The 54,666-nt window shown below is 55.6% G+C and carries 11 protein-coding genes; all 11 read right to left on the bottom strand.

What is annotated here, in order from left to right; all coding sequences use genetic code 11:
- Positions 1-4,899, bottom strand: a 4,899-nt coding sequence (locus tag ABVT36_RS15645) for an amino acid adenylation domain-containing protein (RefSeq protein ID WP_368457378.1), incomplete at its 3' end; no start/stop codon positions are given.
- Between the two features lie 22 nt (positions 4,900-4,921).
- Positions 4,922-16,315 carry an amino acid adenylation domain-containing protein gene (locus tag ABVT36_RS15640; RefSeq protein ID WP_368457377.1) on the bottom strand — a complete coding sequence of 3,798 codons (11,394 nt, stop codon included), beginning with the start codon at positions 16,313-16,315 and terminating at the stop codon, positions 4,922-4,924.
- 95 nt (positions 16,316-16,410) lie between these two features.
- A complete protein-coding gene (locus tag ABVT36_RS15635) occupies positions 16,411-29,745 on the bottom strand; it encodes an amino acid adenylation domain-containing protein (protein ID WP_368457376.1) in 13,335 nt (4,444 codons plus the stop codon).
- A 324-nt stretch (positions 29,746-30,069) separates the two neighbouring features.
- Positions 30,070-31,518 (bottom strand): condensation domain-containing protein, encoded by a 1,449-nt coding sequence (locus tag ABVT36_RS15630; RefSeq protein ID WP_368457375.1) that lies wholly within the window; start codon positions 31,516-31,518, stop codon positions 30,070-30,072.
- On the bottom strand, positions 31,515-38,276 hold the full coding sequence (locus tag ABVT36_RS15625) for an amino acid adenylation domain-containing protein (RefSeq protein ID WP_368457374.1): 6,762 nt from the start codon (positions 38,274-38,276) through the stop codon (positions 31,515-31,517). The genes ABVT36_RS15630 and ABVT36_RS15625 overlap by 4 nt, the downstream gene beginning before the upstream one ends.
- Before the next feature lie 1,166 nt (positions 38,277-39,442).
- On the bottom strand, positions 39,443-39,619 hold the full coding sequence (locus tag ABVT36_RS15620; RefSeq protein ID WP_368457373.1) for a hypothetical protein: 177 nt from the start codon (positions 39,617-39,619) through the stop codon (positions 39,443-39,445).
- A gap of 748 nt (positions 39,620-40,367) precedes the next feature.
- Positions 40,368-41,324, bottom strand: a complete 957-nt coding sequence (locus ABVT36_RS15615; protein ID WP_368457372.1) for a TauD/TfdA family dioxygenase — start codon at positions 41,322-41,324, stop codon at positions 40,368-40,370.
- Between the two features lie 92 nt (positions 41,325-41,416).
- Positions 41,417-43,099, bottom strand: a complete 1,683-nt coding sequence (locus ABVT36_RS15610) for a hypothetical protein (RefSeq protein ID WP_368457371.1) — start codon at positions 43,097-43,099, stop codon at positions 41,417-41,419.
- Between the two features lie 46 nt (positions 43,100-43,145).
- Positions 43,146-43,928, bottom strand: coding sequence for an ABC transporter ATP-binding protein (locus ABVT36_RS15605; RefSeq protein ID WP_368457370.1), 783 nt, complete (start codon positions 43,926-43,928; stop codon positions 43,146-43,148).
- Between the two features lie 53 nt (positions 43,929-43,981).
- Positions 43,982-44,917 (bottom strand): hypothetical protein, encoded by a 936-nt coding sequence (locus ABVT36_RS15600; RefSeq protein ID WP_368457369.1) that lies wholly within the window; start codon positions 44,915-44,917, stop codon positions 43,982-43,984.
- A gap of 114 nt (positions 44,918-45,031) precedes the next feature.
- Positions 45,032-54,664, bottom strand: a complete 9,633-nt coding sequence (locus tag ABVT36_RS15595) for an amino acid adenylation domain-containing protein (protein ID WP_368457368.1) — start codon at positions 54,662-54,664, stop codon at positions 45,032-45,034.
- Between the last annotated feature and the right edge of the window lie 2 nt (positions 54,665-54,666).

Here is a 54,666-nt window from a genome sequence, read left to right as displayed (position 1 = left end):
GGTCACCGCTATGGCATCGGGACTTCGCTCTACCCAGTGCTGCACTCTTTGGTGAACAAAAGCCGGCGGCTCGGAAAATTGAGTCGGGGCGTTGTAGCTCTCCAGTTGGCGCACCCGCTCATCCGGAGTAAGCAGTTTCAACTGACCAATGCGACAATCCTGGTGCGCACTGAGTGCATCCAGCAATTGCAAATAGTGCCCCACAAAACGGCGGATGGTTTCCGCCTTGAAGAGGTCGCGGTTGTATTCCAGTACGCCACTTATGGCTCCGCCCTCTTCCCGTACGTTCATGGTCAGATCGAAGCGCGCCCGCTGACCGCCCGGGGACGACTCCACGGCCCAGGGGGCAAACGCCAGCTCCGGAGCGTCCTGTGTCGCAGTCCGGTCCGCGGGTGAATCCCCGACCGGCGCGGCCACATTTTGCATCGCAAACATGACCTGGAATACCGGGCTGTAACTGAGATTCCGCTCTGGGTTCAGCGTCTTCACCAGCATTTCGAACGGCAATTCCTGATGGGCGAAGGCCGCCAGGATGCGGTCGCGCATCTTGTGCAGCAGCTGCGTGACACTGTCACCGGCATGGGCCCGGAAACGCAGCGCCAGCGTATTGACAAAAAATCCGATAAGACTTTCGGTTTCCTGCCTGGTGCGGTTCGCCACCGGGGTTCCGATAGCGAAATCCCATTGACCACTGGCTCGGGCGAGCAACAGGGCAAACCCGCTGATCATTGTCATAAACAGGGTAACGCCCTGATCCTGGCTCAACTGTTTGAGTGCCAGCGCCAGACGCGGCGGAACGGTGAAGGATTCCAGAGCGCCGCGAAACTGCTGCTCCGGGAGTCTTGCCCAATCGCCAGGCAAGGCCAACAGAGGTGGCAGCCCTTGCAGCTCACTGCGCCAGAAATCCAGCAGATTATCCAGGTTCCCGCCCTGTAATCGCTGCTGCTGCCAGCGGGCGTAGTCGCGGTACTGAATCGGCAATGGCGCTAAGGCTGGTACCTGGGCCCGAACCAGGGCCCGGTAAATAGCACCTAGCTCGCGAAAGAAAATAGACATGGACCAGGCGTCGGATACACTGTGGTGCAGATTCACCAGCAGCAATAGTTCACCAGGCGCTTCCCGGTCGTCGTCGCAGCGCAATTCCAGCAACCGCAGGCGACAGAGTAAGTCGGCATTTAAATCAAACGGATATTGCTGCTCCTGTCGGACTACCCGCTGCAACTGGGCCTCAGTTTCCACCTGCTCCAGTTCCACAGGCGTGGGGTTTCTATCCGGCCTCTGCCAGGGTTGGCCTGCCTTTAGCACAAAGCGGGTGCGCAGGGCCTCCTGTCGTTCCGTTAAAGCTGCGAGGCTCTGCAGCATTACAGCGCGGTCAATATCGCCGATTACCCGACGCGTAAAAACCATGTTATAGACGGAATTAGGCCCGTTTAATTGCGACAGGAACCAAAGCTGCTGCTGTGGAAATGACAGGGGTGCATCGCTATCGTCTGAGGCAGCCAGTACCGGCCCCGTATCCTCGAACTCATCGCCTTCCGCATCCACCAGATACTGTGCCTGTTCGAACAGACTGGGGCGCTCAAAAATGTCTTTGACCGAAAATTTAACCTGGAAGCTGTCCTGAACCAGGCTAACCAATTGAATGGCTTTCAAGGAATGCCCACCCAGGGCGAAGAAACTGTCGTATCGACCCAGCTGCTGAACGCCCAATACCCGCTGCCAAAGGCTCGCCAGTAAGATCTCTACCTCCCCTTCGGGCTCTGTAATTACCCTCTCCCGCAACAACCTGTCGGGCGCCGGCAGGCTCCGCTTATCCACTTTTCCCTGTGCGGTAAGCGGCAGCGAATCGAGCAGGATAATATGGCTGGGCAACATGTAGTTCGGGAGCCGGTGACGTAGAAAACGGTATATTTCAGCGTCATTTACCGCTGCTTTTTCACCTTTGGTACCGACATATGCCACCAAACTGCGGTCGTTCTCCTCACCAACCACAATGACTGCTGCGGCATCAACGACCTCGCAGGCCATTAGGTTCTGTTCGACGTCCTCGAGTTCAACCCGAAAGCCACGCACTTTAACTTGGTGGTCCCGCCGCCCGACAAACAGTAAATACCCATCATCGGAGTATTTCACCAAGTCGCCGGTGCGATAGAGTCGCTCTCCCCCCACTTCCTGTGTAAATGGATTGGGAACAAAACTCTGGGCCGTCGTGGCGCCCTGCCGCCAATAACCATGGGCAAGGCCTTCCCCGGCAATGCACAATTCCCCCACTGCGCCTACCGGACACACCCGCAGATCGGCATCCAGCACATAACAGCGGGTATTGGCGATGGGTTTACCAATGGGTATCTGTCCGAGATCCATTGACCACTGCTTGAGATCAAATGTGGTGGCGACGACTGTAGTCTCAGTGGGGCCATAAGTATTCAGCAAAATAGCTGGCAAACCGGACTGCAACCAGCGGCGCCAGACCGGTGCCGCCATCGCCTCGCCGCCAACAATGATTCGCGTCAGGGATTGCGGCAGTTGTATCCCGGCGGGCAGTGTTGCACACAGGTGGTGCCAGAAAGCCGTGGGCAGGGATGCGATATTGATTTTTTGCCGGTCGACGCCCCGCAGAAAATCCTCGCCCCCCAACAGGAGTTCCGCATCGCGTATCACCAGAGTTGCGCCGGAAAACAGCGACAGACAAATTTCTTCCGCAAAGATATCGAATGCGAAGGATGAAAACTGCAGTATGCGCCTGCCCTCGAGGGAGCCGTGCAGATTTTCGCAGGCGTGTTGATAGGCCACCAGGTTGTGATGGCTGACCAGCACGCCCTTTGGGCGGCCGGTGGAGCCGGACGTGTACAGCATATATGCGGGCAGCTGCGGCATCAGCCCGGGAAGATTGAGATTCCCTTCGCTGTGGCAACAGAGTCTGCCTTCATCCGCTGGGTTTAGCACACGAATATTGAAACCGATAGATTCCGTACTTCGCGGCGTGCCCATCAGCAGCCTGAGGTCGGCATCCCGGCAAATGGTCTCGATGCGTTGAAGTGGCGCATTGATATCCAGCGGTACATAGCAGGCACCGCACTTCAATACCGCCAGCACCGCCACCAGCAGCTGCTCACCCGGTGACAGAAATATGCCCACCTGGGTACCGGGGCCCGCACCTTGTTCCAGTAGCGCGCGGGCCAGGCGATTGGCACGGGCATTGATGGCACTATAGGACCACTGGTCCGCATGGGTTACCAGGGCTATACAGTCGGGGCTTTGCGCCGCTCTGTTTTCAAACAGTTGATGTGCACATAACTTCTTTGCAAAATCACTTTGGGTTCGGTTCCAGATCTGCGTGCAGTGTTGATATTCGACCGGATGGAGCATGGATAATTGGGACAGGGCCCTGGAGGGGGCTTTCACCACCGAATCCATCAACACGGCAAAATTATTGGCCATACGGGCAATGGTGGCCTGGTCGAACAAGTCCGTATTGTAGTTCCAGGCCATGAACAATTGACCGTCTTCCTGCATAGCATTCAGGGTCAGATCGAACTTGGCGTAACTGAATCCTGTGCCAACTGTTTCCATTTCAAGACCGGCCAGTTGCCCGTCGCCGTGATCGTTGTTTTGCAGGATCAACATAAGCTGGAATACGGGCGAATAGGCCAGAGATGGCGCCAGGTCCAATTCAGCCACCAGGTGCTCGAATGGTACCTGCTGGTGTGCGTAGGCATCCCAGGCCTTTTGCCGTGCCTGCAGCAGCAATTCTTTAAAAGATCCAGCTTTATCCAGATGGGTGCGCAACACTATGGTGTTGAGGAAAAAGCCTATTAACCGCTCCACCCCGGACTGTTCACGATTGGCGATCGGAGTGCCTATGACTATGTCACTCTGACCACTGTAACGCCCCAACAAAAGCGCAAAGGCGGCGTTCAGCCCCATAAACAGCGTGGCCCCCTGTGCGCGACAGAGCTCCTCAAACGCAGTTACGGTATCCCGGTCGATCAGGCTGGAGAGGCTCTTTCCACGATTGCTTTGCACTGCCGGCCTGGGCCTGTCCAGCGGCAGACTGTGGACTGCGGGAATCCCCGCCAGGGTCTCGGTCCAAAACTCCAACTGGCGACGCAATTCGTCTCCCGTTACATGCTTCCGCTGCCAGTGGGCATAATCCGCGAACTGAACCTCCAGCGGTGCCAATGGGTTGGCTTGACCCTGACTGAAGGCCCGGTACAGGTTCTGAAACTCATTGTTGAAGACCCCCATAGACCAGCCATCTGCGGCTATATGGTGCATGGTGCGCAACAGCACTATTTCGTCCTGTGCCAACAGGAGAATCTGCCAGCGCAACAGTGGCTCGCAGTCGAGCCTGAAAGGACGGTTGGATTCCTCGCGGCTGAGCTGCTTCAACCGCTGCTCACGCTGTTCCCGGGGCAGATCAGTAAGATCGACAGGGGAAACAGAGCGCGGGAGATACTCCCGTACAATCTGATAGGGAGAGTCACCCACTGCGACGAACACTGTGCGCAGGCTTTCGTGCCGCTCGACAATGGTATTCAGGGCCTGTTCGATGGCCTCCAGGTGGATGTCGCCGCGCAGACGCAATGCAGAGGGCATATTGTAATGCACACTGTTGCCGCCGAGCTGATCCAAAAACCAAAGTCGCTGCTGAGAAAATGCGGAGGGTGCTATTTGCTGATTTGAACTGATACCCAGCTGTTCGTAAATCCGTATAATTTGCGCTTTGCGTGCGGCGAGCGCCTGTTTTAGCGAAGGGGTTAGGGCCTCTCGATCCCCCTTCACTTTCAGTCTGCCATCTATCAACGAGATAAACACATGGACTTCTTTTGCTTGCAGCAGAAACTCCATGGGGTTATCCGGCCAACCTTGCGGCCGCTGCTGAGTATGTGTATTCATCGGTTAGCTTCCAGCTGACTTATCACAATTCAAACTCTTCCATTTCAAATTCGTCGTCAACGTGAAACGCTTCGACTTTTTGCGAGGATACCCTTCCTTCACAACACTCTTTTTCCACCTGCCGGGCAAAATCTGCCAGTCTGACTGCGTCAAATACCGCAGCCAGCGGCAAAGCAATCGACCAGCGTTCATTCACCATGGTCAACATGCGGGTTGCCAGCAGCGAGTGGCCACCCAGCTCAAAAAAATCATCAGCGGTGCTGACCGGATCATCGATTTTCAACAGCTCCTGCCAGATTTTGGCCACACCTTTTTCCACTTCCGTGGTGGGCGGGACAAATTCGCGTGCGGCGGACTTCGATGGCGGTGGCAGCGCCCGCACATCGAGTTTGCCGCTGGCGGTCAATGGCAGTGAAGGCAGCCACACAAACACCGATGGAACCATATAGCTGGGGAGTTGCGATTGGGCGTGACCCCGGCACTCTTCACTGCTCAGTGGCGGCTGGCCCGGCGCCGGTTCGTCACCAACCAGGTAACACACCAGTTGTGCCTGCTCTCCTGGCAACACATGTGAGGCCGCCTGCTTAATTTCATCGCACTGCGTCATAACGGCATTGATCTCACCCAGCTCAATGCGATAGCCCCGCAGCTTGACCTGTTGATCGCGGCGATACAGGAACTGCAGGCTGCCGTCATTTAATATCCGGCCGATATCTCCACTGCGGTAAAGTCGGCTCCCGGGTTGACCCCAGGGGTTGGGCACAAATTTTTCCGCGGTCATGGCGCCGCGCCCCAGATATCCTCGAGCCAAACCGCTACCCGCAATACAGATCTCACCCGGCATACCCTGAGGGCAGAGGTGTCCCTTCTCATCCACCAAATAACACTGACTGCCCTCCAGTGCCCGCCCCACACTTGGAACCGGACATGTTGTGTCAATAGCCCGCACACAGGCATCGACGGTGCACTCGGTGGGGCCGTAGAGATTGAAAAAGCGGCTGCGGTGGGGCCAGTTGGCCAGCCTGTCCCACAGCGACTGTTCTATGGCTTCGCCGCCCACTAATACGATATGGGGAAGTTCCTGAAGCCGCTGATCATCCTCTATCAGCAGGGTCAACAGTGAGGGTGTGCAATCGACCACATCCACGGCACTGGTGTGGAAAAAATCGTACATCTGGCGGCTGTCGGCGCGAATGGATTCCGGCACCATCACCAGGGTTGCACCTTCGAGTAAGGTCACCCACTGCTGCACGGAAGCGTCGAAACCCAGAGAGGCGTTTAGTGCGATGCGCATATCTGCCATTGGCAGTGGCTGATCCCCATAGACACGCTCTTTGAGCCCTTGCAGCAAATTCAAAATACTGCCGTGTTCAACGGCGACGCCTTTTGGCGTCCCGGTAGTGCCCGATGTAAACAGGGTGTAAGCCAGGGAGCCTGTGTGGACCTCAGGCCCCCGAGGAGGGTCTTGCGAATTTTTCCCGCACTGCTCCCGCCCTGCCCCACCAACCAATTGTCCATCGCATAGCGTCAGGCGGATAAGGCTTTGGCGGTGTATATTGTCAATGCGGGCAGCCGGGAATCTGTTATCGATGGGGACATAGGCGGCGCCGGCAAACAACACCGTCAGTAGATCGATAATGACGGAGCTGTGTCTCGACACAACCACGCCCACACGCTCCTCGCTTTTGACCCCCTGTTTGGCCAGCGCCCTGGCTCCCAGTCTCGCCCGCCGCACACATTCGCCGTAACTCACATGTTCGGGCAAGCCACAGGAGGACACTGCCGTCACTGCAATTTTTTCGGCCGTCTGGGCGGCCCGGTAGACAAAGGCAGAGGGGACCGGCAGTTGTTCAGTTGTGCAGACTTCCGGGGCCGGCGGTGGCGGTGGCAACAGCCATCGGCATTCAACTGGAACCAGATCCGGGTGGCAGACCAGCGATTGCAGCATTTGTCGGTACAACTGCTCCAAGCGCACTATGGTCGCCGCATCGAAGAGCTGTGTATTGTATTCAAAGGCGATATCCATCGACTGGTCGCCATCGGTGACAGCACAGGTCAAATCGAAGTGCGCGACTCCCTGTTCGAGTTCGTCGAGTTCCAGATAGTGAATCTGCGACTGGGTCTGCGCCTCTTGCCGCTGGAAACTGAATACCACTTGAAATAGCGGGGTGATATTGCGCACTCGGGAAGGATTGATCACTTCCACCAACTGTTCGAAAGGCAATTCCTTGTGGGCCAGCGCAGCCATGATCTGCCCATGCTGTGCCTGCACATAGTGACGCAGTGGTTTGTCTGCCGGCGTTTGAAAGCGGATTACCAATGTATTCACGAAAAACCCGATTTGGGATTGATCGCGCGGCTTGTCCCTGAGGCTCACCGGCATGCCGATGGCCAGGTCGGATTGACCGGACCAGCGGGACAACAGCAGGGCGAATACACTCATCATGAGACTGTTGACGCTAACGCCCCAGTCCCTCGCCTGCCTGCCGAGAGACGCTGCCAGGCTCTGTGGCAGCGACTGCCGGTGCAGGGCGCCCTCATGGCTTTGTTCGCCGGGGCGCGGCATGTCGGTAGGTAGATCCAGGTGGGGAGGCAGGCCCTGTAAATAGGTCTGCCAGAACTCCAGTTCGAGGTTGTGATCTTTCGGCAACAGGGCAGCGGACGGAAGCCGGCTTCCTGGTGGCGGCTCCGGGACAGAGTTTCCACCCCCATCCAGCAAGGCCCCATAGTGGTGTTGCAGCTCCTGTAACAACAGGATCTTGGAGGCGCCGTCGAACACTGAGTGGTGCAGCAGCCAAAACAATACCACTGGACCATCGCCACCGGCCTGCAGCAGACGCACTTGGCAAAGTCGCTCGCCGTTGAGATCAAAGGCGTGCATCCGGGCGCGACGGATTTCCGCCACCAGTTGTGCCATGGAATCCAACACTTCCAGGGATGGCGGTAGAAGCGGATCCAGCAATAGCTGCTGAGGCCCTTCGCCGGAACTTTCGAAGCAACAGCGCAGAGAGGGCTGTGCGCTGAACACTCGGGTCAGCGCCGCGGACAGGCACTGCCAGTCCACGGGTTCCTGCAGGCGCATCAACAGGGGAATATTGTAGGTTGCGGTCGGCCCCTGGTACTGGTGCAAAAACCACAGCCGCCTTTGGCCGTAGGACAGAGGGGCGCGCGCGCGCGGTTGCGCCGTGTCCCCCTCCCCCGCCGCAGAGCTTGTATCGCACACTGCATCCGCCGCGCCGGCGATATAGGCGGCCTGGGATTTGAGATTCGAATGGCGGTAGAGGCCGGCCATACCCACATCTTTGCCCAATGCGACCGGTATCTGCGCTGCCAGCTGCATCAGTAACAGCGAGTGGCCTCCGAGAGAAAAGAAATCATCCTCCCTGCCAACCCTGGGCAGATGCAACAGTTGCGACCAGAGTGCAGCCAGGCGTTGTTCACCGGCGGTGGCGGGTTCCTGATATTGGGTTTCAAGGCGGGTTTGCGGCGGCGGTAACCGCGTGGTATCCAGTTTGCCGCTGATATTCAGGGGGAGTTGCGCCAGTGGAATGAATGCCTGGGGCAGCATGTAGTCGGGCAATTGGGTACTGGCCTGTTGCCGGATATCCATCACCAGATTGTGCAAACGATCACTTTGGCTTACGCAGGCTTCAGGGGCCGCTCCCTCTTCCGATGGCTCGCGCAAGTAGTCGCAAAGACTGGGGTCTTTGGGCACCAGATAAGCGCAAAGCACACCCTGGGGTTGCGGCCACCAGTGCACCCGCACCTGCGCGATTGCGTCGTGACTGGCCAGGCAATGTTCAACTTCAGAAAGTTCTACCCGGAAGCCCCGAATTTGTACCTGCTGGTCCCGGCGTCCGATAAATTCCAGCCGCGACGGCAGGCCCTGATCATCCGGTCGCCAGCGCACCAGGTCACCGCTGCGATAGAGCCTTTCCCCGACCTGACCGGATGCTGCAAACGGATCGGGCACGAACCTTTCCGCTGTGAGACCCGGCTGGCCCCAGTATCCCAGCGACAGTGCCCGACCACCGATGTAAAGCTCCCCCGTTGTTCCAACCGGACAGGGCTGGCCACTATCATCCAGTACCAACAAACGGGTATTGGCCACCGCACGTCCGATACTGTTGACGCAGATCTGCGTCCCATAGTGCAGATCCTGCGCGGCGGTCACAGTGGTTTCCGTGGGGCCGTACTTGTTGATTAATGTCCTGCCCCAAACCGATTTGACCTGTGGAGTACAGGCCTCGCCGGCACTGATCACCCGCAAATTCGGCAGAATTCCCGATCCTTCGCCAGCGCTATATAAACCCGTCTGTGCCAATACCGCTAACAGTCCCGGTGTCCCGTGCAAATGACTGATTTTCTGATCGACCAGTGTCCGCTGGAGGAACTTCACTTCCCGCATACACGGCTGGGCTGCCAGGCAAAGTGTGGCACCCGTGAGCAAACATAAAAATAACTGTTCCACCGAGGCGTCGAATACGTAATCCGCCGTCCACAGGGCCCGCTCAGCGGAATTAAAATTCAAACTCTGCTGCTGGTGTGCAATAAGGTTGACGACGGAGCGGTGTTGCACCATCACCGCCTTGGGCGCGCCCGTACTGCCGGAGGTATACAGCAGATAAGCCAGAGCACTGCCCGACCACTGGGGTTGGGTATCGGCGGTGGCCGTTAAGGGGCCCGCTCTGTCCAGTTCGCCAATGTCCAGTACCCTTGGCGTTGCGTCCACAAGCTCATCGGGCAACTGGTCGCGCCGACAGATAACGGCAACTGCGCCACTGCGACGCATTAGTGTGGATACGCGGCCGGCCGGTTGCCGGGGGGACAAAGGCACATAGGCCGCGCCCGCCTGGAGCACCGCCAATATGGCGGTCACCGCATCGATACTCTTTTCCAGGTATACCGCCACGAACGGCGGCTGACCTGTTCCGGCACGGGCATTGACCAATGGGAAAATAGGTTGTGCCCATCGGTCCACTCTGGCAGCCAGGCAGCGGTAACTTATATGCCGCTGCTCATCCAGAGCCACCAGGGCCACTGCATCCGCCCGGGTAGCGGCTCGTGCGTGAAAAGCCGCAGCGATATTTTCCACCGCGGGCAGAGACAGGCTTGGGCCCTGCCCCGCCTGACAGAGTGCTGCCAAATCATCCGGAGGCAACAGACTGATCTGAGAAATCGGCGCCCCGCCCCGCTCCAGCAAGGCCACCAGCGCGCGCCGATAGGTTGCGGCCACGGCTTGCATAGAAGCGGTATTGAACTGTGCGCTGGGGTAAATCAACTCGCCCTGGATGGAGTGGGCGGAATCGCGCAGTGAAAACTGCCAGTCGAATTTGGCGGGCAAATACAGTTGACGCTTTTCAATCCAGGGCAGGCGGGTGACCGACGCCTCCTCTCCATCATCGCTGGTGTTCCAGTCAAAAAACACCTGGACCAGCGGGGCCTGGGGTGATTTTTGCCAGGCCTGCACCACCTTGTCGAAAGGCAGTTCCTGATAGCGTTTCGCGTCCGCGATGCGCTCGAACAAAGTAGAGATAAGTTGTGTCACCGGCATAGACGGGGACAGGCGCATCCGCAGCGCCAGGGTATTGGCAAAGAAGCCCACCAGCCCATGGGTTTCCGGGTGAGGCCGGTTGTCGGAAACAGTGCCGACAACCAGGTCAAGGCGGTTGCAATGATGTGCCAGGGTCAGATAAACAGCACCCAACAGCACAGCATAGCGGCTGACCCCCTGCTGTCTGGCGAGTGCATCCAGGCGGCGACTGATTTCCGGGTCAAGCGGCAGGGGAACGCAGGCACCCTGAGAGTCAGATACAGCCGCCGATGCGCTGACCGGCAGTGTCAGAGGGGCGTAATCCTGCAATTGCGCCTGCCAATATTCTCTGGCTTCATCCAGAGCCGGGCTCGATACACTTTGTGTTTGCCAGTGGGCGTAATCCCAGTAGTCGATCGGGAGTTCCGGCAGGGCCACCGTTTCACCCCGCTGCAGACCGCTAAACACCTGGTGCAACTCTTGGAAAAAAACCTGCTGGGACCAGCCGTCGAAGGCGATATGGTGCAACACCAGCAGCACAAAATGGTTGGCTTCCCCTGTCACCCGATAGTGGACCAGACGCAGACCCGGATTCCTGGATAAATCGAAAACCTCCGCCACCTGCCGGCGAATGGATTTCTCCAGTTCCGCCTGTGAGGCCAGCCGTTTTTCCCGCACCTCCACGGGGCCGGACACAGATACGGGCACCGGGTCTCCCCCGCGCATGGGATACGCTGTGCGCAGCACCGGGTGGCGCTGGCAAAGCCGTTGTAAAGCCTGCAACAGGAGCACCGAGTGCAGCTCCGACACCCGAAACAGAAACGGAATGTGGTAGTCGCTGCGCCCCGGATCCAGCTGGTGCAAATAAAGCAGTCCTTTTTGCCCGTGGGACAGCGCCGGCGCCGATCCGTCGGGTCGCCGGTCGATTGTCGGAACCTGGTCGGTTACCAGATGGTCCTGGAGCCGCGCGATGGTGGGATAGCGGTAAATGAGGGACAGGGGAATTTCAACACCCAGTCGCTGGCGGCTCAGTGCGCTCAAACGCACCGCCAGAAGGGAATGCCCCCCCAGTTGGAAAAAGTGGTCGTCAATGCCCAGTTCCGGCCGGCACAGGACTTCCCGCCAGATTTCGCACAGGGCCGCTTCCCGCTGGGTCCGCGGCGCCCTGGATGTGGAACGCGACTCCGCCTTTGGCAGCGGCAGCGCGGACACGTCGAGCTTTGCATTGGCGTTTAACGGCAATGCCCGCAGCGGGATAAGATCATCCGGCAACATATAGGTGGGCAGACTTGTGGCCAGCTGCGCGAAAACAGACTGGCCATCCCACTCTGCATCAGGATCCCGGGGAACCACATAGGCCAGCAATTGGCCATCAACACCCCGATGCCCGGCATCGCGCCACAACACCCGGGCCTGGGCCACCGGGGGCAACTGCTGTAGCTGGTATTCGATTTCCCCCGGCTCTATCCGGAAGCCCCGCCGTTTGATTTGTTGGTCCGAGCGGCCTTCGAAAATGAGTCGACCGCGGTGGTCGCTGCGCACCAGGTCACCGGTGCGGTAGAGCCTGGCTCCCGACCTGCCGCTGAAGGCGTCGGGCACAAAGCGCTCGGCAGTTGTGCCGGGCTGTCGCACATAGCCCGCCGCCAGTCCTTCGCCCCCCACCCATAGTTCCCCCCGCGCACCACTGGGTTGAACCCGGCCGTCACGCGACACCACATAGGCATAGGACTGGTCAATCGCGTAGCCAATAGGCAATTCCCCACCTGGGGCAGGGAGGGAATCCCCCGCACCAATAGAAAAACAGGTGGAAAAAGTGGTGTTTTCCGTCGGTCCATAGCCGTTGACCAGGGTGAGTCTGCAATCGGCGGCCCGCAGGCGGTGAATATCGTCCGCCGACATGGCCTCACCCCCAACGATCAACTGCCGGAGTGGGCGAAACAAACTGGCATCAGTGGCCAGATGCTGGCGAAACAATTGAGTGGTCATCAACATGGCACTAATGGACAGGCCTTTGATGGCCTCACCCAATGTCCAGCTCTGCAGTAAATGGTCGTCGGGCACCAGGTGCAGGTTGGCCCCGTTGAGAAGAGTTCCCCAAAACTCGTAGGTGGTAGCGTCGAAGGCCATGGCGCAGGTCCACAGCAGGCGATCGCTCTCATGGATCGGGACCGCCGACCGGTCATTGGCAAGCCGCAATACCCCCCGCTGGGGCACTGCCACGCCCTTGGGAAATCCGGTGGAACCGGAGGTAAACATGACGTACGCCAGGCTGTCACCGGTAATATCCGACAGCCGGGGCAATGACTGTATGCAGTCGCGGGGTAAGTTCGCTATGTTCAACACAGTCACTGCAGACGAATCCTGCTCGATCTGTGCGGCCTCCGCTGTCTGCAACAGGCAGCGGCAGCCGGCCTGCGCCAGCATACGGCTCCACTGCGCGGCTGGACGCTTTTCGTCGATGGCCACATAGGCGACTCCCAGCCGCGCACAAGCCAGCATGGCAAGTGCCCACCGGTAGTTGCGTGGCCCGGCAATCGCGACTGTCGGTGCGCCGTTAGCCGCCGCACCCGCGGCCAGTAGCTGCGCGGCCAGCACTTCGGCACCCAGGTGCAGCGCGCCATAGCTGAGGTGGATGGGGGCAACTTGTTCCAGAGGGTGTTGGCTGATGGCCACCTTGTCCGGCTGCGCCTCCACCCTCTGTAAAAATTGCTGGTACAGGGTGGTGCGGCCTTGCTCTGTTTCGCCGGGCCGGGAAATCGAATCCCGGCCCGGCGGCAGAGCTGAAGGCGCTGTGCGGACCAGGCTCCACAAGGGTGAATGATCGCCGTCGACCATCCCCTCCAATAGCTGCAGGATAAGGACCCCCAGGCCGGCTATGGTTTCAGAGGCGAATAAGGTGCGCGCATAATTGGCCCTGAGCCGCAGGCCCTGTCGGGTTTTGCTCGCGGTGACAGTCACATCGAACATGGCCGGGGCGGTCGGCAGCCATGAATACTGGTCGAAAGACGGCGCAGCCCAGTCCGGGACTGGCTGGATGCTTTCGTCCTCGAAATTGAATACACATTGAAACAGCGGATGCCGACTGTCATCCCGGGGGGGCGCTATGGCGGCAACCAACTGGTCGAAGGGCAGTCCCTGATGCGCTTTTGCCTCCCCCAGCAGCCGGTGAAGTTTTGCCAGATAGTCGCGTACCGATAAGGAAAAGTTGAGGTCGATACGCAGCGGCAGCATATTGACAAAACAGCCGATCAGGGGAAGCAGGTCGGGGTGCTGCCGCGTGCTGAAAGGAGCCCCGATCACCAGCTGCCTGCGGTTTCCCAGTATGGCCAGGGCGAGGGCGTAAGCACCTAATAGTAGCGCATACAGACTGGTGCGGCGGCGCCTGGCAAAGGACTCGCAGCGCTGCAACCAGGATGCGTCCAGTTGCCAATCCATTTCCGCGCCGGAACTGTCGAAAATCGCGGGTCGGGGAAAATCGGCCGGCAATTCTGCAGCTTCCGCGCCCGCCAGAGCCGCGCGCCAGTAGTCCAAAGGGACCTGCATCTGCCCCGGCGTTAACACCCGCCTTTGCCAAGCGGCATAATCGCGGTACTGCACCGGTAATTGTGGAAGCGGGTCGGCCAGTGCTCCCGGCGCCTCCTCTCCCGCGGCTACCCCAATCTCCGGCCCCGGCTTTTGCCTCCATCCTGCCACACGTAAAACGGTATTGAGTTCTTCTATAAATATGTCCAGCGACAGGCCGTCAAATGCGATGTGGTGCCACACCAGCAAAACATAATAATGGTCCGCACAGTGAAAGCAGTGAGCCCGCAAGCTCGCATCCCGCTGCAAGTCAAAAGGGTTCTGAACCCGGTCGCCGATCGCCTTGCGCAGATCGGATTCCCCGGCCAGCTGCAGCACCTCCAGCTCCATGGGTTCACAGCCACCATCCCGCTGCTGCTCCCGATCGTCGTAGAGGCTGAACAGAACCCGGTGCCGTTGGCACACCCTGTGGATGGCATCACCCAGCGACTGGATCTCCGGCATCTCAATCCCGGCCGGTAGTCTCCACAATTTGGGCACATGGTAGAGGCTGGGTTCGCTGCTTATCAGCGCGGACACCTGCAGGCGCCGCTGCTCGAACGACAGGGGCGCAGAATCGGATTGTGCGGAGGGAATTTCCGTTAGTGCGCCGCTAGTCAGCGCCGCCAGTGCGGCGGCTGTGCCATGCTGGTGAATGGCGGATGCGGACACGGGAAAACCCAGCCACCGGTGAATTTCCGCCGAGGCGCGCATCGCCAGAATCGAATTGCCCCCCAGGGCAAAAAAATGATCACCCCGCCCGACCCGCTGCACATGGAGCAGGGTTGCAAAAATTTCGCACAGTGTCCGCTCTGTGTCGTTGCGCGGAGTGCCCCCCGCCACGGGATCATCGGGTGCCGGCAGTGCAGCGCGGTCGAGTTTGCCGTTGGGGGTCAACGGCAGGGCAGGCATCAACACGATACCCGCGGGCAACATATATTCGGGCAGCACCTTTGCCAGTCCGGCCTTGATACTGTCAATGCCCGGCCGCTGCCCTTCCCGGGGCACCCCATAGGCCAGCAGCACCTTGACGCCTCCCCGGTCCGCCACTATCACCCGCGCCTGAGCGATTTCCTCCGTGCGCAACAGCGCCGCTTCCACTTCGGCGACTTCCACCCGGTGGCCGCGAATTTTTACCTGCTGATCCGCGCGACCGCAGTATTCCAGAGCGCCCTGCTGATTTCTGCGCGCCAGGTCGCCGGTGCGGTAGAGTCTCGTCCCGTCCCCGTATGGGTTGGGGAGAAACCGTTCGGCGGTCTGGCCCGGTGCGCGGCAATAACCCCGCGCCAGGCCCGCGCCAGCCAGAAAGAGTTCTCCCACCACACCATCGGCTAGTGGCTGCAGTCCTTCATCCAATACCAGCGCCGAGGTATTTTCCAGCGGGCAACCGATACTGGTTGTCTGCTGGGCGCTCACGCGCGTGCCCGTGGCATAGATGGCGGCCTCGGTGGGTCCGTAGTAATTATGGAGTGGCAGTGATTGCGACCAGTGAACAGCGGTAGCTTTATCACAGGGTTCACCGGCGATGACCAAAGCGCGTAGATGCGGTAGTGCCTGCTTGGGCAACAGGGCTAAAACCGCTGGCGGCAGATACAGGTAATTAAGCTGGTGCTGGACAAGGTAGCAAAAGAGCAGATTGCAATCCTTGCGCACCGAATTGTCCAGCAAATGCAATTGACCACCGAAACACAGACAGCCGAATATTTCCGCCACCGACACATCAAAGGTGACATTGGCAAATGCACCCACCCGCTCAGTGCCCGCACCGATTGCATACACGCCCGCCATTGCCGACAGGGTATTGCTCACCTGCCGGTGTTCGACCATAACCCCCTTGGGCTTGCCGGTGGAGCCGGAGGTAAACATCACATAGGCCAGCTGCGCATCACTCAGACGGGGCCAGCGCTTCGGAGTAGTCGACGGAGCCAGCCGGTCGGACCAAATAACCGGCCTGGCCGCGTCCAGATGTCCCAGTGCCAGATGAATCAAAGCCTGGTGACGGGACTGGCTGATCAGCCAGCGACAGTCGCCGGCTGCGACTATGGTAGCGAAACGCTGAGGGGGGCCTTCGGGATCGATAGGAACATAGGCGGCACCGGCTTTCATCACCGCCAGCATGGCAATAACCATATCGGGGCTGCGATCGAGGCAAAGAGCTACCCTGGCCTCCGCTGCAAAGCCAGTCTGTGCCAATAAAACTGCGGCCAGCGCGTCGACCTTTTGCCCCAGTTGCCGATAACTCAGTGCCTGACCCTGAGCCACAAGTGCAACGGCGTCCGGGCGCAACGCAACCTGTTGGTCGAACAGCGTGAAAATATTCATAGGAGATCAACCACTGCCTGCGCGGCATAGAGGGCCGGGCAACGTCGGAACAGTGCGCTGGGTCGCGCTATCAGAGAATTGCGACTGAGGGCCGCTTACAAATCAAATTCGTCCAAATCCCAATCGACGGCTTCCGACAGACGACGGATTTCCTCTTGGGTTTCACCCTGTTCGGCCTTGTCGTCGATAAACGCGGCCATTTCACCCACAGTGGGCAGGCGGAACACATCGGGAAGTGCGATCGTCACATCGAGACGCTGCTTGATCTGCGTCACCACTTTCATTGCCAGCAGAGAGTGTCCGCCCAATTGAAAAAAGGAATCCGCGGTGCCAATTTCGTCCTCGGGCAAACCCAGCAGCTCCGACCAGATTTCGACCAACGCCACTTCACTGTCCGTGTCGGGCGCCACATATTCATTGGTGCGCATGGCGCTCATATCCGGCGCTGGCAGTGCACTGCGATCCACTTTGCCATTGGCGTTGAGAGGCAGGGCGTCCAGAATGACGTAGGCCGACGGCCGCATGTAATCGGGCAATACGCCCTGCAGATGCTCCATGAGCTGTCGGCGAAGCTCGGCATCGGTATGCTCCGACACCTCCTCCGAATCCGCCGGTTCGCGCACAATATAGGCCACCAACCGCTGTTCCACCGCATCGTCCTGACGCACAACGGCCAGGGACTGGGCCACCAGTTGGTGCCGATTGATGTGTTGCTCGATTTCTCCGGGTTCGATACGGAAACCACGGATTTTTGCCTGAAAATCGCTGCGCCCCACATAGCGCAACTGACCCTTATCGCACCCTTGCACAAGCTCCAGCTTCACCCGGTCACCGGTGCGGTAGAGTCGCTCTCCAGGGGTGTTGGCAAATGGATTGGGAACGAAGCACCGGGCCGTTTCGCCGGCGCGATGGAAATACCCCTGCGCCAGTCCCACACCCGCCACGCACAGTTCGCCCGCAACACCGGGCGCAACCGGTTTTCCCTCTTGATCCAATACCAACAGCTGATGGTTATCCACCGGTGTGCCCAGGTCCGCGTAATCTTCTCCCGACACCTGGTGCAAAGCGACAGCACCAGCGCTGACATCAGCAGCCATTTCCGTAGACCCGTAAACATTCCAAAGGTCTGCATTGGGGAAGCACTGCGCGAACGCTTCCCGGGCAGGTGGCTGCAGAGCCTCGCCACTGCAATAAACTGCACGTATGGCCCCAGCCCGCAATCCCCCCGTGTGCATTATGCTGTTGAGCAGAGAGGGGACCAGCGTGATGCGACTGACGGGCCAGCGGTTCAAAGCGCGATGAAGACCCGGAACATTCTTGACATCGATGTCGGACAGCACCACCAGGGGCAGGCCCAGGCTCAACGGCTGAAAGAATTCCGCCACATGGTCCACAAAGCCAATACGGGTCTTTTGGCAGAAGACATCGTCGCTACTGATATCCTGGGTTCGCGACCACCAATCGAGGCGATTGCGCAGGCTTGCGTGGGAGAGCAGCACACCCTTGGGCCTACCCGTGGAGCCCGAGGTATACAGCACGCAGGCCGGCTGCGACGGCGCAACCTCCACACTTAGGCGGCCACAGCCAGTGGCCGACAAGCTGTCCTCCCAGGATTCATCCATGTTGACAACCGGGACATCGCCCAGAGACAACTGGGGAAGAGTCTGGGTTTCCAGCAAAATCAGTTCGACGCGGGCATCGCGGAGAATATGCTGATTTCTCGCCTCCGGATGATCCGGATCGATGGGAACATAAGCCGCCCCGCTTTTTAATACCGCCAATATGGCAATCAGCAATTTGGGCGAGCGGGTGAGGCAGAGTCCGACTCTGCTCTGACTCCCTACACCCTGGGCCTGCAGGCGCTGTGCCCATTCATTGGCGATCTGATCGAGGGCACCGTAACTCAAGTGGTAGGGATTCCACACCAGTGCAGTGGCGTCGGGGCGCCGTTGCGCATGCTCTTCCACCAAAGTGTGAATGCCGATCGGAATTGAAGTGGAAGGGCGCATCGCCGCCTTGGGCAACAGAGAAAGTACCGATTCCGGGGTCACCGGACTGATGTCCTGCACACGGCGCTGGTTATCGGTCTCCATCTGTTGTAGCAGTGCGTCCAGCGCCTTTAACACATAACTGCACAGGCGTTCCGGCGCAACCGCTGCAACACTGATTGCGTCCAGGCTGAAATCCTCGCCCCAGTCACTGACGGACAGCGATATGGGGTAATTGTTTTTTTCATCCCCACCGAGTCCGCGCACCGCCGACGTCTCCGTTGCCTCGCTATCGGGTTCGGCCACCCGGCGCGAATGGCGATAATTCAGCAGTGCACTGAACAGCGGCACATTGTCGCGCACGCCGGCGCTGCGCTGCGCCAGGGAGAGGGATGTCTGTTCATATTCCAGCAGGGATCTGAGAGACACATCGATTTGCGCGATAAACTCCTCGACGGAACCGTAGATCCTGACGCGCAGAGGCAGGGTGTTGATAAACAGCCCCAGCATGCGATCCGCGCCGGGGATATTCTGCAGGCGCCCGGATAACACAGTGCCAAAGACCACATCGTCTCGCCCACAGGTGGCGCCGACCACCAGGGCCCAGGCCGCATGGAAAAGCGTCGCCGGGCTGACCTGATAGCTGCGCGCCACTGCGCGGATACGCAGAGCGTCGGAGGTCTCCAGCTCCCGGTGATATCGCTTCAGTCCGAGACCATCGCCATGTACATTGTGCTGGTCGAAGGGATAGCAGGGCTCAGTCACATCACCGAGCTGCTGGCGGAAATAGGCCGCGGCATCCTGGGTTCTGCCCCGCATCTGTGTATAGGCAACGAATTCCCGATAGGGTACCGGCTCCGGCAGGTCACTGCCTTTGCCGGCTACAAAGGCCGACATCTCCGCGCGCAGCATCGCATCGCCCACATGGTCCGAAATAATATGGTGAAACTGCAGTAGAAAATAATGCTGATGGCGGCGTTCATCGCTGACAATCAGCACGCGCAGCAGGGGGGCATCCCGCAACACCATGGGCGGCAATTGTGCGCGCAGATAGGCGGGCGTAATCGCGGCGCCGTCTCCTGTATAGGTATGTCGGTGCACCGGCAGGGGGCATTGACGCAGGACCACTTGCAGGGCTTCGGGCAACTCCTCATGGACAATCGCAGTGCGGAGAATATCGTGCCGGTCCACCACCTGCTGCAGAGCCCACAGCATACGGTCGAGCATCTCCTCCTCTTCCACGACAAATGTCTTGTCGATCAGGAAGGGATCGGCTTGGGGATTCATCAAATGGTGAAAAAGGATGCCCTCCTGCAAGGGCGCCAGGGGGTAGATGTCCTGTATATTCTCTGCGCCACCGGGTATCCGTTCACATACCCCGGCTATATCGGCTTCCCCCAGGGTTACCAGCGGCAGCATGTCGGGGGTAATGTGCTGGCAGCGATCGGGAATGCCATTGGCCGGCGCACTGAATTGTTCAGCCGGTTCAAGCTGCTCCAGTGCCGCAGCGAGGTCCTTCAGCCGCGGATTGTCCATAATCAGGCGCACGGATGTGTCGACACCCTGTTGCTGCAATTGGGCATGCAGGGACATCACCAGCAGCGAATGCCCCCCGAGCGCAAAGAAATTGTCGTCTATGCCGATTGCCGCCGGGTCCCGCCCCAGGAGCTCCGCCCACAGCGCCGCCAGTTGCCGTTCCATGGCCGTCTCCGGAGCCCTGTAGGCTTCCGCGTTTTGCAGGTCCGCGGCCTGGGCCTGCAAGGCCTTGCGGTCCACCTTATCGTTGGCGGTCAGGGGCAGTTGGGCGACAAGCTCGATATGGTTTGGCAGCGCGTGATCCGGCAGGCGCCGGCGCAGCTGCTGCGCCAGCGATGCAGCGCTGCTGTCGGTGTCCGTCACCACCGCAAAAGCCACTAGCTGCACGCTGCCACGGCTATCCGCGACAGCGACCGCGGCGGCCGCGGCAACGCAATCGCATTGCTGTAATTGCTGCTCCACTTCGCCCAGTTCGATACGAAATCCCCGGACTTTAATTTGCTGATCGGAGCGCCCCACAAAACTCAGGGTGGCCCCCCATTCCGCCGTCGCCATTTTGACCAGGTCACCGGTCCGGTAGAGGCGCTCCCCCGCCGTTTGTGCAAACGGGTTGGGCAGGAAATGCTCCGCGGTCAGAGCGGCGCGCCCCCAGTAACCCCGGGCCAGTCCCCCACCGGCGAGACAGAGTTCCCCTTCGGCACCTATGGGCACCTGCTGCAGATCCGCGTCCAGCACATAGGCGCTGACATTTTCGATCGGTGTCCCTATGTGCAACTGCTCCTGCCGGGTCGATACTTCCGCACAGGTCGCCACCACCGTATTCTCGGTGGGCCCGTAGGCATTAAATACCCGGCACCTATGTGCCCAACGTTTCAGGCGCGACAAGGCGGGACTCTCGCCACCGACGGTGAGGGTTTCCAGGGCCACTGCATCCCGTGGGTCCAGGAGCGCCAACAGTGCCGGTGGGAAAAATGCATAGGTGATGGATTGCCGCCTCAGCAAATCACCCAGAGCCGGAAGCGAGCGGGACTGCTCCAGGTCCGGCAACACCAGGGTACCGCCGGACAGCAGAGTCATGCCCCAGTCCCAGGTGGCCGCATCGAAACTGAAGGAGGCAAACTGAAGGCTGCGGCTGCGCTCGTTCAGCTGATAATGAGGGCGTTGAAAGTGGCACAGGTTGTACAGACTTCGGTGGCTGACCACGACGCCTTTTGGCTGCCCGGTGCTGCCCGAGGTGTAAATCATATAGGCGGCGTTGTCGGGGTGGGGGCTGGGCCGATGCCGGGCCTGCCCGGATTCACAGGGAAGCTCCAGGTCGAGGTTCAGTTTCGGCACCTCCACCGCCGCCAGAGTTTTGGCACTCTGCCCATCGACCACACACAGAGCCGCCTGGCTGTCCCCGATCATATAGGCCAGACGGGAGCTGGGATATTGCGGATCCATGGGCACATACGCAGCGCCACAGCGCAAAGTGGCCAGAATCGCCACCAGCATCGAAGGAGTTCGAGGGAGGCACAGGGCCACGCGGGATTCCGGCGCAATACCACATAGGGACATGGCTTTGGCCAGCGCTTCAACCCGATCATCGAGTTCGGCGTAAGTCAGGTGCTGACCGCCCGCCACCAGCGCCACAGCGTCGGCCCGGCGCTCCCCGTGGGCGGCGACACCCAGGTGTACAAACGGCGCAGTGGTATTGGGCAGGCACGCCTCCGTGTCGTTGAACAGAGCCAACTGCCGACGCTCCCCCTCCGGCAGGCTCAACAGTTGCGAAGCCGGCGCCTCACCCTGTGTCGTCACCAGGTTATCGACAATCTGTTTCAGGGTGCCCAACAGCAGGCCAACCACTCGTTCAGCGCCGATGCTTTGCGGCAGCTGGGCGTGCACGCTGAAATCATCCGACCAGTCACTGACCGACAGTTCGAACGGGTAGTTGGTTTTGCCATCGGCGCCCAGATTGCGAACCGTGGCTTTCTCCCCTTCCCCCCCAGGGAGCGCCTGCCCGCGCCGGGAGTGGCGGTAATTGAGCAGGGCACTGAACAGCGGCACATCGTTGCTGACACTGGAGTGGCTCAGAGCTTCCGTCAGCGGGGTCAGTTCGTAGTCCAGCAGTGCCTTGAGTTTGAGATCGGTGTCCCGCAGGGCGTCGCGGACGCTGAGGCCGCGCAGGTCAATCCTGACCGGCAATGTGTTCATCACCAGACCCACCAGCCGCTCGATACCGGGAGCCCCCTGGAGACGCCCGGAAAGGACTGTGCCGAAAACCACATCCTGACGGCCGCTGCAGGCCCCCACTACCCTGGCCCAGGCCAGATGAAAAATACTCGCTGGGCTCATATTCATGGACCGGCACAGGGCCCGAATTTGTCTGGCCACCGATTCGGGAAGCTGCGCCTGGGCGCGCTCCAAAGTCTCGTCGACGGTGTGCACGTCACCCAGGCCGAAAGGCAGCGTCGGCCCGTCGACATCACCCAGTTGGGTGCGAAAGTAGTCTGCCGCCGCAGATTTATCCACCTTTTCCAAAGTGTGGGCTATGTAGGGGCGATAGCGGGGCGGCGACTCCAGGGATGTGCCGTGACCCGAGGCGATCATATCGATCTCACGGCGGATGATGGCACTGCCCACATGGTCGCAAATCAGATGGTGAGTCTGCTGATAGACATAGCAGGGGCCCCTGTCGGCCACAGTAACGAGGAATACCCGCATAAGTGGCGCCCGCGTGACATCCAGCGGCGCTAAACCCCGCTTCCAGGCCTCCAGCTGCTGATCTGGGTCCTCCGCCTCCGGCAGGCGGACTCTGGTCACTTGCAGGCTGGCCCGGCGCAGCAGCACCTGTACCGGCTGCGCCAGTCCTTCGCTCAGCACGGCAGTGCGCAAACTGTCGTGACGGTCGATCACCATCTGCATCGCGGCCAGCCGCGCTTCAATCTGCCGCTGGTCCTCCATCAGCAGTATTGTGCCTATGACATAGGGGTCCCTGGCCGGGTCCAGCAAGTGGTGAAACAACACCCCCTGCTGCAGTGGCGCCAGGGGATAGATATCCTCTATATTGCCGGCCCCACCTTCGACGCTCTGGCAGATGCGGTCGATTTCCGCCTGCGACAGTGAAACCAGATTCAGCATTCCGGGTGTGATTTGCTCACTGCCCGGAGGAATGGCATTTGCCGGTGTGTCGCTCTCCCCCCGGGTCTCCAGCGGTTCGATCAGCGCCGCCATTTCGCGCAGCGAATGCGCCGCGACCAGGGCACCGACCGAAGCGGAATAGCCTTGCTGCTGCAGGCGCCCAAGCAGGCCCACAATCAACAGTGAGTGGCCTCCCAAAGCAAAAAAGTTGCCCTCTACGCTGATCGACTCTGGTGTCAGCTCCAAGAGGTCAGACCAGATTGCTACCAGCCTGTGTTCGCCTTCACTTTCCGGGGCCACATATTCCGTGGCTGCAAAGGCGTCGATGTCGGGAGCCGGCAGCGATGCCCGGTCAATTTTGCCGCTGGGTGTGCGCGGCAGTTCGGCCAGGGTGACATAGGCCGCAGGAACCATATAGCCTGGCAGTTGTGCACTCAGGTGGGCCACCATGGCGGCCTGAGCGGGCAGCGTCGTGCCACACACATAAGCCACCAGGCGCGTGTCCCCGAGGCGGTCGCAGCGGGCGTCCACCACCGCCCCGTTCACCCCATCCAGCAGCAGCAATTGATGTTCGATTTCACCCAGCTCAATACGGAGTCCCCGTACCTTGACCTGCTGATCAACCCGACCCACAAACAGCAGCAAACCGTCCTCGAGGCGCCTGACCAGATCGCCGGTGCGGTAGAGCCGCTCCCCTGCCCCGGTGGCCAGAGGATGGGGAACAAATTTCTCCGCTGTCGCGCGGCCACTGGCGTGATAAGCACGCGCCAGTGCTCTGCCGCCGATATAGAGTTCACCGATTGCCCCCTGGGGCAACAACTGGCCACTGCGGCCCAGTACATAACACTCCAGATTCGGTAACGGCCGCCCGATGGGCACACCCGTACTTTGTTGCCGCCATGGTGCCGGATCGACCGCCTCCTCCCGAATAGGGAAGACGCTAGTGCCCACCGTCGCCTCCGTGGGGCCGTATTCGTTGATAAACAGTGCATCGGGCAGGCGGCGACGCCAGTGGTCGAGGGTTTGCTGCGACAACGGCTCTCCCGCCACCACCACCACATGCCGCACCCCCTCATTGCGGGTGACCGGATCCAGGGCCGCAACGCCCTGCAGGTGGGTGGGTGTCACTTTGAACAGCAAGGCTTCCCGGGCGTAGAGCAGATCCTCCGCCAGATGACGGAACAGCGATTCATCCTCCGGCCAGAGTTTCACGAAACGACCCGCACACAGGGGAACATACAGCGACTGTACGGTGGCATCGAAAGCCAGCGGTGAACTGACCACGCCCCCCGCTATACCCTCGTGAAGAAATGTCGCAGCTGCGCCCTGAAGAAAGTTGGACACACTCCTGTGGCTCACCACAACACCCTTGGGCAGGCCGGTGGAACCGGAGGTATAAATAATATAGGCCGGGTGCTCTGGGGATAATCCCAGGGTTTCGGCCACCGGATTGGCGGCATCACAGGCGGCCAGTCGCGCCGTCGCGGCGGGCTCATCGAGACATAACAACGCCTCTCCACCCAGCGGCAGGCGGTCTTTAAACGTCGATTCGGTGATTATCCAGTGCGCACCACTGTGCCCGAGCATATGGGCCAGTCTCGCCCGGGGATATTCCGGATCCAACGGCACATAGGCGGCACCGGACTTGAGGACCGCCAGGAGCGCCACCATGGCATTGACCGAGCGACCGAGGCACAGGCCAACCCTTGCTTCCGGAACCACGCCCTGGTCTATCAGAAAATGGGCCAGCCGGTTTGCGCGGGCATTGAGTTCCGCGTAACTCAACCGCTGCCAGTGTCCCTCACTACCGGGCGCCAGGGCGGCGATTTTGTCGGGGGTTCTCTGTACCTGTTGCTCAAACAACTGGTGGATTAGCTTGTCGCAGACACTGTCCAGGGGGTTGCGCCCCCACTGGTACTGGTCGTGGGCCTCCGGCTCCGCCACTACACTTATCTGGCCAACCGGCATCGGGGATTTTGTCTCGATGCCAGTGAGCAGTGCATCCAGCGCCTGTACCGTATAATCAATCAATCGCCCGGCATCCACTCCCAGGGCATTGGCTTTCAAATAAAAACCGTCGCCCCGGTCGCTGACCGCGAGACTGAATGGGTAGTTGGTGCGTCCGGCATCGCTGTCGATACCCTGAATCGCATGGGACTCCTTCCCTGTATCCGCTGTATCCCCCGCGCTGTGGCGATAGTTGAGCAAGGCGCTGAAAAGCGGTACATCTCCGGCCACACCACTGGATGTCTGGGCCAGTGTCAACGCTGTCTGCTCGTATTCCAACAGACACCTCACCTCGCGATTTACCTGCTCCACGAACGCCAGTGCCGTGCCGGTGATATCCAACCGCAACGGCAGGGTGTTCATAAACAGCCCCAGTGTCCGCTGTTGCTCACTCCCGACGTGCATACGCCCGGACAAAACAGTCCCGAACACCACCGAGTGGCGATCGCAACAGGCGCCGACCACCAGCGCCCAGGCGGCGTGAAATAAAGTTGCCGGGCTGCAGGACAATTCGCTGGCCAGCTGCCGGGTGCGCCTGGCCAGCACCCCGTCCAGTTCTTGCTGGGCGCGTCTGAGCGCATCCGACTGGTGGTGGATATCGGTCAGGCCAAAGGGCAAGCAGGGTTCATCTATGTCCCCCAAACGCTGCCGAAAATACACCCGGGCATCCTGACTGTTGGCCCGTGCCAGAGCAGTTACCACATAATCCGCAAAGCAGCCCGCCGGAGGCAGTTGTGCCTCCAGTCCCGCCAGCACCGCCTCCACTTCCTGCCACAAGACCTCATTGCCCACATGATCGGCGACGATATGGTGGGAACGAAAATGGCATAAATAGGCACCATCAGTGATTTTCGCCACCACTATCTGGGGAATCGGCGCCCGCGATAGCGCAATGGGCGGCAGCTGGGATTTCATCAGCTGACGCGCATCATCCAGAGCCATATCCCGTGTCTCACTGATCTTTATCACTGTGAGCCGGGCACGGCGCAAGACCACCTGCAGTGGGCGCTCAAGCCCCCGGTGAACAATCGCCGTGCGGAGAATATCGTGGCGCTCGACCACCCTGGACAGGGCCGCCAGCATAGCTTCCAGCAGACCTTGACTGGCAACCCGGAAGGTCTTGTCCAACACATAGGGGTCGCGTTCGGGATTCACCAGGTGATGAAAAAATATCCCCTCCTGCAATGGCAGCAACGGATAAATATTTTGAATATTTTGACTGCCCCCCTCTATCTGATCGACCACAGTGTCGATTTCCGCCTGCGTAAGCTCAATGAGCGGCAGCAGCCCGGGGTGTATCCGCTCACAGCCAACCGGTAAATCCGCGCTGCCTTCGACAGTCTCGTCCGCGCTGCCGGAGGAAGCTTCCAGATGTGTGGCCAACTCGGCGAGCTTGCCGCTGTCGAACACAGCGCGGATCCCCACCTGCCAGCCGTGATCCTGCAAACCGGCAACAAGCTTCATTACCAGCAGGGAATGGCCACCCAGGGCGAAAAAATTTGCCTGGCGGCTGATCTCCTGCGGGGGTAAATCCAGCAATTCCGCCCATAGCTCCACCAGTATCCTTTCCCTTTCACCCTCCGGCGCTTCGTATTCCACTTCGCCAAAAGCGGCTACATCCGGGTCCGGGAGCCTCTGCCGGTCCACCTTGCCACTCGGTGTCAGCGGCAGAGCCCGCAGCGACACAAATGCCGAGGGCAGCATGTAACCCGGCAGTTGTGTTTTTAGTATCGCCTTGAGCGCATCGATATCGATCCCGGCACCCTCAGTGGGCACCAGGTAGGCCAGCAAGCGGGCATCCTCCCCCGACCTGCGGCATATCACAACTGCATCGTGTATACCCTCCTGCTCGCGGAGGATCGCCTCGATCTCACCCAGTTCGATCCGGTATCCACGGATTTTTACCTGGTTGTCGGTGCGGCCGGCAAAGGCCAGTACGGGCAGGCTTTCCGAAGTGGTGTACACATAGCGCACCAGGTCACCGGTCTTATACAGGCGCGCGTCTGGCTCATCGACAAACGGGTTCGCTATAAAACGTTCGCGGGTCAAGTCGGGGCGATTGAGATACTCCCGCGCCAGTCCCGCCCCGCCGATATACAATTCGCCGACAGCACCCAGAGGTACTGGCTCTAACCAGGGGTCCAGCACATAAAAAGTCACATTGCCCAGAGGGCGGCCAATGGGAACGAAACCACCGCAATTTGGCCAGGGCGCCTGGGTTTGATTCAGATCGGTCCGCACCGGGTAGATGCAACTGCCGACAGTCGCCTCCGTGGGCCCGTATTCGTTAATAAATGTGGCGGAGGGCAACAACGACTGCCATCGCCGCAGTGTGGATTGGGGAAAAGGCTCTCCGGCCACCACCACTACATGCCTGGCCGCCGGGCTCTGTTCCACAAAAGGTTGTGCCAGAGCACCCTGCAAGTGACTCGGCGTCAGTTTGAAAAGTAGCGCATGCTCGTCGTCCAGCAGATAATCCGTCAGGGCGGGCAATAACTCATCGCCCTCGGGCAGTAATTCGACAAAACGGCCGGCACACAGTGGCAGGTACAGAGATTGTACAGTCGCATCAAAGGCCAAAGGAGAGCTGACAACAGCGCCTTTGATGTCATCCTTAATGAAGGCCTCCATCGCCGTGGCTACGAAATTGCACAGGCTGTGATGCTCAACCACCACACCTTTGGGGCGACCGGTGGAACCGGAAGTGTAGATTATGTAAGCCGCACGGTGAGGGTTCAGCCCCAGCGTCTGCGGGTCGGGATTTGTCTCCAGTGCAGCACCCAGTGCCTCCCGGGTCGGACTGTCATCCAGGCAGAGTAGGCGAGCACCCATTTGCGGCAGCGATTCGGCCACCGCTCGAGTACTGATAATGACGTCTACACCGGCATCCTCCACCATGTAGCTCAAACGCTCCGCGGGATACTCCGGATCCAGGGGTATATAGGCCGCACCCGCTTTCATAATACCCAGCAAACTCACCATAGTTTCCAGAGAGCGCCGGATACTAAGCCCTATAAAGTCCCCCCGTGTGATTCCCTCGGCGATCAAATGGTGCGCCAATTGGTTGGCCCGACTATTCAACTGGGCAAAACTTAGGGAGCGGTCCTCATAGATTACAGCGGTCGCGTCGGGCGTAAGTGCCACTTGCTGCTCAATCCATTGATGCAGACAATCTCCCTGGGGATACTGTTGGTAAGTTTGATTGCACTTTACCAGCAATAACTCCCGCTCTTCCGCATTGAGCATATGAACCTGATCTATTCCCCTGGCCGACGGCACCTCCAGTTCACCGCACAGACTCTCCAGTAAACAGCCATAGTTACGGGCCATACGGGCGATCGTATCGTCATTGAACAAGTCGTCCTGATAGCTCCAGTGAATAGCGAGCCGATCCCCAATCTCAATCAGGTGCAATGCCAGATCGAAACGAATATTGACGCCCTCGTGAACGCCTTGCGAACCCTCATCGACGCTTAGCCCATCCAGCCCGTCACTGTTCTGCACCACGAACAAAATCTGGAACAGCGGATTGTACTGGCGATTGCGCTCCGGCCGCAGGGCCTCCACCAGCATTTCGAAGGGAGTGTGCTGATAGGCAAATGCGTCGAGAATAACCCGCTTGTTGCGCGTCAATAACTGCTCAAAACTCGGGTTGCCACTGAGATCGGTCCGCAATACGAGCGTATTGATAAAAAAACCGATCAGACCCTCCAGGTCACGGTGAGTACGCCCCGCTGTGGGTGTCCCGATAACCACATCCTGTGCGCCGCTGAAGCGCCCGACAAACAGTGCAAACGCTGTCTCGAGAAACATAAACAACGTCAGCCCCTGCAGCTCGCACTGACGCTTGATATTTGCAGTCAGCTCCGGTTCGAGCAGGTGGGAAAATATTCTGCCGCTATAGCGCTGTTGCTCCGGCCGTGGATTGTCCAGCGGTAGATTGTGGACTTCGGGCAGATTCTGGAGCTGCCCAGTCCAGTAGGCCATCTGTTTATCGAGAGTTTCCCCCTCCAACCAACTGCGCTGCCACGCCGCATAATCGGCATACTGATAGGTAGGGGCAGGCAGTGGATTTTCCTGCTGTGTGGAAAATGCCTGATATAAGGCCTTTAACTCCCGGGCGAAAATTGAAGAAGACCATCCATCGCTGGCGATATGATGAGTCGTGTATAAGATTAATTGACGTTGCTGGGACAAATGCAATAGTTGCACCCGCAGCATTAGATCCTCCGCCAGGTCAAACGGATTTTGCGCGTCTTTGAGCCTTAACTGACGGATTAAATTGGCAGCCGTGGCCTCGTTAAGTGTTGCCAGATCGTGCTGCTGCATTGGCATCTCGAATTCCTCAGCCACCACCTGGTAGGGCACACCGCGGTCTGTCTTGATGCGCGTGCGGAGGATTTCGTGGCGCTGCATCAGGCATCCCAATGCACGCCTGAAAGCGCCCTCGTCAAAGCATCCCTCCAGCATCAGCTGGCCTTGAATAATATATTGCAGACTTCCCTCCAGCTGATCGATAAACCAGAGGCGCTGCTGTGCAAATGACAAGGGCAGAGGTTGACTTCGTGATACAGGACGCAATGGGGGAAGTACAAAGCGGTCCTGAGCCTTGTCCAGAGACTGGATATAGTGCTTTATTTCATTTTTGTGTTGAACAATGGTTTTCTTCAGCTCATCGCTGATAGAACCTTTTTTAACCCGATAGGCTAGCTTCTCGTTTTTGAAATAAAAATGTACACCTTGCTCGCTCGCTGCAAGCAAAATTTCTTCAACACTCATGCAAGTGTCCCCAACACTTTATTGTATGCCCTGGCTGGCTGATTACGATAGAGGCTTAAGGAACCTCTGATTAAGTCAGTACTGTCTCAGCGGAGCCTGTGGCACCGCTTGGCAAGGCGCTGCGCGAAGGTCAAGGCTGGTTGTCCTTGATGAGCGCAGCAACAAAGTCCAAGTGGCGCCACAGGCCCGCCCTACGGGGCTTTGCGTCGCGTCCGCCCGCTGCGTTGCAGCCGCTTGAAAGGCAGCCAGCATTCCTGCGCGACTGCGCCTAACTGGCGAACGCGACGCAAAGCCTGAGATTGCACTGACTTAATCAGAGGTTCCTTAATCTGGAAGGGCGCTTATTATCTGTTCTGAGTCAGCCATTAACGCAGCCATTAACAGAGGATATTGTTGTATCAAATCCGCAAATTGACTGGCTTCAAATAGTTCTTTGAGATACTCACATTCGACAGATAATCCATTTTTATATTCCACCAGGCGCATATGAATACCACGATCTGCGATACCACCTAGACCCATTTCCGGCGAATAGTTGTGGCCTTCCTGGGAGGACAAATTGATGTAATTAACCTGGATAGTCCGCAGGCATGAATAATCGATATCGAGATCTACAAGCAACAACGTCATTGGGTAAAGTCGATATTGATAAGACTCGGATAGCTGTTCCTGTAAACGCCCGCAGAGATCAGCAAATTTTTCCCGGTCGCGCAGCTGGCATAAAACAGGCACCTCCATAGCAAAGCAACCCACAACGTCAAAGAACTTTTCACTAAGGCGCGTATCCGACAGCATGGTCATAATAAAATTATGCAGGCCGCTCATTTTATGCACCCAAAGCGCCAGACCACTCATTACAACATTGCTAAATAGAAAGCCATTCTGTCTCGACCACTTCTTCAGTTGCTCGAACACCTGCCCATGAAAAAAGAAACTATATTTTTCCACCGCTCCGGATGAAGGAAATATTTCTCGCACATAACCAAACGCCAGATTCTGAAAACGGCGATCCAGCTGCGACCGCAAACGCCGGCAACCATCTGCAAATCGATCCGCGTAGGATATGGCGGGTCGCGGCTCGCGCCCTGTGAGCTGCCAAAGGGGGTCGAAAGCGAGCTCAGAAGTCGCCAAAAGTTGGCGCCAATACTTTCTTGGCGCTGAAATATTATTCGAACTTAATTCTTCGGCTTCCCAGACAGCGTAATCGGTGTAATCCACCGATGGCTTCAGTGCATCGATGCGCTGGTTTTTCCCCTGCACCAATGCCTGGCAGATGGTCTGTAGCTGCTGCATCAACAGGTCCAGAGAGCGTGCATCGACACAAAGGTGGTCGATATGCAATAGCAGCCGATTGGCCTCAGCATCTCGAATCAATGCTATAAGAAAATGAGGGAGCTCCCCCAATGGAAGCCGCTGGCTAGCCTGAGCGTCGATCAGTGCATTTAGGATCAGGCTTTTATCCGAACTTTTTCTCAGGTCAATGGCATTGGACAACAAATCCACCTGGACTTGTGGATGCACGCGCTGAATTACACCATCGTCCCGTGCGTGAATTGTCGAGCGAAATACCGAGTGCAAATTAAATAATATCTGCACCGCCTCTGCGATCAGTGCATCATCCAAATTACTGTATGGCACCACTCTTTTCAACAAAAAAGACGGCCAGCCATGCACAGCGGCAATTTGCTCTGTCGCCCAGGCCTGGTGCTGAAAAACCGTAGCGGGGTATTGTTTCACTGAGCCTGATGAAGTGCTAACGTCATTCTCCGTCATTCAAGAATGACCTCCTCGAGATCTTCTTCCTTCCCTTCTGCCGCTCCGCTTTCCAGGCTCCTGGTCTTGATAATATAGGCGGTAACCTCGGCAGCCAGAACCCGGATCGTTGACTTTTCAAACAGCGTGGCCAGCGGAATCTCCACGGAAAATTGTTCGCGGATCATATTCACCACCTGGGTAGCCAGCAAACTGTGACCACCAAGGAGAAAGAAATCGTCGTCGATACCAATTTTTTGTAGCTTAAGGACATGTTGCCAGATACCACACAGCTGTTTCTCCACCTCGCTTTTCGGCGCTGCGTACCGGGACTTGATCAGATCGCCCTCTTCAGGCGACGGAAGCGCGGCCCGGTCCAGCTTGCCGTTGCTGGTGCGAGGCAGGCCGGGCATGAAAATATAAACATAGGGGACCATATAGTCGGGCAATTGCACTGACAGAGACTTGCGGAGAAGCTGGATCACCCTCTGTTTACGCTGGATAATTTCACCTTCATCTTCCGCGTCGGCAGTGATATCCGTTTGCATGGCCAGGTACGCCACCAGGTGCAGCTCGCCCGACGGCGCCGCTCGTACATCTACGGCGCACTCACATACCCCTTCAAGCAGTAGCAACCGCCTTTCAATTTCTGCAAGCTCAATACGATGACCACGCACTTTTACCTGGCGGTCCATGCGACCGATAAATTCAAGCCAAAGCGGCCTTCCTCCTCCATCGCTACACCATCTCACGGCGTCACCCGTACGGTACAACCGCTCGCCCGGCCGGTCCGCGAAAGGGTGGCAGACAAACCGCTCGGCGGTAAGCCCTCCGCGGGCGCGATAACCCCTCGCCAGCCTCTCCCCACCAATATACAGTTCACCCGCAATGCCGGGGGCAACCGGCTGCAATTCCCCATCCAGCACATAGAGCTGTGTTGAGCCCATTGGCCCGCCAATTGGGCAGGTATCGCGATCGTCGCCCCACTCGTGCGCCAACGCCTGCATGCTGCAGCCGATAACGGTTTCCGTGGGGCCATAGTGATTGAATATCTCGGCCGCTGGAAATAAATGCTGCAACCGCTGGTACAGTGAAGGGCTGAAAGGCTCACCCCCGATCACGAACACATGGCGGTTCTGGCATCTGCCCTCGGTGAGAAAAGGCAGCACAGCCATGATATGGCTGGGGGTCAGACGCAAAAGAAAATGCTTGTCGGTCTCCGTCAAGGTCTTGGCCAGCAGCGCCATATCGGCGCCGGGCGGCAGAAAATTGACACAGTCACCCCGCATCAGCGGCAGAACCAGGCAGGGAATAGTGAGATCAAAATGCATTGCGCTGGCCACGAGCGCGCCTTCGAGATGATCGCGATAGTAGGTCGCAACAGCAAAATCGCAATACCTGGCCAGCGCATCCCTTGAGACCATGACGCCTTTGGCAGTGCCAGTGGAGCCGGAGGTATAAATAGAATACGCCAGGTTATCCCCGCGGGCTGTGTTTGCCGGCGCTCTGTCCTCGTGGCCACCCATCAGGCGGCTGCCCATGGCACCATCCACAGGCAACAGTCTTGCGCCTTCAATATAAAGATCTTCTACCAGATGTGCCTGGGTGAGCACCAGAGTGATCCCGCTGTCATCCAGTATCTCCTGCATCCGGCTCTCGGGAGTAAGCGGGTCCAGCGGCAGGTAGGCCGCGCCGGCCTTCCACACTGCCAGAATCGCTATCAGTGAATCGGCACAGGGCTCAAAACACAACCCCAGAGTCGATTCAGTACCCACTCCGGAAGCCGCCAAAAACTGCGCCAGGCGATTAGATTTGCTATTCAATTCTGCAAAACTGAGTTGGCCATCCGCATCACAGGCCGCTGTTCTTTCACCCCATTCGGACAGTGGATGTAAAAGACTGCTTTCCAGTGAAGGGGTCGACTTTGACGGTCCCCTCGCCGCCTCCATCAGCCGGTCTTTTTGCCCGGGCTGAAGGATATTCAGCGCCTTTATCGACCTGGTGGGATCGGCGACTATGCTGGCGACCAGCGTGTGAAAATTCCTGGCGAAATCCACCATGGTGGCAGCGTTGAATATGTCGGAATTGAACAGCCAGTAGATGGAAAGCGCATATTCCTCAACAGCGACACTGACATAGAGGTCGTGCTTTACATGGTGTTCAGCGCTAACTTCCGCTTCATTGGGGGAACTGGAGCTACCGAGATTGGTGATCGCCAGTCCACCGCTCTGGGCTTTGGTTTCCGCCGGGTTGCGCTCATCCAACTTGATTTGAAACAGCGGGCTGTGGCTGAGGCTGCGCTCTGGATTCAACGTCTCTACCAGCATCTCGAACGGAATCCACTGATGTTGGTAGGCCGCCAGTATGGTCTCCCGCTCAGTGCGCAGGAAACTTTCAAAACCCTGTTCAGGGTCCACGGTTGCCCGCAGTACCAGGTCATTGACGAAAAAACCGATGAGATTTTCCAGGTACTGATGGTTGCGCCCGGTAATGGCACTTCCCACTACTATGTCACGCTCACCGCTGTAGCGGCTGATCAGAACTTTCAAGGCCGCATGCATAAACATGAATACGGAGCACTGATGTCGCTGACACAGTTGTTTTACTTTTGCACTCAACTCTCCTTCCATTCGCGTGGAAAAGGATTGACCCTTATGCCGCTGTCGCGAGGGTCGCTGACGGTCCAGCGGTAGTTGGTGGAGCAGGGGTAATTCCTGCAGCTGTTCCACCCAGTAATCCAGTGACGCTTCCAGGCGATCGCCCTGCAAACACTGTCGTTGCCACAGCGCGTAATCCGCATATTGAACCCCGAGATCTGGAAGGATTGCGGGCAGGCCCTTGCGGTGTGCATCGTAAAGGGTGACGAAATCTCTTTGCAATATCGCCTTGGAAATCCCGTCACCGGCAATATGGTGCAGCGTGTAGGCCATAATGTGCTCAGTGGCGGACATGCGTACAAGGAGCACCCTCAGTAGTATGTCGCTGGATAAATCGAAAGGGATTTGTCCCTCTTCGACAATAATGTCACGGGCCTGCTGCCAACGGCGTTCTATGTCCGCTTCAGCAGTTAAATCAATAAGGCGCAGCGGTAGCTTCGCACCGGCTACTATTGCCTGCACCGGTTCACCATTGTGCTCCCTGATAACACTGCGCAACACCTCGTGCCGCTCCAATACCCCGTTCAGAGCGCGCTCGAAAGCCGTCTGGTCGAAATCCCCCTCGATCAGATAGTAGCCGGGCATATTGTACTGAACACTACCTTCGCCGATACGGTCCACAAACCACAGCCGGCTTTGGGAAAATGACAGCTGAAGCGGCTTGCTGCGGTCAGCCGGCAGCAGCTCCGGTAGTGCCTGCCGGCTATCGCCCAATTCGATATGACGGGCGAGGCCCGCAATAGTTGGGGATTCAAAAATACACCTGAGAGGAAGCTCTACAGCAAACTTCTGCCTAATGCGGCTAATGACCTGGGTAGCCAGCAGGCTGTGCCCTCCCAGGGCAAAGAAATTATCGTCTATCCCTATACGCTGCCGGTTGAGCAGTTCCTGCCAGAGCTGGCACAGAAACTCCTCGGTCGTCGTCTGCGGCGCACGGTAGACACAATGCTGAAAATCCGCGGCACTGAGTGCCGGCAGTGCCCGGCGATTGACTTTATCATTCGCGGTCAAAGGCATTGCATCCAGCACCACTATCGCCGCCGGTAACATAAACGGTGGCAGTTGCCGCTTTAGCTGTTCGAACCACTGGATTTTAAGATTGGACTCGGATTCCCGCTCCTCACCAGTCTGGCGGGCAACCACATACGCCACTATTTGTCGCACTTGCTGTCCATCAAGCCGAGTAATTACGGCGGCCTCGGAAATACTATCCATGGATTTGAATGCGGCTTCAATTTCACCCAGCTCAATCCTAAAGCCGCGAATTTTGACCTGCAGATCGGCCCTTCCAATAAATTCCAAGCCACCACCTGCCAGCCAGCGAACCAGGTCGCCGGTGCGGTAGAGTCTTTCCCCGCTTCCCTCTCCAAAGGGCGATGGAACAAATCGTTCCGCGGTCAGTGCCGGGCGGCGGTGGTAACCCCGTGCCAGGCCAGCGCCACCTATATATAGTTCTCCCACCGCACCCTGTGGTTGAAACTGCAACTGGGAATTTAAAACGTACAGTTGCGTATCTCCCAATGCAGACCCTATGGGCACACTCGCCCCAACGCCAGGCGTCGCAACAGGGGTACATGGATAGATGGTACTGCCTACGGTGGCCTCCGTGGGTCCATACTCGTTGATAAACCTGGCGCTGGGGTAGAGCTGCTGCCACTGGCACAACAGGCCACCGTATAGAGTTTCACCGGCGACCACCACCACATGAGCCACGCGGCTATTTCCAGTCAACTTACCGTGGGCATACAGTGCTTCCAGATGCGACGGTGTGATTTTAAATAATCGAGCGCTGTCGCCATCAAAATGCGCGCTGAGATCATCCAGCGCTTCGACAGTTTCACTGATCAGATGTATGCCGCATCCAGCGGCCAATCCGACCCACAGGGACCCCACAGTAGCGTCGAACGCAAGGGGGGAGCTGACCACCGCCGAACCTATGTGTGCCGGCACAAACTCTTCAATCCCCTGATCCACAAACTCCGCCACGCTGGCGTAGCTCACCATCACACCTTTAGGCACCCCAGTGGAGCCGGAGGTGTAAATCAGGTACATAGCGCACGATGGCTGATACACGCAAGTCAGCGACTCCACTGGATAGCAACTGCTATCCCCAATCTCGCTGGCGGTAGCCGAATCATCCACAACAACCCGGTCAAAATCCTGCGGCAGGGATTCCTGCCAGGCCTTCGTAGTGAGTATCAACAGGGGCCGACAGTCTTCCAGAATCTGTATCAAACGGTGCTCGGGGGCTTTGGCTTCCAGCGGCACATAGGCGGCGCCACTTTTCATCACCGCCAACAGGGCTATCACCAACTGCGGCCCTCTTGGAAGCTGTATCGCAATCAGCGCTTCCGCGCCAACACCCCTGGCCGCCAAATAATGCGCGAGCTGGTTGGACTGTGCTTCCAGATCCCCGTAGCTCAACTCGCTCTCCGACGTCGTTACCGCCACCTTATCCGGCGTCTGCGCAGCAACTGTAGCGATCCGCTGGTGCACCGGCAGGTAGCGCCGCTCCGAAGCCGGATTTCCGCGCCCGAGATCTTTGAGCTCCTGGCAGGCCCCGGCCTGGAGCAGAGGCAGACTCCCCATGGGACGGCGTTCCCGCCGGCACAACTGATCGACCAGACTCATTAACAGATACTGTAAGCTCTCCCCCATATTGCGAATGGTCGCCTCGGAGAATAGGGAACTACGGTAAAACCAATCCAGGAGGATGCCGTCATCGCCACAACGAATATCCAGTTTCAATTCAAATGGCAAATTGAGTCGACTGTCCGCAGGTATCGTTAGGGATTTCTCAACAATGTTTTCCCCCGCGAGATCCTGCACCCCAAAACTCAGTTGAACCAGAGCGCTATAGCTTAAACTGCGTTCGGGATTGATTTCCTCCACGAGCTTTTCAAAGGGGAGATATTGGTGTTCGTAGGCAGTTAGTATCGTCTGTCGATTGCGCTCAAGCAGGCTGGAAAAATCCTCACAATCGTCAATGGAACTGCGCAAGACCAAAGTATTGACAAAAAATCCGATTAGACCTTCCAGTTCTGCACTGGACCTTCCGGCAATTGGGGTCCCAATCACCACATCATCCTGTTGGCTCCAACGGGCAACAAAAACTGAAAAAACACTGTAGAGCAGGATAAACGGCGTAACCCGGTATTCCCGACAAACGGCTCTCAACGGTGCAACTATGCCGACATCCATGCTTAACGACAATACAGCGCCATTGAAATCCTGCTGCGCTGGGCGCTGAAAGTCCAAGGGCAACTGATGCACTGAAGGCATACCATTAAGCTGCTCGCGCCAATAACCGCAAAGGTGCTGCAGAACGGACCCTTTGAGCCATCCACGCTGCCATTCGGCGTAGTCCGCGTACTGTAGCGGTAATGTGGCGAGACTCGCCCTGGACTCAGTATGAAATGCGTTGTATAGCTGTATCAGTTCCCGCTCAAAAATTCCCAATGACCAACCATCACAGGCTATATGGTGCAATGTGTAGAGCACACAGGTTTTTTGCATGGGAAGTTGCAACAGGCGCACTCGAATTGGTGGCCTTTGCGCCAGATCAAAGTTCTTCTGCCGCTCCTGCTCACCGATCTGAAAAATGAACTCTGAAGCCCTTTCGATGCCCTGCTCCCTTAAATCCTCTACACTGAGAGGCACCTCCGGATCGGTAAGAATATGTTGATAGACACCGGTATCGTCCTCACAATAACAGGTGCGCAAAATAGCCTGCCGCTCCATTAAAGCTGCTATTGCCTCTTGCATCGCTTCTGGATCTGCTTCGCCCGGCAGCATAAAACGGCTATGCATATTGAATTGCGTGCTGTTTGGCTCCAATTTGTGGATAAACCAAAGACGCTGCTGTGAAAAGGAAAGGGGCAATCGATCCGGAGGAGAGTCGCCAGCTTTCAAGGGAGGGGGCGTAAGGGATGGCGAGGGGTCCGATTCCAGGCTGGACAAATAGCAAATGATGGCCTGTTTATGTTGGCGCACCGCTAGCTTGTCCTCCTCGTTCAAGGCGCCCTTTTTTGCCCGAAACTTTAACTCGTCATTCTCAACGTATAAATAAACACCTTTACTGATCAGGGATTGGACCAGTGAAATTTCAGGAGAGACAGCCACAAACAGGGCTCCTATAGCGTAATCGATAGGAAGTGTGAATTTGGGATCTTATTTTTCGACAGCAAGGCTTCGCTGCGAGAAGTACTTACACAGTACCCACTAAACCGGTAACGTATTTTTGTGGATTATTAGCCACTCTGCCAAATAGTTACTACCACTAATTCGGTATTTATGTCAGATTTTATCCATACGGCGATAAATGAAACAAACTGCGGACATAAAACCAAGACACCCATATAGGCAAAACATAGAAAAACCGTGTCATAAACAGTATTTCCGGATCGATGGGAAGGGCAGATAGAAAGTGATTCCCCTTGCATCAAGTAATGATTCGCAAAACCGCGAAAAAACATCACGACCAGAGAGTTCAAACAACATAGCGCGGTGAAAATATGTCAAAAAGCAGACTAAAGGGCGCACAGGCCAACAACCGGCAGCTCTTCAGCTAATACGGGAGATAAATGAACTTAACGTCCCTCAAGCACGGAAAGCAACTCACACAGCTCACTATCTTTGCTAAGCGCATCCAGTGCACCGCCATCTTCCAACTGCTATCACCTCAAATCTGTAGCATGAAGCCAGAATTGTGACTGATACCGGTCAACCAGCAGGAAAAATTTTGCTTCGTCGGCGGCTTATCTTTATTCTAAATTGCCGAGCAACACGCTAGGCGGGAATGGGCGGAACAGGGAAAAGCTTCCGCACGGGTGGCCACTAATTGACCGCCCGACAGTTTTGTGATTATCCTCTCCAGCGATTTTTGCTGTCGCTACATGCTAGATTGCCAATACTGTCACTGGTGGTGATGTCACCGTGATCAATAATGACGATGTAGCTGCAAATCCTCTCTACCAGACGCGGTAGATGAGATGAGTAAACTGTAGTCATTGCCGGCCACAATCAGTGCGACAACGACCTCTTTCACTACAATAACCGAATTGGCATCCATTCCTGTCTTAGAATCATTGAGGAATAATACCTTTGGATCGTGAATAACACCAGCGCTGATCAGGACTTTTTGTATCCTGACCTGGGAAAGACCCGTATAGGCAGCTTCTTTACGTCCACGAAGCCCAGGATGTTCAGGAAATCATGACATCACTGACTGACTTTTGCTTCGAACAAATCGTGTGCCCGTGCGATAAGCCAGGGGAGGGCGGGCTGTCCTAGATATTCGAAGTTTCCGGCCCATAACCGATGCTCCACTTGACTTCAAGTGGTAACTCACAAATATCAAGACCGTACATGAAGGTCTCACCATAAGTAGTTGGTGGCATGCCTACATAACCAAGGCTACGGCGGCTCCCCATTCCATCGGGCCAGAACAGGATATTGTTGATCAAGAAAGCACCGGGCTCTAGCCGTAAAGTGAGCTTGCTGTGGAAAAGTATAATTCGCGCCTGAGTGTATTTGCCTGAGATACGAGTCCCAGACTGTGGCGGACTGATGCTCCTAATGACTACTTCTCACAAAATTTTCCACCTGCCAGCAAATAACGCATAAACTACGGGCTTCCCGCGGTCTGTAGAACAGATGGAATCACAGAATAGGTTCGCTATTGCTTTTGCTTTTGCTTTAGAGTTTTTGAATGGCAGTGCAGAGCCACCGATTTAGGCAATGTCAACGTAAAGTTGGCCTTGGTTTGTGACAACTCATACTCACCAGCATCCGGCATAACTTAAAGAAAATTCAAGGTGGAACTTTCGCCTGTATTAACCGCCTAAACTGTGCCCGGAATACTGATATAATGGGACTTGATGCAATAACTGGTATGGCTGTCAAGCTCACCAACAATCAATACTGTTGGAAAAGAATAGGCCTTACGTGCTTTCCTATTTAGCACGTCATTCCCACATTTCATCCAATCATCTTCATATATTAAATTCCAATTTGAATATATGTAAGGGATACGATATGTGTTATTTTCCTGCCCAGAGGGCCCCAATAATTTCCTTCGCAACAATCACTGATTTGATATCGAATGCAATCAAAATCTCATTTTGAAACGCTGCTTGCGAATCATTCTGCGTAGCAGTTTTACTAATAAATTCAGATTTATGGGAGGAGGGATTCAGGGCACCACCTAATAATTTATGCCATGCCCACTAATACCGAGCGCTTACCGGAAAACGGCTGTCGGCCGTGAGCGTAACGCATATTATCAAGCAGCATCAAATCGTGCTCTTGCCAGTTAAAAACAATCGTATTTTCGTCATAAGCTCTGCGGATTTCATTTAAGTACTGTGTTGGAATTTTTTCACCATCCCCGAAATATACATTTCTCGGCAATACATCTTCATCGTAAATACTCAATAGCGACTTGCGCACATCCTCACTTAAATTTGAAATATGAAATAAGTGGGCTTGATTGAACCAGATTTTCTCATCCGTCCCTCGATGTTCAATGACTGCCTGGCACACTTGTTTGGTGCGCAGGCTTTCATTCTCCAACCACTCCCAGTCGATACTGTGGTTCTGGCAATAGTCTTCCACCTCTTTTCTATCCCGGGTTTGAAAAACCTCCTGCCAGGGCAAGTCCGCCCCACTGTAGTTTCTCACATAGAGCAGTTTTCTCTGCTCAAACTCGCGACGGGTACTCTTTGAAATGGCTGAATACACCTTACCGCTGTCGGCGATAGGCGTCGCACCACCTGCCTCGGCAGCCTGGACACAATAAAAGCCTATATACTCAGGCCACGAGGTGGCGTAAGAATTTTCGTTGTGAAGAGGAATAGTCTCGCCGGGGTGGTACTCAGACGATGTATAAACCTGTCCGCGCATTTTTGTACGTGGCGTGGATCGGTATTCGTAGTCCGCCAGAGATTTTTGGAAAATTTGACTTAACACTCTGCCAAGCTTTTTACTGCCTGGAATTGGCAATCCGCGAATCAGTAGCGCCCCCTCTTCCTGCAAGGTGGCAAACACCCTTGAATAATTTTCATTGAGCCAGTCATTGGCTTTCTCCCCGGTCAGGTTGACCTTTATACTTGGAATTTGACCGCACTGGTTTCCTATTTTACCCAGGCTTCCAGCGTAATTTTCCATCATTGCGTTTTCTCTTTTGAGTGCAAGGTTGAAGCTGAGAAGACACATTGCTACAAGCAGGTGACAATGCCGCTAGTACACACTTATCAAAAGCATTATTGGGCAGTGCCGCTCCAGCTCAGGTGCCTGTCTCCCGAAGTAGGATCGTCCATTTTGCTTTTCAGCAGGCGCTTCCAAGTGAAGATCGTAAGAGCTGCGACGATAACCGAATAGACCACCAGCCCCAAGTTGCCCAAATAGAAGGCCATCAGGTAGTGTCCAACAGCAAAAAAACCAATGGGTATGACGACTAAATAATAATCCAAAACCAAAGGTAAAGGGCGTGTCACTGAATTCATATCCTGTGAAAACGGCATTTTCCTGAACCTTAACCCCTGCAGCGAACAACCGAGAAAGGCGACCAGGGTGGCACAAAGGACATCAAGTAGGAAAGCACTTCCCCAACCAAGAGCACAAATGAAAACAAGTAAGATACAGGTCGGAACCACAATATGAAAAACAAACGCCAACAAGCTCGCTTTTACAATTTCATCCCATTTGTCGCCCAGCGGTAAGCTCTGGTAGACCCAGGCGGCTTGGTGCCGGTCACCATACTGTATATTGGCAATGGTAGTTACCATAAAACAGCTGAGTGCATAGATAAAAAGAAATAATGCGAAGCTGCCAGACAGAGTCTGCACACTAAAATGAAATTTGTCGTATAAAAATAGCAGGGCAAACGCCAATACGATTCCGAGTTGAGGGTAGACGCGAAGTTTAAATCCAAAATCGGTGGACATTAGCTTTGTCACCAGCATAAATATCCCTTTGCTCTCCGGTTTCCGCTTAAAAAATCGTCTGGCGAGGTAGGCATATAATCGCTGGTTTACCCAGGACTTTTGTTCGGCTTCCTGGGCGAGTGCAAGCTTTTCAAGCATAATTTCATAACGCCTACTGAACAAGCAATAGGACAGTCCAACTATGATAGGCGGAACAACGACAGCAAGAGTTGCCAGGGTCCCAGTGAGAGTATTGTCGCCCTGACTTATCCAGGCAATCAGGCCAGCCAACCAGGCCGGGGGATAGAACAAAAGCCAGTTCCCATTTATTTGAGCGCTCGTCAATTCAGCAGCATCGAAATTTTCGCTGAAGAAACCATCCACATAGAGATTTAGCGCAACAAGGCAAAACGCTGAGGCCAGAATCAAGGTATAAAACAGAAGAGTACGAATTCTTCCCGGGCTGATCAAGTGGCTCGCCAAAGCCAGCAGGCAGAATACTGGTGTCAGCAAGAGCGCAATGATTAGTACTTGGGAAACCATGAAGCCCAGGAGAGCAAGTGCGCCATAAGAATATGCCACAAACACAGCACTGAAGAGATTTAATGAACATGTCATAGCCAAGCTGTACTGCAGTGCATGCATCAGCTTTGCCAGTGACAGAGTGGGGGAATTTACCGGCATCGCTGCAAGAATATGGCGGTCGGACACATCGCTAAATACACTGGTAAAATGGGAGAAAAGCACAAAGCCCAGCACAGACAAAACTATGGTGTAGTTCAACACCATGGCCGTAAGTGGTTCCTCAAATACAAAAGCGAGACAGGGCAGTATTCCAAGGCACAAAAACAAGAGCATTTGCAGATGGAAAACCCCAATTCGGGCAAGCACAGTATTATGCCCCAGCGCTGTGTCCCAGGACCGGTCTTTCGCCTTGCGCTTGATCGACAGCAGCTGATCTACCTGGTTGACATCCACTGACCTCCCAGAGACCAGTTTTTGAAGAAATTTCCACAACATAAAACGGTCCCCCTGCACTTGCATATCACAGAGTTACTAACTTCATTCACAGAGCCAAGGCACCCATGTAGTCATCGGCAAGGCCCCGAATGGATTGATGACTTGTCAATTCGCCAAAGATGGCTTCCAGACTTTTCTCTTTTTTTAATGACTTCAAGTGTTCGAAGCTACCATCGGCCACAATTTCCCCGCGATCAAGAATGATAATTCTGTCACACAGGCGCTCAACTACATCCAGCATATGCGAACTGTAGAAAATCGTTTTGCCACACTTGGCCAGCCGGAGAATGATCTCCTTTAACAACAACACCGCATTGGCATCTAGCCCGGACATGGGCTCATCGAGAAATAACACATCGGGATCGTGAAGTGTGCCTGCTGCCAGTAGAACCTTTTGTTTCATGCCCTTGGAGAAGGATTGCATGGGTTGGTTTTCCCGGGAACTGAGTCCAAATACCGACAACAAAGCACGGGCGCGCTGTGTTATTGTTTGATCCGCCATGGAGTGCATGCGGCCGTGAAATAGCAGATATTCCATTGGACTCAAGGCATCATAGAGCAGAGCAACTTCCGGAACATAACCAATACGCCGCTTTACAGCAACCGAGTCTTTACGGAGATCGAGGCCACACACCTGGGCTTCGCCATGGAAGTCGCCGATGCTCCCAATCAGTATTTTTATTGTGGTGCTTTTCCCTGCACCATTTACACCCAGATAACCCACGACTTGCCCAGCGGCAACGGAAAAATTTAGGGATTTCAAAACCGTCACATCACCATAGTGTTTCGATAGGTTTTCTACCCTCATCACTGACCTTGGTTCGGACATGCATCACCTTATTTATATTGTCATTCTGCAAATTCCCGACTGCCCTACGACTATCAGGCAAAGGCCGCCGCCACCGTCCGAATTCCGGAGCCGGGGGTCCAATTGTTTACCGAGTGTACCCAATTGAAATTGTTCGCCAGTATAAAATCTCCTGGCGCTAATTTCAGAGTGATTTTGCGCAAAAAAAGCTTATCAAAATCGATATCCGAATGCACGCTACGTCTTGCCGGCCCCCAATCTATCTCACTGATATCGGTATAGTTTGGCGGCTCTTTAAACAGCTGCTCACGCCTGAGGAAAGTTTCCATAAATTTCAGCACGTCAAAGTCCGTTGTGCAAATAGAGTCCCAGTAAACATAACGCAAATCTTCGGTAATCAGAGAATGGGATTTTACCGGCCTTCCCAAGACTTCATACAGTTTGAGCTTGGAACTCACCGAAATTTCATTCAACACGATATCGTCGTCTTTTAACGCACCGTTTCTCAAATCCACGCGGAACATAGATCGGGCCTGGGCTATGTCTGCTGCCGTCGGCGTGCCGTCAAATTTGGCTCTGACACCCAGTTCCCGGAGATCAGCAAATAGTGGACTTAAACCATCCACATTCATTAAAACAGTTTCACCACCGTCAGTTGTATTCTCATAGCAAAAGAAAGACGCCAGCTGTAAGGTTGCGAAGCTGGAGCCCTCTGAATGCGGCGGCACCACATTGTAATCCTGCCGTTCGTTCACACTCATGTAATACTGTCCGATATTTTTACGCGTCCCCAGAGAAGAAGCAAAGGTTGCCTGCAGTTTCAATGAGTCCAGCAGCCCCAGACGCTTGGCGACCTGGTGTATCAGCGCATCGGCGTCGCTGCTTGAGCAAGACCGGATAAGAACGACTTTGTCTTCACGCAGGCACTGCAGAAGATAGTCGGCATCATTTTTTTTCCGTACATCTTCGACGATGAACAACGATGAAGAATCTTCTTTAATTATTGGCATAATTGATATTTCCGTCTATATCCCACAAACATGCTGAACATGGATTGTTAGAGCAATGCCATGTGTCGCCTCAGTTGTGTCACAACCTTATGGGAAGCATTTTTCATACTGGACCTAAAATGATCCCTCTTCAACCTCTTCATCATTTTGCACGTTATCAAGAATTGCCCGTGTATGTTTAAGTTGTGCTTTATCCAGTTCTAGCTCGACAAGATTCGCAAACTCTTGCAGCGTCTGATATTCAAACATTTTGGCGACGGGAAGATCAATGCCGAACTCACCCCGCAAATAATTGTTGAAACGCATCATCAGCAGGGAGTGCCCACCAAGATTCCAGAAATTATCTCCCACACCTACTCTGTCGCAGTTAAACATCTGTTGCCAGTACGCGCTCAATTGCCGTTCTACCGCTGAGTTCGGCGCAATGTAAGCAGTCTCGGGTTGCTCCGGACGCATAGCGCTGAGGGCGCGAACGTCAATTTTACCACCGACCGTCAGGGGAAAAGCCCCAAGGGTGACGATTCCTGTCGGCACCATGTAAGCGGGAACTCGGGACTGTAAAAATTCACGCGCGGCATTCCCCAAATTCTGTTGATCGCTAACAATGTAGGCCATCAAATATTTATTGTCGGGCTCATCTTGGCGGGCGAGAACCACAGCACTTTTGACACCATCCATTTGCAGCAACAGGGATTCAATTTCACCCAGCTCAATGCGGAAGCCGCGGATTTTAACCTGGTGGTCGATACGCCCTAGATATTCAAGATCGCCGTTTTCGAGAAAACGTCCGAGATCGCCGGTTTTATATAGGCGATCCCCCTCGGAGTGGGGGTTGCTCAAAAACTTTTGCTGTGTCAATTCGTCACGACGCAAATATCCCTGGGTTACGCCGCTGCCGCCAACGTATATTTCCGCGGGAACGCCAGTGGGAACCGGTGCAAGATGCTGATCGAGCAAATACAGTCCTAAATCATCAATTTTCCGACCTATGTTAACGACAGAGGATAACTCAAGATCCTGGCGACCGAGACGTTTAAACGTCACATGGACCGTGGTTTCGGTGATGCCATACATATTAATTAACTGTACAGTGTTTTCATCGTGGCGATCAAACCAGGGCAACAGTCGTTCCGGCTCCAACGCTTCACCACCGAGAATTACAGCGCGCAACGCGAGGGCAAGCTCCGCCTCTCTATCGATGTCCACCAGCTGGTTAAACAGCGTCGGTGTTTGGTTGAGTATCGTGACTCTCTGCTTAGATAACAGGTGATAAAAGTCGCGAGGGGATTGAGCAACAGAAGACGGAACCACCACCAGTGACCCTCCATGGCACAAAGCACCAAACATCTCCCATACTGAAAAGTCAAAGGCGTAAGAGTGAAACAGAGTCCATACATCCTCGCGGGAAAATTGAAAATGTCTATCTGTGGCGAGAAACAAACGGACGACATTGCGGTGGCTAACCAATGCCCCTTTGGGATTTCCCGTGGAACCCGAAGTGTAAATAATATACGCCAAATCCTCTGCAGCGCTTTTAATCAGCGCCGTTGACTGGATTTCGAGGTGAGAGGGGCCCGATGCAGAAGCCTTTCTGAGGGTGTCCAGAGTTATGCACTCAAACGGTCTTTCGGCGCTCAACTTACCGATTAAATTCTGTGTAGTTACCACGAGATCGAGTTCGGCATCGTCAATTATGTAAGCAATGCGGTGCTCCGGCTGTGTGGGGTCCAGCGGAACATATGCCGCCCCAGCCTTGAGGATGGCGAAGATAGCGATTACGACATCAGGCGAGCGTTCCAGGCAAAGTCCTACTCGCGCGCCGCTGCTGGCACCCGCCGCACACAAATGATGGGCAAGCCAATCCGCCCGGTGATTAAGCTCCGAGTAGGTTAAATGGGCGGCGCATCCACCTGTATTGGTAACCACTAGTGCCGTGGCCTCCGGCTGCCATTCAGCCTGGCGCTCAAATAACGCTTCGATGCGGTCACAACAGGGATGGTCGACCACAGTATTCCACTGATGTAAAAGCCTTGTGGTTTCGGCTTCACCCAGCAGACGTCCTTTGTGGATGGGATCTTCGTTCTCTCCCAGCGCTTGCTCGAGAATATTGCGCATGTAGTGCTCAATACGCGCGCGAAACGCCTCGTGGAATACGCCGCCATCCAAACTCAGACTCAGTTCAAAACGTTGCTGCGATTCATTTTTGTGCACATCCATCAACAGGAAATAATTGGTGTCACTAAAGCCCCCCACTTTAACCGGACCACCTGCAGAGGGTTCGCTTTCCGAAGTGGAAGACGCTACAGACTCATTTCCTGTTGGTTGCCCTGCTCGTTGCCAGTTGGTGAAATTAAACAGAGACCCGGAAAATTCGTAACCTGTCAAGCGCTGTATTTCAGCCAGGGGATAGTGTCGGTGGGCATGCTGCTCGCGCAACTCCCGGTCCACAGCCGCGATGAATTCTCGCCAGCTTTTTTCACGCAAACTGACACTCACGGGCAACACATTGAGAAATACGCCGACCATGCTCTCGCCGCCGGCGATTTCAGGCCTCCCCTGGGTCGCCACGGGGCCGGCCACCTCATCGCTGCCGTCAAGTAGTGCTAGCAACACCAGGTAACAGGCACACCACAGGCTTTTCTCTTGCACGCCGAGCTGCTTACTCAACTCAACCACACGGTCGTGATCGTCTTTTGTCACATCCCAGGCAATCACGCCACTAGCGGACTTCTTGGCTGTCACCCACCAGGGCAAACGCATTCCTTCTACTTTCTCGAGCCAGTAATCACGCTGTTCCTGTGATTCAATGGCTTCGAGTTCACGCACAATAAATTCATTGTAAGAGGGAAGTACTCTTTTTTCAGGCAGCTGGTGGTGATCTATGAGTTGGCGATAGACCTGATAAAGCTCGTAGGTACAACTTTCCAAACTCCAGCCATCCCAAAGGGCATGATGTACATACATACCCAGCAAAAATGTCTGATCCGGTAGCAAATGTACTGTCGCACTCCATAGTCCGACAGTCGTGTCAATACCTTCGCGTTTTTGTTCCTGCATCCATACTTCAAGCGCAGGGCCGACCTCATCAGGGTCTGCATCACTTAAATTGTTAACACATACTTGAGGACGCTGGTGAGTCGGGATTATCTGTAAAGGACGCTCTGCGTGCACAAAATACACACTTTTCAGTATCGGGTGGACCGACATCAGATACTCAAATGCTCGCTCAAATACTGCTTGATCCCAGCGGATATCAAACTGATAAATTTGCAGATTTTCGTAAAGATTCAGACCGGACTGTTTAAGGGCCAGCAATACCATGCCTTCCTGCATCATGGAAAGAGGAAAAGCGTCTTCGACACAGCCCTTACCATAATGTTCGTCAATCGCGTGCTTTTCTTCTTTAGTAATCAAGGTAAATGGCTCGAGCTTACGCGCTGTTTCCCGCATGAAGGCCCCTCTGTCCACCCCTTCGGCCAAAGTGGCAATCGTCGGGTAGACAAATAAGTCTTTTACAGAAAAATGAAGCCCTCTTTTATTGGCCTCGGCAACCAGAGCAATAGAACGAATGGAATCGCCACCTAAGGAAAAATAATTATCCTGCACGCCAACTCTATCGAGATCAAGATGTTGCTGCCACACCTCACACAGGGTTTTTTCCGTCGGTGTACTCGGCGCAACAAAATGCCTATTGCGCCCTTGATCAGGTTCAGGTAGTGCGGCCCTGTCCACCAAGCCATTGGTTTTGCGCGGTAAATTGTCCATGCATACCACGGTATTTGGCAGAGGCAGCAATGCCTTTTGATAGCGCAAATAACTCAGTACTTTACCAGCCGCATTACCTCTGTCGATCTTATCCTGCGGCACCATATACAGGTGCCAGCTCCTTCGGTTCTGCTCGTGTCTGGATGTCAAAGCAAATTCACGATTTAGTGACCAAGCTTCCAGATGTGGCCTCAGTACGGAATAGGAAAGATAGTTTGACTGTTGAGCAACAGCTGGAAAATCCACTTCATATGAATCCTGGTCGACATAGATTTCTCTTTCCCCACGAGCCAGTTGGCGAAGAGTTTGCAGACATACCGCCAGTTGTCGGTTTAATGGTGTAAATATCCATTGCTCAAGGACTTGCGTGGCCAAAGACTCTTGCCTTTGTTCATGAATCAGTAAAGACAGCGACTCCCCGGAAATCAACTGGGTCTCAATTTCACCCATGTCATTCTGAAGAAACAGACAAACAGACGTGCGTTTTGGCTCCTCGAGAACCCTCGGTATGTGAGCGCCCTTAAGGCACTCATCAGCGCTGAGCCAGTTAAGCTCTTTGTATTCACCACTTCGCTTCAGATTCTCCAGTCTCGGCGAATCCACCACCACACCATCGAGTTCAACGATATCCAGTAATGCCTCAACGTGCAATTCAGGCAATCGTGTGTCGAGCGGTACAACACACCCGCCCAAGTATTGTGAAGCCAACAAGGCGGGTAGCAGCGTTTCCACTGTATCCAGATGCAAGCCGATTCGACTTCCTTCACCCAAACCATTATCCAGAAGGTAAGAGGCGAACTGTTCGGTACGTCGATTAATTTCGCAGAAGTCCCAGGCGGTGCCCGAGGAAATAAAGGCCGTACCGCTTTCACTCATATCGCGTAGGGACGCAAACCAGGGAGCGATAGAGGATATATTTGACCCTAGAGGCTCTAGATTAGTGGCGACAAGCCCATCGGTGTTTTCCTTTTTAGTCGGACGCCGATAATCCTGTACTCGCATCTTCGGCGCAGTAATGATTTTTTGCAGTAATTCCTCATACTCACGCAATATTTCAATCACGCTCGCTTCATCAAATAGATCGGTGTTGTACTCCATGCCGCCCTGAAGCCCTCCAGATCCGTCATGAAGAGTAAAAGTAATATCGAAGCGAGAGACGCCCTCATTAGCAGAACCTGTGTTATCACCATCAAATGCCAGGGGCTCGATGGAAAAGTCCGGCAACGCGACGCGTTCAGTGGGCGTGTTTTGTAGTGCAAACATCACTTGAAATAACGGTGAGTGAGAGGGGTCACGATTCGGGTTTAACTCTTCCACTAAATGTTCGAAAGGCACATCTTGATACGCGTAACTCTCCAGGGCCGTTTCTCGCACTTGTTTTAGCACATCCACAAAGCGCGGGTTGTGATAGAGGTTGACACGCATAACAAGAGTGTTGACAAAAAAGCCTATCAGACTTTCTTGGGCTTTGTGCGTGCGGTTGGCAATGGGCGAGCCCACCGCCAGATCTTTTTGTCCGCTATAGCGGCTGAGTAATACGCTAAAAGCTGACAATAAGGTCATATACAGGGTAACCCCCTGCTCCTGACTAAAGGCTTTGAGCTCATTGCTCAATGGTGTCGACATCCTGATCGGAGTAAAACTGCCCCTGAAGGTCTGCTCTGCTGGACGTGGCCGATCCGTGGGAAAACTACACAGCGGCGGCAGATCTTCTAACTTTTTCTGCCAGTAGCCAAGCTGTGATTGGAGCTGTCCATCATCAAAACTTTTTCGTTGCCATACGGCGAAGTCCGCGTATTGGATGGGCAGGGGTGCAAGAGGGTTATCACCGTCTTTTTTAAACGCCTGATACAGGGTCACCAGTTCTTCAAAAAACACACCTAGGGACCAACCGTCAGAAATACTGTGGTGCATGGTCACCAACAACGCATAGGACTGGCTCTCACGACAAAAAACTAGACGTATTCTGCATAAACTGTCACGCTGTAAGTCAAAGGGATACACCCGTTCCCGATACGCCAGCTCACGGACAGCTGCTTCACTCTCAAAAATCTCAAGATCAATGGTTTGCCCTTTATCCGCCTCAATACGCTGCGTGACGACATCGCCCTCCTGCACAAAACGCGTACGCAATACTTCGTGGCGACGAATAATTTCCGTCAGGGCTAGGGTCAGCGCTGCAACCTTCACATCACCGCTCAAGCGCAGGGCCAGAGGCATGTTGTAAACGGCATTGGGGCCCATGTAACTACTCAAGAACCACAGCCGCTGTTGAGCGTATGAAAGAGGCAGGGGTTGACTTCGATCCACAGGAGCGAGGGGCTGAGTACGGCCTTGTGTGTTCAAAATAACAGCGTCAATGGCGGCCGCCTGATCGCACAATATTGGGGTTTCAAACAGCGCTCGCACTGGAAACTCGATGGCGAAGAGCTCGCGAATTCTCGCCCCCAATTGCATGACTAACAGGGAGTGCCCCCCGCGTTGAAAGAAATGTTCGTCGCGCCCAATACTTTTTCTTCGTAGTAAGCCGCACCAGATATTTGCCAGCAGTTCTTCCGTTGCGTTTTGGTGACGCACATGCGTGGAAGGCGCACTGCTCAATTCGGGGGCAGGTAAGGAGGAGCGATCAACTTTGCCGTTTTCTGTCAACTGAAAACGCTCAACGACCACCAGCGCAGCCGGCAACATATGGCTTGGTAGTTGCTCTGTGGCAAGCGCAAGCAGGGCTTCGGTCAAGGCTTCTCGCGCCTCTTTGTCACAAGGTGCATTGACAAAACAGTCACCGACAGCGACATAGGCTATCAATTCGGCACCGTCTGTCCCATGCCTGACAGTTACCACGGCATCCTCAACTTGAGCGTGGCTTACAAGTAGGGCCTGAAGTTCTCCGGGCTCAACACGAAAGCCGCGAATTTTAACTTGCTCATCAATACGTCCGGCAAATTCCAGCTTGTTCTCGCTTGCCTCGCCTTGTGGAATTTGCCTGACAAGGTCACCGGTGCGATAAAGGCGTGCGCCGCCTTCGCTGGCAAAGGGATTTGGTATGAATTTTTCCGCTGTCAGCCTTGGATTGTTCAAATATCCATGGGCAAGTCCTTCTCCACCTATGCACAGTTCACCGAATACGCCGGTCGGCAGTAGATTTTGGCCGCTCATCACATAAGTTGTTTTACCACTCAGTGCGGTGCCAATAGGAGCAATTCCCGCTTTCACTGCGTCGTGGTCCAACTCGCAACACACGGCAAAGGTGGTGGTTTCCGTTGGGCCGTAACCGTTTAAAACCTTCGCGGGCTTGTGGTCAATAATGCCTTTTAAGGTATCTAACGGAAAGGCTTCCCCACCAACTATGAGAGCCCTGAGGCTTGCAAACGCATCTTTTTTCTCAAGCGATATGCGTTTAAACAAAGCCGCTGTCATAAAGCCTGCAGATATTTTGTATTGTAATAACAATTGCGCAAGGGTTTCACTGTGCAATATCTGGTGTTTATCCAGCACAACCAAGCGACCACCGGCCATTAGGATGGGCCAGACTTCAAAGGTGAGCGCATCGAAGGCATAATTTGCGATTTGTGCGACGACATCATTGCGACTTACGGCTATAGCGTTGTCATTCCTGGCCAAGTGCAAAATATTGTCGTGGTCGATCAATACGCCCTTGGGCCTACCACTGCTGCCAGAGGTGTAATTGATATAGGCGAGTTGTCGGCCATTGAACAGCCTCGCCAAGGCTATTTTATGCGCCTCGTACGCCACACGACACGCCCGGGCGATATCTAAACGGGGAACCTCGCCAAAGGCATCGACCGCCGTGGTAAACGGGTGTACCAGAACCAAGTCCAGTTCGCTGTCCCGCACCATAAATTCCAGGCGTTGAGGTGGATATTCCGGGTCCAAAGGCACATAACAGGCACCTGCTTTTAAAGTCGCCAGCAGCCCGATAATTAAATCTGCTGAACGTTCGACACAGATACCGACCTTCGACCCGACCCTTATGCCTTGGTCCGCAAGGGCACAGGCGAGGTTGTCAGATCGCCGATCTAGCTCCCGATAACTAAGACTCGTGTTTCCATGCACCAGGGCAATGGTATCCCCCTGGTGTTTCGCTTTATGCTGAAAGTGCTGATGCACACCCAGAGCGCCCGTGTCCTGGACATTGCATTGAGCCGGCGCCCCAAGCTCTGGGTGTTCTCTTTTTAGCAAGGCCGACAGATCGATCTTACTTCCAGTTTGCGAGAGAAGGACACGGGTAATGTCCAATACATAGTTTTGCAGTCGCTGGCGAAAGCGGTCGTTAAAAATTTTCGTGTCTAGGCTAAGGTCAAAACCAAACTGTTGCCGTTGTTCATCTTTGTAGACGTCCATTAGTAACAGATAATCGGTTTCCGCCCAACCGCCAAGTTTGGTAGGCGCGACGGTATTATATTCGGGATTAGCTTGCCCTGCGGCAGGCGTATCTTCAAAGGCGGCACTGTCCCCCCCGTAATATACGTGCCAGTTGGTGTAATTAAACAAGGTTGCGGAAAAGTCTAGGCCGCTATCTTTTTGCATTTGCGCCACCGGGTAGTTCCGATGGCGGTGTTGTTCACGCAGGACTTGGTCTACGCTAAGGATAAACTCTGACCAGGATAGCCCACAATGAGAAACCTTAAGAGGCAGGGCGTTGACAAAAACCCCCACCATTTTATCCCCATCAGGTATTTCCGGGCGTCCCTGACTGGCCACCAGTCCGAGTATTTTATCCGAGCCGTTTAACAGGTGAAGTAAAATCAGGTAGACGGAACACCAGAGGCTCTTTTCCTGCACACCGAGCCGTGCTGCGCATTGCATTACCTGAGCACTTGTCTCGTCGCTTATTGCACTGGACATACGCAAACTTGGAGCTTTTTCGCGCCCGCTCCACCAGGGCAGGTGCGCGCCTTGCAAGGTGGACTGCCAGTACTGCTGCTGCTCTTTCGAGGCCAGGGCCTGCTGCTCAAGGGCGATAAAGCGGTTGTACGAAGGCAAAGGCGTATAGACGGGCAATGTCTCACCCCGGCGCAGGCGGGCGTAGGTGCCATAGAGTTCGGTGGTAAAACTCTCCAGGCTCCAGCCGTCCCACAGGGCGTGGTGAATAAACATACCGTAGATAAAACGCGTATCTGACAGCACCTGTACCGTCCCCCGCCAGACTTCCACCGTGGTGTCGATGCCCGCGGCTTTTTCCGCGTCCATCCACTGGTCCACGCGCGCTTTGATTTCCTCTTCGCTGCGTTCACCGCCATGCTCATCGCGCAGATCAATCACCCGCAGGTTCGGCTTTTTGTTTTTTAACACCAACTGCAAAGGGCGCTCACCTGCGAGGTGGTAGACGCTTTTCAACATCGGGTGCTTATCCATCAGGTAGGCCAGCGCACGTTCGAACAGGGGCCCATCCCAGGCATCGGATACGTGGTAAATCTGCAGGTTTTCGTACACGTTGAGGTGGCGCTGTTTGAGAGCCAGCAGCACCATACCCTGCTGCATCATCGACAGCGGAAAGGCGTCCTCCAGAGTGGATAAGGCCGTGTGCTCTTCAAGGGCACTGCGCTCACTCTCGCTGAGCAGAGAGAAGGGGGCGATGGCTTCCCCCTCGTCTACACCAGTGGCACCGCCGGCATCAATAGCGGCTGCCAGGCTTCTAACCGTGGGGTGTTCGAACAGGTCGGTGATGGCAAAGGTCAGCCCGGCCGCATTGGCCTCTGCCACCAGGGCGATGGAACGGATGGAATCTCCACCCAATACAAAGTAATTGTCTTCCACACCGATATTGTCGCGCTCCAGCTTCTCTTGCCAGAGGGCGAGCAGCCGGGCTTCGGTATCAGTGGCCGGAGGAACTGGCAGGGAGTCACTGCCCCCGCGTTCGGGTTCCGGCAGGGCCCGGCGATCCAGGCGCCCGCTGGCCTCGCGCGGCAGGCCCTCAAGAGCGACAAAGGCCTCCGGCAGAGCCTGGCCTGTCAGGCGCAAGT

Source organism: Microbulbifer sp. TYP-18 (genome assembly GCF_040932045.1).
Classification (GTDB): Bacteria; Pseudomonadota; Gammaproteobacteria; order Pseudomonadales; family Cellvibrionaceae; genus Microbulbifer.
This window is presented reverse-complemented; position numbering and strand designations above follow the sequence as displayed.

What these genes read in the sequence shown, in the direction of transcription:
- ABVT36_RS15605 (WP_368457370.1), bottom strand. Translation starts at nt 43,928, where the DNA reads ATGTCCGAACCAAGGTCAGTGATGAGGGTAGAAAACCTATCGAAACAC.
- ABVT36_RS15615 (WP_368457372.1), bottom strand. Translation starts at nt 41,324, where the DNA reads ATGATGGAAAATTACGCTGGAAGCCTGGGTAAAATAGGAAACCAGTGC.
- ABVT36_RS15640 (WP_368457377.1), bottom strand. Translation starts at nt 16,315, where the DNA reads ATGAATATTTTCACGCTGTTCGACCAACAGGTTGCGTTGCGCCCGGAC.
- ABVT36_RS15600 (WP_368457369.1), bottom strand. Translation starts at nt 44,917, where the DNA reads ATGCCAATAATTAAAGAAGATTCTTCATCGTTGTTCATCGTCGAAGAT.
- ABVT36_RS15630 (WP_368457375.1), bottom strand. Translation starts at nt 31,518, where the DNA reads ATGACGGAGAATGACGTTAGCACTTCATCAGGCTCAGTGAAACAATAC.
- ABVT36_RS15610 (WP_368457371.1), bottom strand. Translation starts at nt 43,099, where the DNA reads ATGTTGTGGAAATTTCTTCAAAAACTGGTCTCTGGGAGGTCAGTGGAT.
- ABVT36_RS15635 (WP_368457376.1), bottom strand. Translation starts at nt 29,745, where the DNA reads ATGAGTGTTGAAGAAATTTTGCTTGCAGCGAGCGAGCAAGGTGTACAT.